The 53,642-nt window shown below is 63.7% G+C and carries 62 protein-coding genes (2 of these 62 running past the window's edge); 23 read left to right on the top strand and 39 right to left on the bottom strand.

Going from position 1 to position 53,642, the window contains the following annotated elements; translation table 11 throughout:
* The 5 genes from zwf to AC1RZR_RS06535 all read left to right on the top strand — a co-directional run.
* Positions 1-554, top strand: the end of a protein-coding gene (gene zwf / locus AC1RZR_RS06555) for a glucose-6-phosphate dehydrogenase (protein WP_481828016.1). The gene continues 823 nt to the left of window position 1, outside the view; only the last 554 of its 1,377 coding nucleotides appear in the window; its start codon lies beyond the left edge, outside the window; it ends in the stop codon at positions 552-554.
* A 14-nt stretch (positions 555-568) separates the two neighbouring features.
* Positions 569-1,273, top strand: a complete 705-nt coding sequence (locus AC1RZR_RS06550) for an ROK family protein (RefSeq protein ID WP_477268943.1) — start codon at positions 569-571, stop codon at positions 1,271-1,273.
* 215 nt (positions 1,274-1,488) lie between these two features.
* Complete coding sequence (locus AC1RZR_RS06545) at positions 1,489-1,947, top strand: Ros/MucR family transcriptional regulator (protein WP_481828015.1); 459 nt, start codon at positions 1,489-1,491, stop codon at positions 1,945-1,947.
* A 126-nt stretch (positions 1,948-2,073) separates the two neighbouring features.
* Positions 2,074-3,174 (top strand): aminotransferase class I/II-fold pyridoxal phosphate-dependent enzyme, encoded by a 1,101-nt coding sequence (locus AC1RZR_RS06540; protein WP_481828014.1) that lies wholly within the window; start codon positions 2,074-2,076, stop codon positions 3,172-3,174.
* Between the two features lie 266 nt (positions 3,175-3,440).
* On the top strand, positions 3,441-4,679 hold the full coding sequence (locus AC1RZR_RS06535) for an MFS transporter (RefSeq protein WP_481828013.1): 1,239 nt from the start codon (positions 3,441-3,443) through the stop codon (positions 4,677-4,679).
* 104 nt (positions 4,680-4,783) lie between these two features.
* On the opposite strand, the gene AC1RZR_RS06530 is transcribed toward AC1RZR_RS06535, so the two are convergent.
* The 6 genes from AC1RZR_RS06530 to hemC all read right to left on the bottom strand — a co-directional run bounded on the left by AC1RZR_RS06530 (position 4,784) and on the right by hemC (position 10,903).
* Positions 4,784-5,500 carry a glutamine amidotransferase gene (locus tag AC1RZR_RS06530; RefSeq protein ID WP_477268939.1) on the bottom strand — a complete coding sequence of 239 codons (717 nt, stop codon included), beginning with the start codon at positions 5,498-5,500 and terminating at the stop codon, positions 4,784-4,786.
* 18 nt (positions 5,501-5,518) lie between these two features.
* Positions 5,519-5,998: a tellurite resistance TerB family protein gene (locus tag AC1RZR_RS06525; RefSeq protein WP_477268938.1), complete on the bottom strand. Its 480-nt coding sequence runs from the start codon at positions 5,996-5,998 to the stop codon at positions 5,519-5,521.
* A gap of 35 nt (positions 5,999-6,033) precedes the next feature.
* Positions 6,034-7,632: a heme biosynthesis protein HemY gene (locus AC1RZR_RS06520; RefSeq protein ID WP_481828012.1), complete on the bottom strand. Its 1,599-nt coding sequence runs from the start codon at positions 7,630-7,632 to the stop codon at positions 6,034-6,036.
* 10 nt (positions 7,633-7,642) lie between these two features.
* Positions 7,643-9,115 carry a COG4223 family protein gene (locus AC1RZR_RS06515; RefSeq protein WP_481828011.1) on the bottom strand — a complete coding sequence of 491 codons (1,473 nt, stop codon included), beginning with the start codon at positions 9,113-9,115 and terminating at the stop codon, positions 7,643-7,645.
* Positions 9,116-9,225: 110 nt separating this feature from the next.
* Complete coding sequence (locus tag AC1RZR_RS06510; protein ID WP_481828010.1) at positions 9,226-9,942, bottom strand: uroporphyrinogen-III synthase; 717 nt, start codon at positions 9,940-9,942, stop codon at positions 9,226-9,228.
* A 1-nt stretch (position 9,943) separates the two neighbouring features.
* A complete protein-coding gene (gene hemC / locus AC1RZR_RS06505) occupies positions 9,944-10,903 on the bottom strand; it encodes a hydroxymethylbilane synthase (protein WP_481828009.1) in 960 nt (319 codons plus the stop codon).
* A gap of 101 nt (positions 10,904-11,004) precedes the next feature.
* Between hemC and tsaD the strand changes: the two genes are divergently transcribed.
* From tsaD to AC1RZR_RS06470, 7 genes are read left to right on the top strand one after another with little or no spacing between them, the layout of a single operon-like run.
* On the top strand, positions 11,005-12,090 hold the full coding sequence (gene tsaD / locus AC1RZR_RS06500) for a tRNA (adenosine(37)-N6)-threonylcarbamoyltransferase complex transferase subunit TsaD (RefSeq protein WP_481829032.1): 1,086 nt from the start codon (positions 11,005-11,007) through the stop codon (positions 12,088-12,090).
* A complete protein-coding gene (locus AC1RZR_RS06495; protein WP_481828008.1) occupies positions 12,087-13,103 on the top strand; it encodes an NAD(P)H-dependent glycerol-3-phosphate dehydrogenase in 1,017 nt (338 codons plus the stop codon). The genes tsaD and AC1RZR_RS06495 overlap by 4 nt, the downstream gene beginning before the upstream one ends.
* A gap of 37 nt (positions 13,104-13,140) precedes the next feature.
* A complete protein-coding gene (locus AC1RZR_RS06490; protein ID WP_379094626.1) occupies positions 13,141-13,437 on the top strand; it encodes a YciI-like protein in 297 nt (98 codons plus the stop codon).
* 41 nt (positions 13,438-13,478) lie between these two features.
* Positions 13,479-13,904, top strand: a complete 426-nt coding sequence (locus AC1RZR_RS06485) for an EVE domain-containing protein (RefSeq protein ID WP_256751992.1) — start codon at positions 13,479-13,481, stop codon at positions 13,902-13,904.
* Between the two features lie 53 nt (positions 13,905-13,957).
* Complete coding sequence (locus tag AC1RZR_RS06480; RefSeq protein WP_481829031.1) at positions 13,958-14,557, top strand: class I SAM-dependent methyltransferase; 600 nt, start codon at positions 13,958-13,960, stop codon at positions 14,555-14,557.
* A 51-nt stretch (positions 14,558-14,608) separates the two neighbouring features.
* Positions 14,609-15,025 (top strand): DUF1761 domain-containing protein, encoded by a 417-nt coding sequence (locus tag AC1RZR_RS06475; protein ID WP_477268932.1) that lies wholly within the window; start codon positions 14,609-14,611, stop codon positions 15,023-15,025.
* 12 nt (positions 15,026-15,037) lie between these two features.
* On the top strand, positions 15,038-15,781 hold the full coding sequence (locus AC1RZR_RS06470; protein WP_481828007.1) for a glycosyltransferase family 25 protein: 744 nt from the start codon (positions 15,038-15,040) through the stop codon (positions 15,779-15,781).
* A gap of 4 nt (positions 15,782-15,785) precedes the next feature.
* Here AC1RZR_RS06470 and gcvA read toward each other — a convergent pair whose 3' ends face one another.
* Entirely contained in the window at positions 15,786-16,709 is a 924-nt protein-coding gene (gcvA, locus tag AC1RZR_RS06465) for a transcriptional regulator GcvA (RefSeq protein ID WP_481828006.1), read from the bottom strand.
* Positions 16,710-16,838: 129 nt separating this feature from the next.
* Between gcvA and AC1RZR_RS06460 the strand changes: the two genes are divergently transcribed.
* Entirely contained in the window at positions 16,839-17,099 is a 261-nt protein-coding gene (locus AC1RZR_RS06460; RefSeq protein ID WP_481828005.1) for a hypothetical protein, read from the top strand.
* A 51-nt stretch (positions 17,100-17,150) separates the two neighbouring features.
* Here the strand turns inward: AC1RZR_RS06460 and AC1RZR_RS06455 are convergent, their stop codons facing one another.
* Positions 17,151-17,687 carry a L,D-transpeptidase family protein gene (locus tag AC1RZR_RS06455; RefSeq protein ID WP_481829030.1) on the bottom strand — a complete coding sequence of 179 codons (537 nt, stop codon included), beginning with the start codon at positions 17,685-17,687 and terminating at the stop codon, positions 17,151-17,153.
* 144 nt (positions 17,688-17,831) lie between these two features.
* On the opposite strand from AC1RZR_RS06455, the gene AC1RZR_RS06450 reads away from it, so the two are divergent.
* From AC1RZR_RS06450 to AC1RZR_RS06440, 3 genes are all read left to right on the top strand, one after another.
* Positions 17,832-18,515 carry a response regulator transcription factor gene (locus AC1RZR_RS06450; RefSeq protein ID WP_477268928.1) on the top strand — a complete coding sequence of 228 codons (684 nt, stop codon included), beginning with the start codon at positions 17,832-17,834 and terminating at the stop codon, positions 18,513-18,515.
* Between the two features lie 120 nt (positions 18,516-18,635).
* The gene (locus AC1RZR_RS06445; RefSeq protein WP_477268927.1) at positions 18,636-19,091 is read left to right on the top strand and encodes a Crp/Fnr family transcriptional regulator; all 456 of its coding nucleotides are present in this window, start codon (positions 18,636-18,638) and stop codon (positions 19,089-19,091) included.
* A gap of 129 nt (positions 19,092-19,220) precedes the next feature.
* A complete protein-coding gene (locus AC1RZR_RS06440) occupies positions 19,221-20,396 on the top strand; it encodes a glycosyltransferase family 9 protein (RefSeq protein WP_481828004.1) in 1,176 nt (391 codons plus the stop codon).
* A 100-nt stretch (positions 20,397-20,496) separates the two neighbouring features.
* Here AC1RZR_RS06440 and AC1RZR_RS06435 read toward each other — a convergent pair whose 3' ends face one another.
* The 3 genes from AC1RZR_RS06435 to AC1RZR_RS06425 form a co-directional block, all read right to left on the bottom strand.
* Positions 20,497-21,303 (bottom strand): exodeoxyribonuclease III, encoded by an 807-nt coding sequence (locus tag AC1RZR_RS06435; protein ID WP_379094610.1) that lies wholly within the window; start codon positions 21,301-21,303, stop codon positions 20,497-20,499.
* Between the two features lie 165 nt (positions 21,304-21,468).
* Positions 21,469-22,149: an outer membrane lipoprotein carrier protein LolA gene (locus AC1RZR_RS06430; RefSeq protein WP_481829029.1), complete on the bottom strand. Its 681-nt coding sequence runs from the start codon at positions 22,147-22,149 to the stop codon at positions 21,469-21,471.
* Positions 22,150-22,301: 152 nt separating this feature from the next.
* Complete coding sequence (locus AC1RZR_RS06425; RefSeq protein ID WP_481828003.1) at positions 22,302-24,977, bottom strand: DNA translocase FtsK; 2,676 nt, start codon at positions 24,975-24,977, stop codon at positions 22,302-22,304.
* Positions 24,978-25,175: 198 nt separating this feature from the next.
* Here AC1RZR_RS06425 and AC1RZR_RS06420 point away from each other — a divergent pair, with 198 nt between their 5' ends.
* Entirely contained in the window at positions 25,176-25,547 is a 372-nt protein-coding gene (locus tag AC1RZR_RS06420) for a hypothetical protein (protein ID WP_481828002.1), read from the top strand.
* Positions 25,548-25,755: 208 nt separating this feature from the next.
* Here AC1RZR_RS06420 and AC1RZR_RS06415 read toward each other — a convergent pair whose 3' ends face one another.
* The 3 genes from AC1RZR_RS06415 to tesB form a co-directional block, all read right to left on the bottom strand.
* A complete protein-coding gene (locus tag AC1RZR_RS06415; RefSeq protein WP_379094602.1) occupies positions 25,756-27,111 on the bottom strand; it encodes an ammonium transporter in 1,356 nt (451 codons plus the stop codon).
* Between the two features lie 31 nt (positions 27,112-27,142).
* Positions 27,143-27,481, bottom strand: a complete 339-nt coding sequence (locus AC1RZR_RS06410; RefSeq protein WP_379094600.1) for a P-II family nitrogen regulator — start codon at positions 27,479-27,481, stop codon at positions 27,143-27,145.
* 220 nt (positions 27,482-27,701) lie between these two features.
* Positions 27,702-28,574, bottom strand: coding sequence for an acyl-CoA thioesterase II (tesB, locus tag AC1RZR_RS06405; RefSeq protein WP_477268923.1), 873 nt, complete (start codon positions 28,572-28,574; stop codon positions 27,702-27,704).
* 99 nt (positions 28,575-28,673) lie between these two features.
* Between tesB and AC1RZR_RS06400 the strand changes: the two genes are divergently transcribed.
* Complete coding sequence (locus tag AC1RZR_RS06400; RefSeq protein ID WP_481828001.1) at positions 28,674-29,933, top strand: ubiquinone biosynthesis hydroxylase; 1,260 nt, start codon at positions 28,674-28,676, stop codon at positions 29,931-29,933.
* A gap of 9 nt (positions 29,934-29,942) precedes the next feature.
* Here AC1RZR_RS06400 and AC1RZR_RS06395 read toward each other — a convergent pair whose 3' ends face one another.
* From AC1RZR_RS06395 to AC1RZR_RS06385, 3 genes are all read right to left on the bottom strand, one after another.
* Complete coding sequence (locus tag AC1RZR_RS06395) at positions 29,943-30,470, bottom strand: hypothetical protein (protein ID WP_379094594.1); 528 nt, start codon at positions 30,468-30,470, stop codon at positions 29,943-29,945.
* A 140-nt stretch (positions 30,471-30,610) separates the two neighbouring features.
* On the bottom strand, positions 30,611-30,967 hold the full coding sequence (locus AC1RZR_RS06390; protein WP_477268921.1) for a YciI family protein: 357 nt from the start codon (positions 30,965-30,967) through the stop codon (positions 30,611-30,613).
* Positions 30,964-31,305: a hypothetical protein gene (locus AC1RZR_RS06385; RefSeq protein WP_477268920.1), complete on the bottom strand. Its 342-nt coding sequence runs from the start codon at positions 31,303-31,305 to the stop codon at positions 30,964-30,966. The genes AC1RZR_RS06390 and AC1RZR_RS06385 overlap by 4 nt, the downstream gene beginning before the upstream one ends.
* Before the next feature lie 101 nt (positions 31,306-31,406).
* On the opposite strand from AC1RZR_RS06385, the gene AC1RZR_RS06380 reads away from it, so the two are divergent.
* Positions 31,407-31,832, top strand: a complete 426-nt coding sequence (locus AC1RZR_RS06380) for an OsmC family protein (RefSeq protein ID WP_481828000.1) — start codon at positions 31,407-31,409, stop codon at positions 31,830-31,832.
* A gap of 140 nt (positions 31,833-31,972) precedes the next feature.
* On the opposite strand, the gene AC1RZR_RS06375 is transcribed toward AC1RZR_RS06380, so the two are convergent.
* The 8 genes from AC1RZR_RS06375 to AC1RZR_RS06340 all read right to left on the bottom strand — a co-directional run bounded on the left by AC1RZR_RS06375 (position 31,973) and on the right by AC1RZR_RS06340 (position 37,898).
* A complete protein-coding gene (locus AC1RZR_RS06375) occupies positions 31,973-32,614 on the bottom strand; it encodes a YceH family protein (RefSeq protein WP_481827999.1) in 642 nt (213 codons plus the stop codon).
* Positions 32,611-33,423: a nucleotidyltransferase domain-containing protein gene (locus AC1RZR_RS06370; protein ID WP_481827998.1), complete on the bottom strand. Its 813-nt coding sequence runs from the start codon at positions 33,421-33,423 to the stop codon at positions 32,611-32,613. Before AC1RZR_RS06370 ends, AC1RZR_RS06375 begins: the two co-directional genes overlap by 4 nt.
* Positions 33,424-33,431: 8 nt before the next feature.
* Entirely contained in the window at positions 33,432-34,211 is a 780-nt protein-coding gene (locus AC1RZR_RS06365; RefSeq protein WP_111548527.1) for a succinate dehydrogenase iron-sulfur subunit, read from the bottom strand.
* Positions 34,211-34,648, bottom strand: coding sequence for a DUF3052 domain-containing protein (locus AC1RZR_RS06360; protein WP_481827997.1), 438 nt, complete (start codon positions 34,646-34,648; stop codon positions 34,211-34,213). Before AC1RZR_RS06360 ends, AC1RZR_RS06365 begins: the two co-directional genes overlap by 1 nt.
* Before the next feature lie 2 nt (positions 34,649-34,650).
* A complete protein-coding gene (sdhA, locus tag AC1RZR_RS06355) occupies positions 34,651-36,489 on the bottom strand; it encodes a succinate dehydrogenase flavoprotein subunit (RefSeq protein WP_481827996.1) in 1,839 nt (612 codons plus the stop codon).
* Position 36,490: 1 nt separating this feature from the next.
* Positions 36,491-36,886: a succinate dehydrogenase, hydrophobic membrane anchor protein gene (gene sdhD / locus AC1RZR_RS06350; RefSeq protein ID WP_379023756.1), complete on the bottom strand. Its 396-nt coding sequence runs from the start codon at positions 36,884-36,886 to the stop codon at positions 36,491-36,493.
* Positions 36,887-36,888: 2 nt separating this feature from the next.
* Positions 36,889-37,308: a succinate dehydrogenase, cytochrome b556 subunit gene (gene sdhC / locus AC1RZR_RS06345; protein WP_477268914.1), complete on the bottom strand. Its 420-nt coding sequence runs from the start codon at positions 37,306-37,308 to the stop codon at positions 36,889-36,891.
* A 245-nt stretch (positions 37,309-37,553) separates the two neighbouring features.
* Positions 37,554-37,898: a hypothetical protein gene (locus tag AC1RZR_RS06340; RefSeq protein WP_481827995.1), complete on the bottom strand. Its 345-nt coding sequence runs from the start codon at positions 37,896-37,898 to the stop codon at positions 37,554-37,556.
* Between the two features lie 250 nt (positions 37,899-38,148).
* Between AC1RZR_RS06340 and AC1RZR_RS06335 the strand changes: the two genes are divergently transcribed.
* On the top strand, positions 38,149-38,511 hold the full coding sequence (locus tag AC1RZR_RS06335; protein WP_481827994.1) for a hypothetical protein: 363 nt from the start codon (positions 38,149-38,151) through the stop codon (positions 38,509-38,511).
* 7 nt (positions 38,512-38,518) lie between these two features.
* On the opposite strand, the gene AC1RZR_RS06330 is transcribed toward AC1RZR_RS06335, so the two are convergent.
* The 9 genes from AC1RZR_RS06330 to rplS all read right to left on the bottom strand — a co-directional run bounded on the left by AC1RZR_RS06330 (position 38,519) and on the right by rplS (position 47,019).
* Positions 38,519-39,715, bottom strand: a complete 1,197-nt coding sequence (locus AC1RZR_RS06330) for a GGDEF domain-containing protein (protein WP_481827993.1) — start codon at positions 39,713-39,715, stop codon at positions 38,519-38,521.
* Positions 39,716-39,791: 76 nt separating this feature from the next.
* The gene (locus tag AC1RZR_RS06325) at positions 39,792-40,988 is read right to left on the bottom strand and encodes a GGDEF domain-containing protein (RefSeq protein ID WP_481827992.1); all 1,197 of its coding nucleotides are present in this window, start codon (positions 40,986-40,988) and stop codon (positions 39,792-39,794) included.
* A 160-nt stretch (positions 40,989-41,148) separates the two neighbouring features.
* Positions 41,149-42,558 carry a 3-isopropylmalate dehydratase large subunit gene (leuC, locus tag AC1RZR_RS06320; RefSeq protein ID WP_481827991.1) on the bottom strand — a complete coding sequence of 470 codons (1,410 nt, stop codon included), beginning with the start codon at positions 42,556-42,558 and terminating at the stop codon, positions 41,149-41,151.
* Positions 42,559-42,847: 289 nt separating this feature from the next.
* A complete protein-coding gene (locus tag AC1RZR_RS06315) occupies positions 42,848-43,483 on the bottom strand; it encodes a class I SAM-dependent DNA methyltransferase (RefSeq protein WP_481827990.1) in 636 nt (211 codons plus the stop codon).
* A gap of 56 nt (positions 43,484-43,539) precedes the next feature.
* On the bottom strand, positions 43,540-44,349 hold the full coding sequence (locus AC1RZR_RS06310; protein WP_481827989.1) for an amino acid ABC transporter permease: 810 nt from the start codon (positions 44,347-44,349) through the stop codon (positions 43,540-43,542).
* Between the two features lie 83 nt (positions 44,350-44,432).
* The gene (locus tag AC1RZR_RS06305; protein ID WP_379094564.1) at positions 44,433-45,230 is read right to left on the bottom strand and encodes a transporter substrate-binding domain-containing protein; all 798 of its coding nucleotides are present in this window, start codon (positions 45,228-45,230) and stop codon (positions 44,433-44,435) included.
* A gap of 177 nt (positions 45,231-45,407) precedes the next feature.
* Positions 45,408-45,908 (bottom strand): MarR family winged helix-turn-helix transcriptional regulator, encoded by a 501-nt coding sequence (locus tag AC1RZR_RS06300; RefSeq protein WP_477268906.1) that lies wholly within the window; start codon positions 45,906-45,908, stop codon positions 45,408-45,410.
* Positions 45,905-46,339, bottom strand: a complete 435-nt coding sequence (locus tag AC1RZR_RS06295; RefSeq protein WP_481827988.1) for an organic hydroperoxide resistance protein — start codon at positions 46,337-46,339, stop codon at positions 45,905-45,907. The genes AC1RZR_RS06300 and AC1RZR_RS06295 overlap by 4 nt, the downstream gene beginning before the upstream one ends.
* Positions 46,340-46,479: 140 nt before the next feature.
* Positions 46,480-47,019, bottom strand: coding sequence for a 50S ribosomal protein L19 (gene rplS, locus AC1RZR_RS06290; protein WP_379094559.1), 540 nt, complete (start codon positions 47,017-47,019; stop codon positions 46,480-46,482).
* Between the two features lie 313 nt (positions 47,020-47,332).
* Between rplS and AC1RZR_RS06285 the strand changes: the two genes are divergently transcribed.
* Positions 47,333-48,085, top strand: a complete 753-nt coding sequence (locus tag AC1RZR_RS06285; RefSeq protein ID WP_481827987.1) for a sulfite exporter TauE/SafE family protein — start codon at positions 47,333-47,335, stop codon at positions 48,083-48,085.
* Here the strand turns inward: AC1RZR_RS06285 and AC1RZR_RS06280 are convergent.
* The 3 genes from AC1RZR_RS06280 to rimM are packed head-to-tail and all read right to left on the bottom strand — an operon-like array spanning position 48,067 to position 49,809.
* Positions 48,067-48,528 carry a DUF4279 domain-containing protein gene (locus AC1RZR_RS06280; RefSeq protein WP_481827986.1) on the bottom strand — a complete coding sequence of 154 codons (462 nt, stop codon included), beginning with the start codon at positions 48,526-48,528 and terminating at the stop codon, positions 48,067-48,069. The two genes, AC1RZR_RS06285 and AC1RZR_RS06280, sit on opposite strands and share 19 nt — an antisense overlap.
* On the bottom strand, positions 48,518-49,213 hold the full coding sequence (gene trmD / locus AC1RZR_RS06275; RefSeq protein ID WP_481827985.1) for a tRNA (guanosine(37)-N1)-methyltransferase TrmD: 696 nt from the start codon (positions 49,211-49,213) through the stop codon (positions 48,518-48,520). The genes AC1RZR_RS06280 and trmD overlap by 11 nt, the downstream gene beginning before the upstream one ends.
* Positions 49,210-49,809, bottom strand: coding sequence for a ribosome maturation factor RimM (gene rimM, locus AC1RZR_RS06270; protein ID WP_481827984.1), 600 nt, complete (start codon positions 49,807-49,809; stop codon positions 49,210-49,212). The genes trmD and rimM overlap by 4 nt, the downstream gene beginning before the upstream one ends.
* A gap of 226 nt (positions 49,810-50,035) precedes the next feature.
* On the opposite strand from rimM, the gene AC1RZR_RS06265 reads away from it, so the two are divergent.
* Positions 50,036-50,974: a tyrosine recombinase XerC gene (locus AC1RZR_RS06265; protein ID WP_477269824.1), complete on the top strand. Its 939-nt coding sequence runs from the start codon at positions 50,036-50,038 to the stop codon at positions 50,972-50,974.
* Positions 50,975-51,035: 61 nt separating this feature from the next.
* A complete protein-coding gene (locus AC1RZR_RS06260; RefSeq protein ID WP_481827983.1) occupies positions 51,036-52,106 on the top strand; it encodes a TraB/GumN family protein in 1,071 nt (356 codons plus the stop codon).
* A gap of 3 nt (positions 52,107-52,109) precedes the next feature.
* On the opposite strand, the gene AC1RZR_RS06255 is transcribed toward AC1RZR_RS06260, so the two are convergent.
* Both AC1RZR_RS06255 and lpdA read right to left on the bottom strand, forming a co-directional pair.
* Positions 52,110-52,514 (bottom strand): DUF2867 domain-containing protein, encoded by a 405-nt coding sequence (locus AC1RZR_RS06255; RefSeq protein ID WP_481827982.1) that lies wholly within the window; start codon positions 52,512-52,514, stop codon positions 52,110-52,112.
* Between the two features lie 687 nt (positions 52,515-53,201).
* Positions 53,202-53,642: the 3' end of a dihydrolipoyl dehydrogenase gene (gene lpdA / locus AC1RZR_RS06250; protein ID WP_481827981.1), read on the bottom strand. It continues 966 nt past the right edge of the window; 441 of the gene's 1,407 nt are visible here — the last part of the coding sequence; its start codon lies off the right edge, out of view; its stop codon occupies positions 53,202-53,204.

Here is a 53,642-nt window from a genome sequence, read left to right as displayed (position 1 = left end):
AGTTCACCGGTTATCTCGCGGAACCCGGCGTAGCGCCGAACTCACCGGTCGAGACCTTTGCGGCGGTGCGTTTCTTCGTCGACACCTGGCGTTGGCAGGATGTGCCGTTCTTCATCCGTGCCGGCAAGAACATGCCCGTGCATGTCACCGAGGTGGTGGTGCGACTGAAGCGGCCGCCACTCGACGTCTTCGACCCAATCAAGCCCGCCGACCAGAACTACGTCCGCTTCCGCATCGATCCGCAGGTGGTCATCGCCGTCGGCGCCCAGCGCAAGGCGCCGGGCGACGACATGATCGGCGAACAGGTCGAGCTGACGGCGCTCGACGACAGCAAGAGCGACATGCCGCCCTATGAGCGGCTGATCGGCGATGCCATGAACGGCAACGGCCAGCTGTTCACCCGCCAGGACGCCAGCGAACTGGCCTGGCGCATCGTCGGCCCGGTGCTCGGCGACACCACGCCTCCCCACCTATATGAGCCGCTCACATGGGGTCCGGCAGACGTGATGGCCGGGTTCGGGCCGCCCAACGGCTGGATCGATCCGGTAAAGTGAGTGGAGGTGACGCGATGGCCAAGGCGGTGAAACAACCAGCATCGAGCCCCGAGAAGATCGTGCTTTCGATCGATATCGGCGGCTCGCATGTCAAGATCCTCAGCAGTGCCGGCGGCGCGGAGCGCCGCGCCGACTCCGGACCTGGCCTGACGCCGCAGCAGATGATCGACGCCGTCAAGAAGCTTGCCGAGGGCCTGTCCTACGACGTCGTCTCCATGGGCTACCCCGGCCCGGTCAACCACAACAGGCCGCTCATCGACCCTGCCAATCTCGGCAAGGGTTGGGCCGGCTACGATTTCGCCGCGCAGTTCGGCAAGCCGGTGAAGGTGGTCAATGATGCGCTGATGCAGGCCATCGGCAGCTATGAGGGCGGTCGCATGCTGTTCGTCGGGCTGGGAACCGGCCTAGGCGCGGCAATGATCGTCGACAACGTCGCCCAGCCAATGGAACTAGCCCACCTTCCCTACAAGAACGGCAAGAGCTTCGAGGACTATGTCGGCGAACGCGGCCTGGAAAAACGCGGCAAGAAGAAATGGCGCAAATATGTCTTCGACGTCGTCGATCGGCTCCGCGCCGCCATGCAGCCTGACTATGTCGTCATTGGCGGCGGCAATGTCGACAAGCTCGATGAATTGCCCGTCGACAGCCGGCGCGGCGACAACACACGCGCCTTCGAAGGCGGATTTCGTCTGTGGCGCGACAAGGCGCTGATAGTCTGATATTGTTATTGTTTAATATAGTTGTTCAAAATAACGTGTGCCGCGGCATCAAGTCATTGCGCTGCGCAGATTTGCCGACTAGGAATTTCGCGCCACAATAACGCCGCCCGTCCCGTGGATGCACAAAGGACGCCGTAGCATTTTGATTTTGCGCATGACCTTTTCCGGGAATCGAATCCGATTTTCGGGTCATTCGCTCTAGACGGAGAGATAGATTGACCGACGATAGCAACAGCGCCCGTAAAGACATCGACCTGCTCGAGCTGACCGCTCACATCGTGTCCGCTTATGTCGAGAAGAACCGCTTGCCCGTTTCCGGTCTGGCCGATCTCATCGCCAGCGTCAGTGCTTCGATAAGCGGGCTCGGCCAGCCGGTGGTCCCGGTGGCGCCGCCGCTGGTCCCGGCGGTCAACCCCAAGAAATCGGTGACACCGGACTTCATCATCTGCCTCGAAGACGGCAAGAAGTTCAAATCGCTGAAGCGTCACCTCGGCGTGCATTTCGGCCTGACGCCGGATGCCTATCGCGCCAAATGGGGCTTGCCTTCGGACTATCCGATGGTCGCCCCCAATTATGCAGCCTCGCGTTCGCTGCTGGCGAAGTCGATCGGCCTCGGCCGCAAGGCCGCCCCGAAGCCGGCCGTCAAGGGCAGGAAGGCCAAGGCTTCGGCCTGAGGGAATTCCGCGCTGAGCCAATAGGCTGAGCCAATGGATTGATTGGAGCCTGCCGGCGAATCCGCCTTGGCAGGCTTCATGTTTTTGTGGCTTGGATGAATCGGACGGATTCTTTGGGGGGAAGCCATGAACTACACAAGGATGGTGATCGAGAAAGAGGCGCCGGAAGAATACGGCTACGACCGGATCCTCTACAATCTCTCCGAAAGCTCGATCGCCGACCAGAAACTCTCCGACATCGACCTGTCGCTGCCCGATCTCACGCTTTTCTATGGCGAGCATCGCGGCGACAAGGCGCTGCGCGCGCTGATCGCAATGCAGGACAGCGGCGTTTCGCCTGACGATGTGCTGGTCACGGCCGGTGCCGCCGGCGCCCTGTTCATCATCTCGACTTCGCTTTTGTCGGCGAGCGATCATCTGGTCGTCATCAGGCCCAACTACGCCACCAACATCGAAACCCCAAGGGCGATCGGCTGTGCCATCAGCTTTGTCGACCTGGCCTTCGAGAAAGGCTTCGCCATCGATGTCGGCAAAGTCGCCGCGGCGATCCAGCCGAACACCAGGCTGATCAGCGTCACTTGTCCGCACAACCCGACCGGCACGATGATGGACCGAGCCGAACTCGACGCGCTGGTGGCGCTTGCCGAAAGCAGCAACTGCCATTTGCTGGTCGACGAGACCTATCGCGACCTCTCCTATGGCAAGCGCCTGCCGGCGGCTGCGTCCCTGAGCCCGAAGGCAATCAGCGTCTCGTCGCTGTCCAAGGCCTTCGGCATTCCCGGCATCCGCATCGGCTGGCTGATCACAAGGGATGCTGACCTTCAGGAAAAATTCCTCGCCGCCAAGGAGCAGATCGGCATCTGCGGCAGCGTCATCGACGAGGGTATTGCGCGTGGCATGCTGCAGCGCCGGGATGCGTTCCTGGCGACGCTGCTGCCGGAAATGGCCAGGCGCCGCGACATCGTCCAGGCTTGGATCGACCGCGAGCCGCTGGTCGACTGGGTGCGACCTGAAGGCGGCGTCGTCGGCTTCCCGCGCCTGAATGTCGATCCCGGCTTCGACCTCGACCGGTTCTATGTGAACCTGCTGGAAAACCATGGCACCTATGTCGGACCCGGCCACTGGTTCGAAATGGAGAAGCGCTTCTTCCGCGTCGGATTCGGTTGGCCGACCGAGGCCGAACTAAGCGGCGGCCTCGACGCCATCTCCGCGGCGCTGCGGGAGTGAATTTCCGGTGCGGCCGATGGAACAGGCTCAAAATTCCTTGATCCAGCACCGATTTTCGCGCACATCGCGCTGGGAACTTTGTTAGAAGTTCCCTTGGCCGGAACAGCACCCATCCGGGAAGTGCCCCGCCGGCTATCGCATCGGCCCGAAAATCGGTTCCGATTTTCGGAAAAGCACGATGCGACAACCAAACAGTGTTGGAGCGTACTTTGTGCGTCCAATTGGACGCACGTCGCTCCAATACCATCGCAACGGGGCCTCGATCCATGACTGCCGCACAAACGTCGCCGGACCAGCGCTATGCCGCGTTCCGCCACCGCTCCTTCCTGAGCTATTGGGCGGCGCGTTTCCTCACCACATTCGCCACCATGATCGTGTCCGTCGCGGTCGGCTGGCAGATGTACGACCTGACCCGCGATCCCCTCGATCTCGGCCTGGTCGGCATCGTCCAGTTCCTGCCGTCGCTGTTGCTGGTGCTGGTCACCGGCGTCGTCGCCGACCGCTTCGGCCGCCGCCTGATCATGGCGCTGGCGGTGGTGGTGGAGGCGATGTGCGCACTGGCACTGCTGTTTCTGACACTGCACGGCATCAGCGGACCGCTGCCGATCTTCGCCGTGCTCGCCATGTTCGGCGTCGCCCGCGCCTTCTTCGGCCCGGCCTCGGCCTCGCTGTTCGCCAATCTGGTGCCGCCGGAGGATTTCGCCAACGCCATAGCCTGGAATTCGTCGGCCTGGCAGACGGCGACCATTGTCGGTCCGGTCGCCGGCGGCCTGCTCTATGGCGTGTCGGCGGAAGTGGCCTACGGCACCGCCGCCGTGCTGATGCTGGCCTCCGGGCTGCTGATCTTCACCATCCCGAAGCCTTCGCAACGCACGGAGACCGAAAAGCCGACGCTGCAGAACCTGTTCGGTGGGTTCAGCTATATCTGGAGCGAGAAGATCGTGCTGGGCGCCATCTCGCTCGATCTGTTCGCGGTGCTTTTGTCGGGCGCCTCGGCGCTGCTGCCGATCTACGCGCGCGACATCCTCCAGCTCGGCCCCTGGGGACTCGGCCTGCTGCGCTCGGCGCCGGGCGTCGGCGCCATCTGCGTCGCCATCTGGCTGGCCGGCCATCCGATCCGTAACCATGCGGGCATGATCATGCTCGGCTTCGTCGCGGCGTTCGGCGCCTTCACCGTGCTGTTCGGCCTGTCGACCATCACCTGGCTGTCGATCGTCGCACTCGCCTTCCTCGGCGCCACCGACATGTTCAGCGTGTACATCAGGGAGACTTTGATCCAGCTGTGGACGCCCGATCATGTGCGTGGCCGCGTCAATGCCGTCAACCAGGTCTTCGTCGGCGCCTCCAACGAAGTCGGCGAATTCCGCGCCGGCACGATGGCGGCACTGATCGGCACGGTCCCGGCCGTCGTGGTCGGCGGCATCGGCGCCATCGCCGTCGCCGGCCTGTGGATGGTGCTGTTCCCGCAGCTGCGCAAGGTGCGCCACCTCAACGGGCGAAATTGAAGCAATTCCCGGAAAAGTGTGAAGCGGTTTTCCGTCCGGAATTGCGTCAAGCAAAGAGATGAAGCGGTTCGGCGTTTCCGTGAAACGATGAACGGCTCTGACCCTTATCGCACTGCCGGCTTGCCGAAAATCATCCGCAGGAACTCGTCCAGCCAGCGCTTGAGATGCATGTCCCAGATCAGCCGGCCGCCGAGATGATCGCGGCCGGGCTGCGCGCCCGGCAATTCGAAGCGATGCGCGCCGCGCACCACCCAGCGCTGCATCATCACCCTGGTCAGCTCGCCGTGGAACTGGATGCCCCAGGCATTGTCGCCATAGCGGAAGGCCTGGTTGGGGTAGGTCTCGGCCGTCGCCAGCAGCGTCGCATCCCTGGGCAGCGAAAAGCCCTCGCGATGGAACTGATAGACCATCTCCGGCCAGTGCATCAGTTTCTTGCCGGCTTCGGTCGCCTTCAGCGGATACCAGCCAATCTCGACCAGCCCTTCGCCGTGACCCTCGACCTTGCCGCCAAGATGGTTGACCAGCATCTGCGCGCCAAGGCAGATGCCGAGGAACGGCCGGTTCTCCCTCAGCGGTATTTCCAGCCAGCTGGTCTCGCGGCGGACGAACTCGTCCTCATCATTGGCGCTCATCGGCCCACCGAACACCACCGTGCCGGCGTGGCCGTCCAGCGTTTCCGGCAAGGTATCGCCAAGCGGCGGCCGGCGGATGTCGAGCTCGAAGCCCTCTTCCATGAGCATGTGACCGACGCGTCCGGGGCTCGAATTCTCCTGATGTAGCACGATCAGGATCTTTGGCTTCGAACTCGTTTGGCGCGGCATGGGCAGGCGAAATCCCGTCTATTCGTCGCTCGATGTTCCGGTGGCATTGGGCGCGTGTGCCGCCGCCTTGCGGCGCGCCTCGACGCGATCGCGGCGTTCGACGCCGATCAGTTCGGCGACGCGCCAGACTGTGTTGTCCTCCAGTTCGTGCAGCTCTCCATCGGCATAGACGATCTCCCACATCAGGCCGATGAAGGCTTTGCGTGCGTCGGCGTCGAGGTGGCGCTTCAAGACGCTGGTGAAGGCATAGAGATCGATCGCTTCATTGTCGGCCCGCTCGCCGGCGGCGACGAGCGCTTCGAGTTCGGCGCCGCTGATCGAGTAGCTCTCGGCCAGTACCGCCTTGAACCGCTCCCACTCGACATCCTGGCGCACCCCATCGGCATTCATGACGTGATAGAGGAGCGCCGAAGCCGCTATGCGCGGATCATCAGTGCTGGTATGCGCGCCGGCGGCGGCCGGCAAATCCCTGAGAAACGACAGAACGCGTTCAAACATAGATCCATCCCCAACGGCCAGACGGCCGGCCCAAATCAAAACAGCCGGAACCGGCGCGGCGATTTTTCCGCTTCCTCGTCCGGATCGACGCCGGGGTCGTCCGGCAGCCGCGCATGCTCCTCGGCCGGCTCGACGGCTTCCGCGTCAGTCGGCACCGCGGCGAAGGCCGCCGCCGTTACCGGTCGGACATCATCCTCGTGGCGCTCGGCGTCCTTGCCCGCGGGCGCGCCTTGGCCAGTGTCATCGATCACTTCGACGGGCCTCTCGCTCGCCGGCTTTGCCAGCGCTTCGATGACCGGCACGGCGACGGCCGGGGCATCGTCATGGCTGTCGATCAGCTGGCCAAGCCGCTCCATCGGTGCTCGCCATTCGAAGGCGTCGAGCCGGCCGGTGATCGGTGACACCGGCGCCCAGCGCTCGGAAACGACGCCATCGGCGACCCAGGCCGGATCGCGCGGCGCCCGCACCGCCCTCGACAGCAGCTGCCGCACCTTGCCCTGGTCGCCGGTCTCGGCCTCCTCGATGTCGGCCAGCAGCAGATAGGCGCCCTCGCGGCGGTCCATCCGGATCGCGGCCTCGGCCTCACGGCGCGCGGTCGAAAAATCGAGCGCGTCGAGCGCCGCACGCGCCACCGTCATCGACGACTCGGCGTGGTTCTTCTTCATCTCCTGCAGCTTCTTCGCCCGGTTGAGGCGGTCGAGCACGGCGTCACCCGGCCGTGCATGGGTGTAGAGTTCGGCGATCTCCGGATGCGGCTCGGCCTTCCACGCCGCCTCGAGGATTTTTGAGCCCTTGCGCACATCGTTCTGCTTGAACAGCGCTGCCGCGGCAGCGACGGCGGCGGGCGCGAAGTCCGGCTGCAGCCGATTGGCCTCGATCGCCGCGGTTCTGGCGGCAGCGGGATCGCTATCGCCAAGTGCCTGTGCCTTGGCCGTCAACAGCACGGCGCGGCGGCGGTTGGCGGCGTCGCGCTCGATCTGCCGTGTCGACTTCTGCGCGTCGACCAGTTTCAGCGCGCCGTCCCAGTCGCCGCGCGCGGTCAATTCTTCCAGCGTCGATTCGGCCGCCCAGGCCAGTTGCGGCGCCATCACGGCCGCGCGCCCGGCATAGTGCCGGGCGGCGTTGCGGTCGCCGAGCCGTTCGGCTTCCAGATAGAGTCCGCGCAGGCCGAGCAGCCGCATTTCGGGATCGTCGAGCATGCTCTCGAATTTCTGCCGCGCGCCTTCATGATCGCCTTCGAGCAGCGACGCCTGCGCCTCGAGCAGATGGATCAGCGGCTCCTGGTCGGAGCGGATCAGCTTGGCCGCTTCCTTGGTCTTCTTGCGGGCCAGCGCGCCGTCGCCGGCGCCCGCCGCGATCATGCCGGTCGACAGCGCCTGATAGCCACGGTCGCGGCGGCGCACGCGGAAATAGCGCGAGATGGTGTAGGGGCTGTTCCACAGCGACTTGACCAGCCACCACAGGATCATCACCGCGGCGACGACGGCAACCACGGCCACCGCCGCCACCATCAGGCTGACTTGGTACTGGTAGCCGTTGAACGTGACGACCATGTCGCCCGGCCGGTCGGCCAGCCAAGCAAAGCCCAGCCCGAGCGCGAAAACGACGAAGAGGAAGGCCAACAGGCGGATCATGGTGTTGCCCTCATGCCTTCATCGCGCCGGAGATCAGCGCGTCGACCTGGGTTTCGACCTCAATGCGTGCTTTCAGTTTGCCGGCAAAGTCGGCACCGGCGGCCTTCACCGCTTCCGGCAGCGTATCATATTCGCTGAGCGCCTTGGCATAGTCGCCCTGTTTGACCGCCACCTCCATGCGCGCGACGGTTTCCGGCGCACCGGCACCTTCGACGGCACCGATCGGCCGGACCTTGACCAGCGATTCCGCGCTCGACAAAAGGTTCTGCAGGAAGCCGGCATTCTCATCGACGGGCGTCGCCGCGGCGACCATGGCATTGGCGGCGGTATCCGCCTGCGATGCGATCTCGGTGCGGGTCGGCACGCCTTTTTCGGCATAGGCGCGCAGCGTCGTGAGCTGCGGCGCGTCCGGCGAAATCGCGGCAAAGGTTTCGAGCTCGGCAGAGAACGGCGCGCCACGCTCGAGCGCCGCCTTGAGCGCCGACGCGGCGATGGCCAGAGCGATCTTCGGCTGTCCTGCCGCCGCCTCGACCTTGCCAGAAAGCTGCGAGACCGACTGCTCCAGTGCGGTGAGCCGGCCATCCTGCGCCGTCGTCGCCTCGCCGGCCGACTTCACCAGGGCGTCTAGAGCAGCCAGTTTTTCGTTGAGCGGGCCGAGATCGACCGGCGCCGTGCCGCCAGCCTTGCCGAGGGCGGCGACCGCCGTTTCGATCTGCTTGACCTTGTCGCCAAGCGCCGCGAGCCCGGCGTTGTCGCCAGCTCCACCGGATTCGACCGCCGATTTCAGCGCCGCAACGTCCGTCTTGACCTGATCGAGCGCCGCCGACAGCCCATCCACCTTGGCCGCTGCATCGCTGTTGCCGCCGGCTTCCTTCAAGCCGGCGATTTCGCTCTTCAGCGCGGCGATCTCGCCGTTGACGCCGTCGAGCGAGACGCCGGAACCGGATCCCGGCGCGCCGAGCAGGCCAGCAAACTGCAGCCCACCGGCGCCGACCAGCGCGATGACACCGCCAATGATGCCGGCGGCGACGCCGTTCAGGCCGCCACGTTTTGCCGGAGGTGTTGGGGCCACTCTTTCGTCCCGTGTCTCGGTTCTTGCCTTGCTTTCGTCGGTCTGGGTGCGCTTCGCCGATGCATCCTCGAAATTGTAGTCGAAGGCTCTGGTTTTACCGGCCGGCGCATCGGACGGTCCGGGATAGGAGGATTCAGCTTCGGTGCCATCCTTGGCTGCCGTTGCTGCTGGCTGCTCCGAATCGGCCTGGGCGTCGGCATGCTCCCAGGGCTCGAGATCGGTCTGGTCGGCATGCACCGGCTCCGAGGGAAGCTCGGCTTGCGAGGCGCCCTCCACTGGGGCTTCTTCGGCGCCAGCCTGTGGCTTGGCGGCATCCTCGTCGACGACGCGCGAGATGGCGCCGGGCTCGAGATCGATGGTCACCGGCTCGCGGCGGCTTTTCGAGTGTCGCATCTTCGGCGTCTTGACCATGCCTGGGCTCCGCACAATTCGCTTCGTCTCAACGCCTGGCGGCGCATGATGGTTCAGAAAGGGTCTAGCACATCACCAAGCGGTGAAAAGGGGCGGTGTGATGACGCGGCTCAGAGCCGCGCCTGCAAAAGTGCCAACAGCGCTTCCTCATCCGCCTGTGCGGCAACGCGGATTCTTTCCTCGGCGGCATCGTCGAGGGCTGCCGCGATGCGTGCGGAAAGAGCGAAAAACCTTGCTTTTTCAAAGAGTTTTTGCAGAGCGGGCCGGCCGGACAGGGCCCGCATCGCGGCGGCGGCCTGGGCCGAATAGAGCAGCACCACATCCGCGGGCTGGCCGGACAGACGCTCGAGGATGGCTTCGTCCGAATAACCCACCGCTAGCGTGTCGTATGTCTCGACGGCATGGACCTGAACGCCTGCCGTCTTGAGTTCTTGTTCGAACACCGGAAACCGCACGCGTCCACAGAGATAGACGATGGCATTCCCGGAGAAATCACTGGCAAGACTGTCGGCAAGCGCTTCGGCATTGCCCGGACCGTCGCTGACGGACAAAAAACCGGCTTCGCGCGCGGCTTCCGCCGTCCTTTTGCCGACGGCATGGCAGGGCAGACCGGCAAGCGATGCGATGACCCATCTTGGAGCATGGCGCACGGCATTGGTGCTGGTAACGGCAACGGCGATGGCATCGCCTGGAAGCAGTTTAGCATCGACCGGCAAAGTCGCCGTTTCGGTCAATGGCAGAAGGATCGCCTGAAACCCTATGTCCTGAAGCCGCTGTGCAGTACGGGAAGCACCCGGTTCCGGTCTCGTCACCAGGACGCGAAGCATTTCAGAGCCAGCCGTCGAAGAACTTTTCACCGGCCTTGGCGCGCACCGTCAAGGCCGCTTCATGGCCGATACGGGCGGCATCCTGTGCCGATCCCTGCAGCTCGACCGTGTGCGACTGCGTGCCGTCAGGCGAAATGATCAGCCCGGCGAAAGACAGTATTCCGGCCACGATCGCCGCATAGCCGGCAATCGGCGTGCGGCAGGAGCCATCGAGTGCCGCAAGAAAGGCGCGTTCGCAGGCGAGCGCCTGGCCGGTCGGCACATCATGGATGGCAACCAGCATCTTTTCGACATCGCGATCGCCAATGCGGGTCTCGATGCCGATCGCGCCTTGTCCTGGTGCCGGCGGGAAGCTGTCGAGCGGCATCAGGTCGGTGACGACATGCTCAAGCCCGAGCCGCTTCAGCCCGGCATAGGCGAGGATGGTGCCGGCGGCGACACCTTCGTCCAGCTTGCGCAGGCGCGTCTGCACATTGCCGCGAAACATCACCAAGTCGAGATCCGGCCGCATCCGGCGGATCAGCGCCTGCCGCCGCAGCGACGACGAGCCCACCTTCGCTCCGCGCGGCAGTTCGGCAATGCCCATCTTCGCCCCGCGCGGCAGCGCGGCAAAGGTCTTCGCCATCTTGCCGACGAAGGCGTCGCGCGCATCCTCGCGCGGCAGGAAGGCGCTGAGTTCGAGACCGTCGGGCAGTTGCGTCGGCATATCCTTCGAAGAATGCACGGCGATGTCGATCCCGCCCGCCAGCAGCGCCTCCTCGATCTCCTTGGTGAACAGGCCCTTGCCGCCGGCTTCCGACAGCGGCCGGTCCTGGATGCGATCGCCGCTGGTCGAGATAACGACGATCTCGAACGCCTCCGCCGGCATGCCGTGCGCGGCCATCAGCCGCGCCTGGGTTTCATGCGCCTGGGCCAGCGCCAAGGGGCTGCCGCGTGTTCCGATTCTCAAGATTGTTTGCATGGCATGCAGTCCGTGATAACCCCCGGCCAGCGAGGTTTTTCCGGGCTTCCTCCTAAAGCGGAAAGCCCTGACATACAATCTATTGGGACAGCGACGAATTGATCCGCGTTCTGGGCATCGAGACGAGTTGTGACGAGACCGCCGCCAGCGTCGTGGCACTGGACGGCGATGGCGCGCCAAGAATCCTGTCAAACATAGTGCTCAGCCAGATCGAGGAACATGCCGCATTCGGCGGCGTCGTGCCGGAGATCGCTGCGCGCGCCCATGTCGAGGCGCTGGACGGCATCGTCGAGGCAGCCCTTGCCGATTCGGGTACAGAACTTGCCGATATCGATGCGATTGCCGCCACTGCCGGCCCCGGTCTGGTCGGCGGGCTGATCGTCGGGTTGATGACCGCCAAGGCGATCGCTGCGGCGGCGAACAAGCCGCTGATCGCCATCAACCACCTCGAAGGCCATGCCTTGACCGCCCGGCTGACCGACGGGCTCGAATTTCCCTATCTGCTGCTGCTGGTCTCCGGCGGCCACACACAGATCCTCGCCGTGCGCGGCGTCGGCGACTATCAGCGCTGGGCAACCACCATCGACGACGCGCTCGGCGAGGCCTTCGACAAGACGGCCAAGATGCTCGGCCTGCCCTATCCCGGTGGGCCGAATGTCGAAAAGGCGGCCCAAACCGGCGACGCGTCGCGCTTTGCCTTTCCGCGTCCGATGAAGGGCTCGGCCCAGCCCGATTTTTCCTTCTCCGGTTTGAAGACCGCCGTGCGCCAGGCGGCAACCGGCATTGCTCCGCTGAGCGACCAGGATGTCGCCGACATCTGCGCCTCGTTCCAGGCAGCGGTCGCCGATGCTCTGGCCGACCGTGTCGCGCGCGCGCTGGCGCGCTTTCGTGAAACATTTCCCGGCACCAAAAATCCAGCGCTGGTGGTGGCGGGCGGAGTCGCCGCCAACCGCACCATCAAGGCAACGCTGGAGCGGCAGTGCACGGAGGCCGGTTTCGCCTTTGTCGCACCGCCGCTCAAACTTTGCACCGACAATGCGGCGATGATCGCCTGGGCCGGGATCGAGCGGTTGCGTGAAGGCATGGCGCAGGAGAACGGCTTCGACTTCGTGCCGCGCTCGCGCTGGCCGCTGGACAGCATCTCGACGCCGATGGTCGGCTCCGGCCGGCGCGGAGCCAAGGCATGACTGATCGGGACATGAGCGGCCAGGAAAAAAGCGGCTGGCGCGTCAGCGTGCTGGGCGGCGGCGCCTGGGGCACGGCACTGGCACTGGCCATGCTGCGCGCCGGCCATTCGGTACGGCTGTTCGCGCGCGACCCGGACACCATCGCCGCGATCGGCCGGGGCCAGAACCCGCGCTATCTGCCCGGCATCGCCATCGCGCCCGGCATCGAGGCGACGAGCGACATTAAGGCAGCCCTCGCTGGGGCCGATTGCGTGCTGGCAGTGACGCCGGCGCAATCGCTGCGGGCAACCTTGACGGTCGCCAAAGTCCACATGCCTGCCGGCATCCCGCTTGTTCTCTGCGCCAAGGGCATCGAGCGCGACACCGGCGCCTTGCTGTCGGCGATTGTCGAGGAGATTCTGCCGCGAAATCCTGTCGCCGCTCTGTCGGGTCCGAGCTTCGCCACCGATGTCGCCCGCGGCCTGCCGACAGCGGTGGTGGTCGCCGCCCGCGACGAGGCCCTGGCCGCAGACCTCGCCGCCCGCTTTTCGGCGGAGAATCTGCGCTGCTATTCGAGTGACGACCTCATCGGCGTCGAGATCGGCGGCGCCTTGAAGAACGTCTTCGCCATTGCCGCCGGCGCGGTCACCGGCGCCGGGCTCGGCGCCAGCGCCCAGGCCGCCATGGTGACGCGCGGCTTTGTCGAACTGCGGCGCATCGCCGCCGCTTTCGGCGCCCGGCCGGAAACGCTGATGGGGCTTTCCGGCCTTGGTGACCTGCTGCTCACCTGCTCATCGACCCAGTCGCGCAATTTCGCCTATGGGCTGGCGCTCGGGCAAGGCAAGCCGCTTGCCGGATTGCCGCTGGCCGAGGGTGTACCGACGGCCGCCATCGCCGCCCGCATCGCCACCGAGCGCGACATCGATGCGCCGATCATCGCCGCCGTCGCAGCCATACTGGACGGCACCATCACCATCCGGCAGGCTGTGACGGCGTTGATGACCCGGCCGCTGAAGACCGAAACCAACGATTGATCCCCAAGACAGTGATCCCAAGACCAGGAGAACGACCATGCTGTTTGCGCTGATTTGCAAGGACAAACCCGGAAGCCTGCAGGTGCGCCTCGACACGCGGCCCGAGCATGTCGCCTTTCTCGAAGGGTTGAATGGCGACAAGAAACTGGCTTTCGCCGGTCCGTTCCTTGACGCTGAAGGCAAGCCCAATGGCAGCCTCGTGGTCGTCGAGGCGCCGGATTTGGCCGGTGCACAGGCCCTTTCGGCCGCCGACCCTTACGCCAAGGCTGGGCTGTTCGAAAGCGTCGAAATCCGCCAGTGGAACTGGACGTTCAACAAGCCGGCGGCTAGTTAAATCCTGGTCGCTGGCGAGCGAGCGCAAGGAGGAGCAAAAGAATGAACTACTGGCTTTTCAAATCCGAACCCTCGGTCTTCTCCTTCGAGGCGCTGAAGGCGAAGGGCAAGGCCGGCACGCAATGGGATGGCGTGCGCAACTATGCCGCGCGCAACAACATGAAGGCGATGCAGATCGGCGATCTCGGCTTCTTCTACCACTCCAATGAGGGGCTGAACGTGGTTGGCATTGCCGAAGTCTGCGCGCTTGCGCATCCCGACACCACATCGGACGATCCGCGCTGGGAATGCGTCGACATTCGCGCTTTCAAGGATGTGCCGAACCCGCCGACGCTGGAACAGGTCAAGGCCAATCCGAAGCTTGCCGAAATGGCGCTGGTGCGGCTCGGGCGGCTTTCCGTGCAGCCGGTAACGCCGGCCGAATGGAAGGAAGTCTGCCGCATGGGCGGCTTGACACCCGCTCCGTGACGGCGCTGACGCCGGACAGCGCGAAACAATTCATCCTCGACAACACGGCGCTGATGGCGCCGCCGCATGTGCCGGAGATTGCGCTTCATCTTGCCGACGAGGCGCACGATTTGTGGCAGCGGACCGAGGACGAGCTGGTCGAGATCGGCCTGCCGCCACCCTTCTGGGCCTTTGCCTGGGCCGGCGGCCAGGGCCTTGCCCGCTATGTCATCGACAATCCCGACGCGGTGCGGGGAAAGCGTGTGCTTGATTTCGCTTCCGGCTCAGGCCTTGTCGCCATCGCCGCCGCCAAGGCAGGTGCTGCCGAGGTGATCGCCACTGACATCGATCCGTTCTGCGTGACCGCGATCCGTCTCAATGCGCAAGCCAACGGCGTCGGGATCAAATTCCTCGGTACGGATTGCATCGGCACCGATGCGGGCTGGGACGTGATCCTAGCCGGCGATGTTTTCTACGACAAATCCTTCGCCGACCGGCTAATGCCATGGTTTGCAACGCTGAAGGCGCGCGGCGCGGATATCCTCGTCGGCGATCCCGGCCGGTCGTATATGCCGAAGGCAGGCTTGGAACCACTAGCGGTCTATGAAGTGGCGGTCACGAGGGCACTGGAGGATTCGCTGGTCAAGCGCACCACCGTCTGGCGGTTTGCTTGACGCCATCGCCGAACAGGCGTTCCATCAAATCCGCATCGGAGGGGGCTATTCATGGATTTTGAAGCAGTGAACTGGCTGGCGGTGATCGCCGCCGCCGTCGTGGCATGGTTGTTCGGCGCCGCCTGGTACATGGGCCTGAGCAAGCCGTGGCTGAAGGCCGCCAAGCTTGATCCGGCAACAATGAAAAAGTCGCCGCTGCCCTTCGTCATCAGCTTCATTGCCGAACTGGTCATGGCCTACACAATGGCCCTGGTCGTCGGCGCGATGACCGGCGGCGAGCCGACATGGCTGGCCGGACTTGTCTTCGGTTTCGTGCTTTGGCTGGGCTTCGTCGCCACGACGCTTTCGGTCAACCATCGCTATGAGAATTTCGGCTGGGACCTGACCCTCATCGACGGCGGCCACTGGCTCGGCGTGCTGCTGATCATCGGTGCGGTGATCGGCTGGTTCGGTGCGACAGCAAGCTGAGACGGTGCTTTGATGCTGGCAGACGATTCCGGATTTCCCCGCGAACTGGTGTTCACCCGGGTCTGCCATGTCAAACAGGGCTACGAGGACCGGCGCCGGCACATCGTCAGCGAGTTCGAGCGGCGCGGAGTGCCGGTTTACTTCTACACCGAATGGGACCAGGCAGACGTCACCCCGGAGATTCGCGATGAATTGATCGCCCCCGGCTTTGTCCACCCGGCGGGCGTCTCGCTGTCGCTGAAGCACGTCGGCATCTGGCGCGACTTCCTCGAGACCGACCTGCCCTATTGCCTGGTTTTCGAGGACGATGTGTTCCTGGCCCGCGACTTTAACGCCAAGTTCCGGCAAGGGCTGGCCGAATTCGGTGATCCCTTACGCAAGGCCGTCATTTCTCTTGGCAATGGCGGCAACTACTACACGCCGAGCTGGAAATTGCGCAAAGGCCGCAGGCTCTACCCGGCACGGCATGGCAGATGCACCGATTCCTATCTCATCACGCGCCCGGTCGCCGAAGCCCGTTGCGCCTGGGTCGCCCAGAACCGGATATCCAAAGTGATCGATCACCAGATCGAAGAGATGGACGACGAACTGGGAATTGAAATGCTGTGGTTCGAACGGCCGATTGCCGAACAAGGAACCCACAACGGAACGTTCCAGACGTCCATTGGCGGGAAAAACTATCCGCTTCTCTACAGGCGTCTGAAATGGAACTGGGAAAAATACACCCGGATGATCCTCGGCCACAAAGCCCGGTAAACGGTTAAGTGGTCTGCGTCCTGGCGACCTCCTCGAGAATCCATTCGCGAAAGGCGACGATGCGCGGGTCGTCGGCACTGCTCTCCGGATAGACCAGGAAATAGGCGAACTCGGCCCCCACCCGCAGGCCGAGTTCAAAAGGCTGCACCAGTCTGCCTTCGGAGAGGTCGTTTGCCACCATGGCGAAGTCGGCGAGCGCGACGGCATTGCCCTCGATCGCCGCCTGAACGGCGTCGGTGGAGTTTCTGAACACAATGGTCCGGCTGTCGTCGAAATCGTTGATGCCGGCCGCCGCCATCCACATCCGCCAGTTCGGCCATGTCACGCCCTGTCGCGCCCATTCGATATGGGCAAGCGTGTGACTGAAGAGATCGCGTGGCTCGCGCAGCGGCGGACCGGAGGTCAGCAGGCCCGGACTGCACACCGGAATGATGATGTTGTCGAACAGGCGATGGGCGCGAAGGCCCGGGTACTTCCCGAGGCCGAACCGGATGCCGACATCGACGTCGTCGAGGTCGAAATCCCGCACTTCGTAGGCGATGTCGAACCTGAGCTCGATATTGGGCTGACGCCGGCGAAAATCGTCGACGCGCCGCATCAGCCATTTTGACGCGAACTGCGCGTCGAGCGTAACCTTCAGCAGTGCCGTGCCGCGCGTCAGCTTGCGCGCCCGCGACACGGCCCGGCCAAGCAGGTCGAGCGCATCTATCGAGGCCTCGAACAGCACCGTGCCAGCCGCCGTCAGCCGAATGGTGCGGCTGGTGCGCGTGAACAGCACGATGCCCAACTGATCCTCGATTTCCTTGATCTGATGGCTGACCGCGGCCGGCGTCAGGCCGAGCTCGTCTGCGGCACGGGTGAAGTTGAGGTGCCGGGCGGCGGCTTCCAGCGTCCTCAGCGCTCTGGTTCCAGGCAGCAGGCGGGACATGCTATCCTCAAATAAAATTTGATAGTTCCGAAAGAACTACTCGTTTCTCATTTAAATTTCAATGCGGCATGATGCTTTCATCGAAACACCATCAAGCCGGATTTGATATCCGGAGAAACCGAGCACATCATGTCCGTCACCGTTTTGAACCCACCCGCGTCCACGCCGGTCTGGCTGCGCGCGGTGCTTGACTGGCTTCGTCATGCCAGGATCGCCATACGCCTCGCCCACCAAGATGTCGCCCACCAGGACGTCGAGGATCTCTCCGATCGCCAACTGCGCGACATCGGCGCCAAGCGCCGTGACGTCGCCCGCGCAATGGACAGGGAGCTTGGCCGGTTGGGCCTGCTCGACATCGGCTGGCAGCCGCCGCGCCGACCGAACCATTGATACGCTCGAAGGACTGTTGAGAATCAGGCATTACCTGAATATCAACAGTCCTTACCGCACCACCTTCATCACGGTCCTGTCCGACAACAACGGCAGCAGCCGTGCCATCGTTTGCGCCGTCACCGCCACGCACCCTTGCGTCGGCGTGAAACCGGGGCGCGCAAGATGGAAGAAGATGGCGCTGCCACGCCCACGCCGGCGTGGCGCCAGGTTCCAGTCGAGCACCAGGCAGGCGTCATAGAGCCGGTCGTCGCGCCGCATGCGTTCGTGGCTGGCGCCGTAGGGAATCGTGACCGGCCTGTTATAGTTGCGGTCGTCAGGCACTTCGCACCAGCCCAGATCAGGCCCGATCGGCGTCATCGCCAGACGGGTCCTGCGGCCGCTGGAGAACTGATCTCCCCGGAAATAGCCCGACAGGATTCGCATGTGGCCAAGCGGCGTGGCGCCGTCGCCTTCGCGCTTGTCGGCCGAGATGCCGCCCCGTCCCAAGGCACAGGCAAACACCGTTCTGCCGGCCTGCAGCAGGCCCTGGCTTGGGTTGCCGGGCCTTGCCCGCACGGTCAGCACGCGCAGCCCTTTTCGCAAAATTGCGCCGGCTGCATTGCGATCGCGTTTTTTCTTGTATGATCGTGCCACGGAACAAATCACTGTGATCGGCTGTTGTGTCGGTCAGCTTCCGCATAAACAGGCAGCGGTCAACTGAATTTTCTTTTCAAAACAACGGATTGATCCATGACTTCACGCACCATTCTAATCGTCGACGACGATGACGACCTGCGCGGCACACTGGTCGAGCAATTGTCCCTCTACGAGGAATTCGACGTGCTGCAGGAAGCGACTGCGGCAAAAGGCGTAGCCACGGCGCGCGGAGGCCTCATCGATCTGCTCATCATGGATGTCGGCTTGCCCGACATGGATGGCCGCGAAGCGGTAAAGATCCTGCGCAAGGGCGGCTACAAGGCGCCCATCATCATGCTGACCGGGCACGACACCGATTCCGATACCATCCTTGGTCTCGAAGCCGGCGCCAACGACTATGTGACGAAGCCGTTCCGCTTCGCCGTTCTGCTGGCGCGCATCCGTGCCCAACTGCGCCAGCATGAACAGAGCGAAGACGCCACCTTCTCGGTCGGGCCTTACACCTTCAAGCCGAGCCAGAAACTGCTGATCGACCCGCGCGGCGGCAAGGTACGGCTGACGGAGAAGGAGGCCTCGATCATCAAGTATCTCTATCGCGCCGACCAGAAGGTGGTGACGCGCGACGTGCTGCTCGAGGAGGTATGGGGCTACAATTCCGGCGTCACCACGCACACGCTGGAAACCCATGTCTACCGGCTGCGCCAGAAGATCGAGCGCGATCCTTCCAATGCGGAAATTCTTGTGACAGAAAGCGGCGGCTACAAGCTGGTTCCTTAAACATTTCATTATCCAATGAGCGATCGGGCGGGGCCGCTTTCGGGGTACGATCCAGTTGGAGGGGGTTTTGGATCGTACCGCAGAGGAGGGACTGGACTGACCGTTCGGGGACACAGCTAGATGGCGCTGGATGACGACATCCGCATCCTGTCCGCCGTGAGGCTCTTCGAGGGCTTCACGCAGGAACAGTTGCGCCTGCTCGCCTTCGGCGCCGAAAACACCGTGCTGCTTGCCAACCACAAGCTTTACCGCGAGGACGACGAGGCCGATTCCGCCTATATCGTGGTCAGCGGGCGCATTGTGCTCTATCGAGAGCAGAATGGCGAACGCATCCCGATAGGCACGGCCGGCCCCGGCACGATCCTGAGCGAACTGGCATTGATCGCCGACACCAACCGGCTGACCAGCGCCTCGGCCGAAATCGATTCGGAAGTGATACGGCTCAGCCGCAAGATGTTCCGCCGCATTCTGGAAGAATACCCGGAAATCGCTGTCAACCTGCACAAGCGCATCTCCGAGGAATTTCAGGCGATGATCCGCCGCATCGAGGAACTGGCGCCACGCTTCTCCGGCTGATGCATGTCGCCCAAAGTGCTTAGCGGTTTTGGGAGAACGACATGCTTGAAGACAAGACCTAAAGCGCGACGTGTTGGTCATCTCGCCCTGCCAACACCTGAGGGACGAGGTTCCGTTGACAGGCAAGGAGTGAAATCCTACAGAACCTCGACGGCGGGCGGCATAGCAGGCACCGCCACCACCAAGCTCCTTGGGGGGAGCGGCATGCTGCCAGCTCGCTACGAGACGATTATCCTGTATTCCCGGAACGACGCGTTCGGCGATGGATTGATCCGAGTCCCGGCTTTGCGGGCCGCCAGAACGGCATTTCCCGGCAGTTTCATCGTATACGGAACCACCGGGGCATCGACCCTCGAACATGTGCTCAATCGCCATGTTAACCACCTGGTCGATGCCATCAATGTACGCACACCGCTGGCGCATCTGGTGGCCAGCCACCGCAAGGGCAAGGAGCGGGTGGCTGTTGTCGATTTCCGCATCGTGGCGCCTTGGCTGATTCAGACCTGGGCCTCGCTGCTCGGACGCGGGATCGCCTATGAAGCGAACTTTCCAGCCTTCGCTCTGTCCTGGCCTCCCGGCCGAAAACCCGAAGCACGCCCCGAGCACAATGCATGGCGCTGCCATCGCCTTGTCGAGCGTCTTGCGGGGAGACGGTTGCCTTTCGATCATCGGCTGGAGCCCACCCCGGCCGCACGGGCGGCGGCCACGCGCCTGGCCGGCGGCAGGCATGGTCCATTGATCGTCATTGCGGCGCATGGCGATGGCGACAAACGAATGACAGCGGATCAAATTGTCGCGATATCCGACAGTATGATCACCGACGGGGCAAATCTTATCTATGTGAAAACGCCCGGTGATGGCCCCGACGTGGCTGAACTGGTTCAGCGCGTGCCGAAGTTGCAACTTGTCGATTCCGGCACGGTGGAGGATGTCGACGTCAGCGATATTCTGCTGGCGCTTGGAGAACTTGCCGATCTCTACATTGGCGCCGAAGGCGGTACGGCACATCTCATGGCCACGGTGATGACGCCGACGGTTATCGTCAGCGGCGGCGCCAACATGCGCCGTTGGCGGCCACTTTCAAACAACGTGGACGTGGTTGAGGCACGCCATGCAAGTCCAGCCGGCCTGGTCGCCAATGTTCCGGCGCCGAAAATCATCGAAGCGGCTGAACGCATGTTGTCGACGCGCCGCCGCGACCATCCCTATTTGCTGGATGGCGCTGACAAGGCAGGATGCCTGCCTGCGCAGCAGTCTTTGGACAACAACAAGCACACAGACGAAGACTTGAAACGCGCCGTTTGAACTGCCTGGTCGCGACGCAGATTTGACGGCGATCCCAGGAAGGCTTCAAAGTGTGTTGAGATTCAGGTCAGGCCGGCATCACCTGAATATCAACGCCAGCTTAATCGAGATCGAACCGCGCGATGACGGGCACATGATCCGACGGGCGCTCCCAGCCGCGGGCCAGGCGCAGGATCTCGTAGCCGGTAAAATCAGGCACAAGGTTTGGCGACGACCAGACATGGTCGAGCCTCCGGCCGCGGTCCGAGGCTTCCCAGTCCTGCGCGCGATAGCTCCACCAGGTATAGAGTTTCTGCTCGTGCGGCACGTTGAGCCGCATCAGATCGACCCAGTTGCCGGCCAGCCGCATCGCCTCGAAATTTTCCGTCTCGACCGGCGTATGGCTGACCACGTTAAGCAGCTGCTTGTGCGACCACACGTCGTGTTCGAGCGGGGCGATGTTGAGGTCGCCGACCAGGACAGAGCCGGACACCTCGTCATGCTCGGCACGGATGGCATTCATCTCGGCAACGAAATCGAGTTTGTGCTTGAACTTCCTGTTGATGACAGGGTCCGGTTCGTCGCCGCCCGCCGGAACGTAGAAATTGTGCAGCAGGATCGCCTTGCCGCCGGCCCGCACCGTCACCGACAGGTGCCGGCTGTCCTCGATCTCGCAGAAGCGGCGCTTCTCGACCACCTCGATCGGTCGCCGCGCCACCGTCGCGACACCGTGATAGCCCTTCTGGCCGTGGAAGGCGATGTGCTCGTAGCCGAGCTTGCGGAACGCTTTTTCGGGAAAAAGTTCGTCTGGAACCTTCGTTTCCTGCAGGCAGAGCACATCAGGCGCGTGCTCGACAAGCAGGCGCTCGACGATCGGCATGCGCAGGCGAACGGAGTTGATGTTCCAGGTGGCGATGGAAAAGGGCATTTGGCAATCCAGGGCAGCGTACGGCCAGCCAGAACCGATGGGCCCTGACGGGGAAGACGCCTTTTGACGGAGTCAGTCCGGGAAACTGCCAGCCGCAAGCCGCAAAGACAAGCCGGGCTGAGCCGGACAAGGCACAGCCCGCGACTTTCCACAGCCAATGAAAGGCTAGCGCGACTTCGTGTTAACTTCGCGATTCGCGGTGTAGTCGATGGCGAAGGTATCGGCGGCGAAACTGACGCCTTCCTTGACGTTGAAGATCATCACCGTCGTGTCCTTGCCCTGTGCGTCGGTGATCGTCCACTGGCGCAGCTCGTAGGATTTGGGATCGAACATCATCGTGATCTTCGAATTGCCGAACACCGATTTGTCGGCGAGCTGGATGGTGGTGAGGTCGTCCTCCTGCTTGACGCTTTTAACACGGTCGCCCGAGAGGTCGATCTTGTCGTCGAGCAGCAGCTTCAGCGGTGTCTTCGCCAACGGATAGAGATCCGATGTGTTCAGCTTCTTGTTCAGGACGACCACCGACTTGCCGTCCGAGATCACCCGGAAATTCGAGGAACCGTCATAATTGAAGCGGATCTTGCCCGGCCGTTCGAGGAAGAACTTGCCGCCGGTCTGCTCGCCCTTGGGGCCGAATTGCACAAATTCGCCGCTCATCGATTTGACCGAGGAAAAATGGTCGGCGATCTTCTGTGCGGCAGGTGGCACGGCGGCCTGCGCCGAAGCCAGCAACTGGAAGCCTGGTATCACGTTGAAGGCTGCCGCCCCTGTAAACGCCAGCCCTAGGCCCAGCAATTGGCGCCGCGTGGGGGCAAAATCGCTGAGCGTTGAAGGATCGTTTTTCATGTCGGTCACTCTCATCTGATTCCTGAGTTGCCCTAGTGCTTGGGCCCCCAGTTGGGCTGAAGTTTGGCGGGTCGGCCGCCCCTCATTCGCTTCAACGCCTTGAACGCCTCAAGGTTGCCAGACAGGAGATGTCGAAGGGTCGGGCCTTCTGGTCAGAACTTGTCGTCTTCGGTCGGCACCAGGATCTCGCGCTTGCCGGCGTGGTTGGCCGGGCCGACGATACCTTCCTTCTCCATCTTCTCGATGATCGAGGCGGCGCGGTTGTAGCCGATGCCGAGCCGTCGCTGGATATAGCTGGTGGAAGCCTTGCCGTCGCGCAACACCACGGAAACCGCCTGATCGTAAGGATCATCGGAATCCTCGAAATTGCTGTTGCCGCCACCACCGCCGGAACCGCCCTTGCCCGACGGCTCGTCGTCGTCCTCGCCGTCGTCCTCGGTGATGGCGTCCAGATATTCCGGCACGCCCTGCAGCTTCAGATGCGCGACGATCTTCTCGACCTCTTCATCGGCGACGAACGGGCCGTGCACGCGCTGGATACGGCCACCGCCGGCCATGTAGAGCATGTCGCCCATGCCGAGCAGCTGTTCGGCGCCCTGCTCGCCCAGAATGGTGCGGCTGTCGATCTTCGACGTCACCTGGAAGGAGATGCGGGTCGGGAAGTTGGCCTTGATGGTGCCGGTGATGACATCGACCGATGGGCGCTGCGTCGCCATGATGACATGGATGCCGGCCGCGCGTGCCATCTGCGCCAGGCGTTGCACGGCACCCTCGATGTCCTTGCCGGCGACCATCATCAGGTCGGCCATCTCATCGATGATGACGACGATGTAGGGCATCGGTTCGAGATCGAGGTTCTCGGTCTCGTAGATCGCCTCGCCGGTCTGGCGGTCGAAACCGGTCTGCACGGTGCGCGAGATCTTCTCGCCCTTCTTGTCGGCTTGCTGCACACGGGCGTTGAAACCGTCGATGTTGCGCACGCCGACCTTCGACATCTTGCGGTAGCGGTCCTCCATCTCACGCACGGTCCATTTCAGCGCCACCACCGCCTTCTTCGGATCGGTGACCACGGGCGTGAGCAGATGCGGGATGCCGTCATAGACCGAGAGTTCCAGCATCTTCGGATCGATCATGATCAGCCGGCAATCCTGCGGCGTCAGCCGGTAGAGCAGCGACAGGATCATGGTGTTGATGGCGACCGACTTGCCCGAGCCGGTGGTGCCGGCAACCAGCACGTGCGGCATCTTGGCGATGTCGACGATGACCGCCTCGCCATTGATGGTCTTGCCCAGCGCCAGCGCCAGCTTGGCCTTGGTCGTCTCGAAATCACGGCTCGCCAGGATCTCCCTGAGATAGACCGTTTCGCGCTTGGCGTTCGGCAGTTCGATGCCGATGGCGTTGCGGCCGGGCACCACGGCGACGCGGCAGGCGATGGCGCTCATCGAGCGGGCGATGTCGTCGGACAGGCCGATGACCCGTGACGATTTGATGCCGGGTGCCGGTTCGAGTTCGTAAAGCGTGACGACCGGACCGGGACGGACGGCGATGATCTCACCCTTGACGCCGAAATCCTCCAGTACGCCTTCGAGCAGGCGCGCATTCTGCTCCAGCGCGTCCTTGGACAGGCTGGCGTCGCGCACCACGTTCTTCGGTTCGGACAGGAAATGCAGCGACGGCATTTCGAACTTTTCCGACCCGATCAGCGATGTCTGCGCCTCACGCTGGACGCGTGCACCCGGAGCCGGACGCGGCGCCGGCGCCTCGGCGCGCGTGGCGGCATCGGAGCGGAACTGCTGGACCTTGGCCGTCGGGGCCGCGCGGCGTCGCATGACGGGCTCATCGTCGAGATCGGCATCTTCGCCTTCATTGTCGAAGCGATCGCCGAAGATATCGTCATCGTCCGGATCGACGGAAACGTTGCGGTCGTTGACCATGGCGGCGAAGAATTCAGGCTCGACGCGGGCACGGCCAGCCTGGCTCATGCGCGATTCGGCGAACTCAGCCGTTTCGACCCGTTCGGCGGCGCGCCGCCAGGCAGTGGAGCGCTGCTCCATCTCCGGCTCGTACTCGTCCCGCTCCTGCCTGCGGCGCACGGCGCGGCGGTGCATCCAGGCGCGCAGCGACAGCCACCAGTGGGTGATCGCGCCGAGTGCCAGGATGCCCTCGTCGCCTTCATCCTCGTCATTGTCGAACAAAAGATCGTCCTCGCGCGGATCGGCGGCAGGCTCGTCCTCCATCACGGCGAAGCCGTTCTTGCGTCCGATCAGCGCCGAACCGTGGGCGAAAAGCCACAGCGCCGGTGCGGCCAGCAAGATGGCGATGATGCTGGCGAACAGCCCAGTCGGATAGCCGCCTATGACAACGCCGGGGATTTTCAGCACCATGTCGCCGAACACGCCGCCGAGGCCGGTGGGCAGCGGCCAGGTCTTGGGCGGCACCACGCAGCCGGCCATGGCGGCGGCCAGCAGCGCGAAACCGAACCAGGACAGCCCGCGCCTGGGCAGCCTGTCGACGCCGCGCGCGGAAAACAGCAGGAAGCCCCAGATGACGGTCGGAACCAGTGCCGCGACGGCGGCCAGGCCGAAGAACTGCATGGCAAGGTCGGAGAACACAGCACCTGCATAGCCCATGGCATTGGTGACGGTGTTGTTCGTCGCGTGGGAGAAGCTCGGATCGGCGACGTTCCAGGTGGCCAGGCTGGCGACACCGAAGGCGGCCAGCACGAACAGTCCGGCACCGACCAGCCGCCCGACCTGACGCCGCGCGAACGCCTGGATGCCGTGCCCCGTATCGGCCAGCGCGAGCGGTGCTGAAGCCCCTGAACGCATGCTCTTCCCCGTCTGTCATTGCTTCGTGCGGGTGCGTGGCGCACTCCGGCAGATTCGGGTCTCAGACTATCGGCGGGAAGGTTAAGGGCGCATTAACTATAAGAGGTTGAGATGATCAAACCTCGTTACCGCCGGTTGAGCCGCTTGCTGCCCGACGAAAGCGACCCGAGCCGCAGGGCCACCAATTTGGGTAGGGGCATGCAATCTGTCATCCTTCGCGTGGCGGTTCTGGCCTGGGCAGGGCTCAGTCTCCTGCTCGCCCTTCACTGGTTTGTCGACCTCGGCATGGTGGGCTTCCCGGATGGCTATGTGACGCCCTTTGCCAGGGCGACCGGCCCGCTCCTGCACATCCTCGCCACGGCCTGCCTGATGCAAGGCCTGTATTTTCTGTACAGGGGTGTTTTCGGTAAGGGGTTTGCGGTGCCGGGTCTCGGCCTGCAGATTCTGATCGCGGCGGTCCTGACGGTGGCGCCTGTGCTGATTGTCAGGAATTGCCCTCATTCGCTGACATGCAGCAGGGCCTATGAGGCGCTGACAAACACCATGATGGACGACGGCGCCGGCGGATAGAAACGTCTTTCCCAGCGCGGCTTCGCGACCAAAAAAAAGAGGCCCGGACGTGATCCGGGCCTCAATGCGTGAACTCCTTTCGGGAGCGTCACGACGGGATCTTTTCAAAGCAATTCCAGGAAAACGTGCAGCGGCTTTCCGTTGGAAACTGCGAAACAAGGGGGCCGGCGGGAGGAGGGTTCCGCCGGCCCCGTTGGCTAAGCTGGCCCTACGGCACCACTTCGCCATGCTGGGAGATGTCGAGGCCTTCGACCTCTTCCTGGGTCGTCGGACGCAGGCCGACCAGCGCCTTGACGATGTAGAGGATCACGAAGGTGGCGATGGCCGTCCACACGATGGTGACGGCGACGCCATAGATCTGCTTGCCGAGCGAAGCACCCGACGACAGGCTGTTGATCGCCGGATCGGCCAGCACGCCGGTGAGCAGGGCGCCGATGATGCCGCCGACGCCGTGCACGCCAAAGGCGTCGAGCGAGTCGTCATAGCCGAACATGTGCTTGACCTTGACCGCCGAGAGGTAGCAGACGACGCCGGCAACGATGCCGACGATGAAGGCGCCGGTCGGGTTGACGAAACCCGAGGCCGGCGTCACCGCAACCAGGCCGGCGACGGCGCCCGAGATGATGCCGAGCACGGAGGGCTTCTTGGCGACGATCCATTCGGCGAACATCCAGGCCAGCGCCGCAGCCGCGGTGGCAACCTGGGTGTTGAGCATGGCGGCGCCAGCAAGGCCGTCGGCCGCGAGTTCCGAACCGGCGTTGAAGCCGAACCAGCCGACCCACAGCAGCGAAGCGCCGATCACCGAGTAAACGAGGTTGTGCGGCGCCATGTTGGTGGTGCCGTAGCCCTCACGCTTGCCGAGAACCAGCGCGCAGACGAGGCCGGCGACACCGGCGTTGATATGGACGACCGTACCGCCGGCGAAGTCGAGCACGCCGGCCGTGCCGAGGAATCCGCCACCCCAGACCCAATGCGCGATCGGCACGTAGACGACGAGCAGCCACAGCGCCATGAAGATCAGCAGCGCCGAGAATTTGAAACGTTCGGCGAAGGCGCCGGCAATCAGCGCCGGGGTGATGATGGCGAAGGTCATCTGGAACATCGAGAAGACGAATTCAGGAATGTTCGCGACGCCCGGCAGCCACAGCGAGGAGGTGGTGATGCCGTGATGGAAGAATTTCGAGGTGCCGCCGAGATAGGCATTCATGCCGCCGCCGTCGGAAAACGCCAGCGAATAGCCGAACATGAACCACAACACCGTTACCAGGCAGGTGATGGCAAAGCTCTGCATGATGGTGGCGAGCACGTTCTTCTTGCGCACCATGCCGCCGTAGAACAGCGCCAGACCCGGGATGGTCATCATCAGCACGAGGGCCGTCGAGGTCAGCATCCAGGCGGTGTTGCCGGTGTCGAGCACCGGGGTGGGGGCAGCAGCCGGTGCAGCCGCCGCCGCGGCCGGAGCCGCTTCCTGCGCGAAGGCGGCGACCGTGCCCAATGCTGCGAGAGCGAGCGAACCCAAAAGGGCGGCGCGTCCCGTCTTCTTCAAGGTGGAAGGAATATTCATTGAACTCTCCATTGGAATACGTGTTCGCCGCTCAGAGCGCGTCGGTGTCTGTTTCGCCGGTGCGGATGCGCACCGCCTGGTCGATGCCGAAAACGAAGATCTTGCCGTCGCCGATCTGACCGGTCTTGGCGGCCGCGGTGATGGCCTCGACGGCCTTGTCGACCAGGTCCGCACTGACAGCGACTTCGATCTTGATCTTCGGCAGGAAGCTGACCGCGTATTCCGCTCCGCGATAGATTTCCGTATGCCCTTTCTGACGCCCGTAGCCTTTGACTTCGGTGACGGTCAGGCCCTGGATGCCGACGGCAGTAAGCGCTTCGCGTACCTCGTCGAGCTTGAACGGCTTGATGATTGCCATCACGATTTTCATAAGGTTTCACCCTTTGCTGTTGCGGTCCCCCGCGTTTGCACGACTTCACCGATCCCAAAGAGCCGGAGAGTGCCCACGAGGATTCAAGCTCCGTGCCAATTGCCGAAGCAGGGTGTTAACCTGTTGTAAACAAAGGAATTGAAGCGACCATCTCGGCGACGTGCACGCAACGCCGGCAAAGCGGCTGCTTAAAAATTAGGCAATTTTCTCAAATTGCCTACTATGCAGGCGATCGCTTGAGCCGGATCAGCCCTTCCTGCGCAACCGAGGCGATCAGCGTGCCGTCGCGGGCAAACAGCGAGCCGCGCGTAAAGCCGCGCGACCCTTGTGTCGACGGGCTGTCTTGCGTGTAGAGCATCCAGTCGTCGAGCGGATGGCTGCGATGGAACCACATGGCGTGATCGAGGCTCGCCGCCTGGATATCGCGATCGAAGATGGCGCGGCCATGCGCGAAGGTCGACGTGTCGAGCAGCGTCATGTCGGAAAGATAGGCGAGCACCGCCGCCTGGGTGGCACGATCCGCCGGCACCGGACCGGTCGTGCGGATCCAGATGTTCTGCTTCGGCTCCAGCTTTTCGCGGCTGGTGTAGTGCTTCAGCATCACCGGCTTCATCTCGATCGGCCGGTCGCGCTCCCAGTAGCGCTTGATGCCTTCGGGCACCGCTTCGCCGAACTTGCCCAGCAATTCGCGCTGCGACAGCAATGTGTCCGGCGCCGGTACGTCCTGCGGCATCGGCACCTGATGTTCGAGACCGACCTCGTCCTGCTGGAACGAAGCTTCCAGCGAAAAGATCGCCTGGCCGTGCTGGATCGCCACCACGCGGCGCGTGGTGAAGGAGCCGCCGTCGCGGATGCGGTCGACCTCGTAGACGATCGGCACCTTGGTGTCGCCGGGGCGCATGAAATAGCCGTGCAGCGAATGCACGTGGCGATCGGGATCGACGGTTCGCTGCGCCGCCACCAGCGCCTGGGCGATGGTCTGGCCGCCGAAGACGCGCTGCCAGTCGAGCAACGGGCTGCGACCACGATACAGATTGTGTTCCAGCTTCTCGAGGTCGAGAATGCCGAGAAGCTCGTCCATGGCTGCCGTCATATTTCGCGCCCTCGCCGCAGAAGTGTTATGGCGGTTTCCGACAGGACGGACAGGCAGTCAAGGGCGCACCACCTGGTCTGAGCGCAAGGAGCGAAGAAGATGGAACGCAAGGCGGACGCGAAAACCAGGTCCGGGCTCGATGTTCTGGTCGCCGGCGCCGGCTATGTCGGCCTTGCCGCGGCCGTCTCGCTGAAGCAGGCGCGTCCGGGCCTCGCCGTGGCTCTCGTCGATGCCGCGCCCGCTGGCGTCTGGCAAAGGGATGGCCGCGCATCGGCCATTGCAGCCGCCGCCTGCCGCATGCTCGACCAGCTCGGCGTGTGGGCCGAGATCGCGCCGCAGGCACAGGCGATCACCGAGATGATCATCACCGATTCGCGGACCTCCGACCCGGTGCGTCCGGTCTTCCTGACCTTCGACGGCGAGGTCGCGCCGGGCGAGCCCTTTGCGCATATGGTCGCCAACCGGGCGCTGAACGGCGCCTTGCGGGCCAGCGCCGAAAAGCTCGGCATCGACATTATCGAAGGCGTCGCCGTGCAGGGTTTCGAGACCAATGGCGCCGGCATCACCGTGCATCTTGCCGACGGTGCGACGCTGAAGGCCCGGCTGCTGGTTGCCGCCGACGGCGTCAACTCGAAGCTGCGCGACATGGCCGGCATCAAGACGGTGAAGTGGGAATATGGCCAGTCCGGCATCGTCTGCACCGTGGCGCATGAACGCCCGCACAATGGCCGCGCCGAGGAGCATTTCCTCCCCGCCGGCCCGTTCGCCACGCTGCCGCTGAAACCCGGCGAGGACGGCACCAACCGCTCGTCGATCGTCTGGGTCGAGCGCACGCCCGATGCCGAGAAGCTGGTTGCCGGTGACGATCTCGTCTTCGAACACGAACTCGAACAGCGCTTCAGCCTGAAGCTTGGCGAAATCCGCGTCGCCGACAAGCCGCGCGCCTGGCCGCTCGGCCTGACCATCGCGCGCGCCTTCGTCGCGCCGCGCATTGCGCTCGCCGGCGATGCCGCCCACGGCATCCACCCGATCGCCGGCCAGGGCCTCAATCTCGGCTTCAAGGATGTCGCCGCTTTGGCCGAAGTGATCGTCGAGGCCGACCGCCTCGGCCAGGACATCGGTGCGCTCGACGTGCTCGAACGCTACCAGCAGTGGCGGCGCTTCGACACCGTGCAGATGGGCGTCACCACCGACGTCCTGAACCGGCTGTTCTCCAACGACATCGGCCCGCTGCGCACCGTCCGTGACATCGGTCTCGGTCTCGTCGAGCGCATGCCGCGCCTGAAGGAGTTTTTTATTCGCCAGGCGTCCGGGCTTTCCGCCAGCACGCCAAGACTGTTGAAAGGCGAGGCGATCTAAACCTTGTCGCTAGTTCACTTCGAAACCCAGCTTCTGCCGCAGCCGCAATATGCGCTGGTCGGAAATTTCGAGGCGTTTCTCGCCGCCTTGTGCGGCGCGGTTGACCATCTGCAGCAGATCGTTTCGCTCGGCCACATCGAGCCGATCACGCAGGAACGGCGCTAGCTTGTCGATGACAACAGTGGTGTCGTCGATCTGTGACGCGGCCCATTTGGCGTAGATCACCGCCTCGTCGGTCTTCTTCTTGTCGGCGATTTCCGAAATCACGGCGCGAATGACAGCTTCGCGCTGCGGCAGCACGGGCCCATCCTCGGACACGATGGCGGTGATCAGCGTCGCCGCGGCCACCACCGGATCGTCGATCGCCGTCAGCGGCGACAAGGCCGCCTGCTTGCGCAGCTTCTTGCGGCGCACGGAGCCCTGAACCCGGCCGATGACATCGGCAACGTCGCGCGCGGCCTCATTCATCGCTTTCATCCGGTACCACCAGAACGCCGCCGCACCCAACGCGCCAAGGATAGCAATCAAGAACGGCATGCCGACATCCCCCAAGATCCCGGCGACGATAGGAGAACTCTTGCCTTGCTTCAACACGCAAAAGTTGCGCACGGAATGAACCAGGACGTTCGCTCAACCGCACGCCCGGGTTCCAGGTCGCTGCAATGCGTGGCGGGACTTTATGACCCCGGTATCTCGTAGATCGCCCGAACCTCGATGGTGCCGAATTCGGCCAGCGGAATGCCGGCGGCAATGTCCAGCGCCTCTTCGAGATTTCCCGCCTCGATCATGACGAAACCAAGCAATTGTTCCTTGGTCTCGGCGAAGGGACCGTCGGTGACCAGCCGCTTGCCCTTGCGCCGGCGCACGGTTTTGGCTGACGTCACCGACTGCAACGCCTGGGCGACGATCAGCAGGCCTTTTTGTTCCAGCAATCGGTCATAGGCCAGCGAATCGGCGTCGAGCTTGGCCGACCCTGCCGGGGTCAGCGCGTGAAGATCCTTTTCCTCACCATAGACCAGGCAAACATATTTCATTTCCAGCTCCCATGCTGTGACGAGGCGACAGGCACGTCGGCCCGGCTCTTGCCTGCCGCCGCATGGTCGAGAATGCACACCGCAACCCCGATGATGGCAACCGCCGCCAGAAACCGGCCAAACGCGGGCGCTGGCTGGTGCATCCAGTCGGCCTCGTGCCCGCCCGATCTGCGGCCGTCTTTCTTCCAGTGCGCACAAAACAACATATCCATATGATCCTCCATCCGGCCATCACTTGCGTGGCCGCCCGCAGGACGGGCGAGGCGGATCGAAGTCGACATTTTTGCACGCGCATTTTTTTCAAAGAAATCGAAGCCATCGCTGTCGACAGCGTGCAATGGCACAAAGAGCGCAGTGGCCTTCGCGTCCGCTCGCGCTATAGTTGACCGGACGCCGGGCCAAGCCTCGGCACCCAGCCACGACAACCAAGGAGGAATTCATGGACCGCACCGCAAACGCCGTCTGGAAAGGCAATCTGAAAGAGGGCAAAGGCACGCTCGACAGCCAAAGCGGGACCCTGAAGGGCACGCCCTATTCGTTCAAGGCGCGCTTCGAGGATGAAAGCGGCAAATCCGGCACCAATCCGGAAGAGCTGATCGCCGCTGCACACGCCGGCTGCTTTGCCATGCAGTTCTCGCATTTCCTGGCCGAAAACGGCACGCCAGCCACCGAACTCGACGCCAAAGCCGTGGTGACGCTGGTCCCAGGCACGGGGATCACCGGCAGCGCCCTCACGGTGGTCGGTAAGGTGCCGGGCATCGATGCGGCGAAATTCAAGGAATTGGCCGAGAAGGCCAAGGCCGAATGCCCGGTCTCCAAGGCACTCGGCGCCATAAAAGTGTCGCTCGACGCCAAGCTCGGTTGAACGAAAAACGACCTCGTACCAGGAAACGCCGGCCTCAGGGCCGGCGTTTCTATTTGTGGCGATCCTCAATGGCGAAAGGCAGAGATTGTGAAGGGCGGAGAACGAGCGTCGGGATCCTTCGCCAGTGTCTCAAATAATTGTCAGCTCCCTTCGCCGGTCAACGCCTCGATGCGGGCGCGCAGTCTTGCGACTTCTTCCTCGAGCGCACTGATGCGCTCTTCGAGGCCGGATGCCGATGAAGCGCCCGATGGGGCGTGATGCACGGCGGTGGCCGCGATCTGCGGCGTCCCGCTGAGCAGATGCACAAAACGCTCCTCGCGCTGGCCGGGTCCACGCTCGATCAGCATGACCAGCGGTGGCCTGCGGCCGATCAGCAGGTCGAGGTCGGTGCGCAGCGCATCGATCGACGAAAACCGCGCCATGCGCTCGGCGCGCGCCAGCAATTCATGCGCCGTCTGCGCACCGCGCAGGAGCATCAGGCCGATCAGCGCGATCTGCGCCGTGGTCAGCGAGAAACGCTGCGCCACCAGGTGCTCGTAGCGCTCGACGCGCGAAGCGAAGACCTGCCGGACCAGGCCCTTCTGCTCCAGCTGGCTCAGCGCCCGCCTGACCTCGACAAGCTCGGCCGCCATCACCGGTTCGCGCGCCGTCTTCTGGTTGGCGGCGGCATGCGCGCCGTTGAGCGTCAGCGGATAGACGTCCGGCGTCAGCTCCTTTTTCTCGATCAAGCAACCGAGCACGCGCGCTTCGATGGGGGAGAGAATGGGAAGGTCGTCGCTCATTGAAGTTCAGCCTCCCGGCGGTAAAACTCGGTTGCAAGAGCACGGTTCCGCGCCTGACGGGCCTCATCACGGACCACGCCAGCAAGGTTCATTTCGTGATGACCATAGCGTGCCTCAAGATAGCGCGCGATTGCGGTCGGGATGAGACCGGACCCCATCTCTCGCGTCTGGCTTTTCCGGTCGATCAGGCTGCGGATTTCGTCGCTTGCCTGCGTGGGCACTTCGGTCTGACCGAGGCACTCGCCAAGGTTCATCGGAGGCAGGCTGGCAAAGCCGTGCTGCTCCATCCAGTCCAGGGCCACCAGCGGGCGAATGAGGTAAAACAGCTTCTTCAGCTTCACCTCGCCGGAAAAGCTGCCGATCTTCGTGACATGCGAACGCGCGAGGCCGAGATAGTGGCGCGACACTTTTGCCGGATCGACGATTTCGGCCAGCAGGTCGAGAAGGCGCCGGCGAAATCCCGCGACCTCCTCGTAGACGATTGGCGACTTTGCCCATTCGACGATGACCGCGTTGCCGCCGAGCGCGAGCAGCAAGGCCTTGCGCAGATCCCAGCCGCCGGCATCGATTTCACTTTCGATGGGAAACTCGATCACGTCGCGTGCCTGCTCCAGCACGAGATGGTCGGACACACGCCTGACATAGACGAAGCGGCAGTCATAGTCGCTGTCGGGAGACGGGAACCCCCAAGCGCGACTGCCGCTTTCAATGGCGAACAGGATTCTTACCCGTTGTGTTCGCACCAAGTCGAGACGAGCACAAATCGCCGCGACGGCGTCCGGCGAGAAATCAGCAGGCAGCGGCTCCATCCAGATGCCTAAACCCGCCGCTCCACCATCATCTTCTTGATCTCGGCGATCGCCTTGGCGGGGTTGAGGCCCTTGGGGCAGGTCTGCGCACAGTTCATGATGGTGTGGCAGCGATAGAGCCGGAACGGGTCTTCGAGATTGTCGAGCCGCTCGCCCTTGGCCTCGTCGCGCGAATCGATCAGCCAGCGATAGGCCTGCAATAGCGTGGCCGGGCCGAGATAGCGGTCGCCGTTCCACCAGTAGCTCGGGCACGATGTCGAACAGCAGGCGCACAGGATGCACTCGTAGAGGCCATCCAGCTTTTCACGGTCCTCATGGCTCTGCAACCATTCCTTGGCCGGCTCCGGAGACACCGTCTTCAGCCACGGTTGGATCGAGGCGTGCTGGGCATAGAAATTGGTGAGGTCGGGTACCAGATCCTTGACCACCTGCATATGCGGCAGCGGGTAGACCTTGACGGCGCCGGAAATGTCGTCGCAGCCCTTTGTGCAGGCGAGCGTGTTGGAACCATCGATGTTCATGGCGCAGGAGCCGCAAATGCCCTCGCGGCAGGAGCGGCGCAAGGTCAGCGTCGGGTCGATCTTGTTCTTGATCCAGAGCAGCGCGTCGAGCACCATCGGCCCGCAATCGTCCATGTCGACGAAATAGGTGTCGATGCGCGGATTCTCGTCATCGTCCGGCGACCAGCGATAGATGCGGTATTCGCGCAAATTGGTGGCGCCTTCCGGCTTCGGCCAGGTCTTGCCCTGCTTGATCTGCGAGTTCTTGGGGAGCGTCAGTTCGACCATTACCTGCGGTCCTTTCGGATGACGAGCTTCAGCCCGGACCAGATTTCATTCACGGCGGCGACTTTCACATCGACCAGGTCGAGCTTCAGCGCCTCGGCGCGAACGACGCCCTCGGTGACGTCGGTCGGCACTTTCGATGCCTTCTTCGGCCAGGACACCCAGACCATGCCATCGCGCTTGATCGCAGCCTCGACATCGCCGAGGCGATCCTCGATCTCGACCCGCTGCCGGGTGAAGGCATGAACGGCGTCGTATTTCAGGGTCGTTCCTGAAATACTGGACCAATCGGCCAGCCGGTCGACATCGGCAAAGACCACGGCGCCGGTCAGGTCGTCGAGTTCCGATGGCAGTGCGATAAAGGCGGCGGTCATGCCGTCCTTCAGGCCGAGCTTGGCCGGAAGGGGCGTGCCGGAATATCCCAAGGCCGCCATCGCCATCGTCAGTACACCCGTGCCTTGGGTGCGATCTTGGCGAGGCTGATGCCGCCGTCCTTTTCCGCCAAAAGCGGCTCGGTGTGCACCGGCCGGTACGAGAGCGTCACCTTGCCGTCTTCGCTGAGCCGCGCCAGCGTGTGCTTGCGCCAGACCTTGTCGTCGCGGGCTGAAAAATCTTCGCGCGCATGCGCGCCACGGCTCTCCTTGCGCGCCTCGGCGCCATAGACCGTGGTGATGGCATTGGCCATCAGGTTTTCCAGCTCCAGCGTCTCGACCAGATCCGAATTCCAGATCATCGAGCGGTCGAACACTTTGACGTCCTTGAGCTCACCCCAGATCTGCGAAATGCGCTTGCAGCCGTTTTCCAACGATTCCTGCGTGCGGAACACCGCCGCGTCTTCCTGCATCGCCTTCTGCATCTTCTCGCGCAGCACCGCCGTCGGCGTCGAGCCGTTGGCGTGGCGCAGACGGTCGAAGCGGTCCATGATCTTTTCGACAGAGGCTTCATTGGGTGCCGGGATTGCCGACTTGCGGTCGATGACCTGGCCGGCCCGGATCGCCGCCGCGCGGCCGAACACGACCAGATCGATCAGCGAGTTCGAACCCAGCCGGTTGGCGCCGTGCACCGAGGCGCAGCCGGCTTCGCCGACAGCCATCAGGCCGGGCGACACCTTGTCCGGGCTCCTCGGCGTCGGGTTGAGCACCTCGCCCCAGTAATTGGTTGGCACGCCACCCATATTGTAGTGCACCGTCGGCAGCACCGGGATCGGCTCCTTGGTCAGGTCGACGCCGGCAAAGATCTTCGCCGATTCCGAAATGCCCGGCAGCCGCTCATGCAGCACCGCCGGATCGAGGTGGTCGAGGTGCAGGAAGATGTGGTCCTTCTTCTTGCCGACGCCGCGCCCTTCGCGGATTTCCAGCGTCATGCAGCGCGAGACGACGTCGCGCGAGGCAAGGTCCTTGGCCGACGGCGCGTAGCGTTCCATGAAGCGCTCGCCCTCGGAATTGACGAGATAGCCGCCCTCGCCGCGCGCGCCTTCGGTGATCAGGCAGCCGGCGCCATAGATGCCGGTCGGGTGGAACTGCACGAACTCCATGTCCTGCAGCGGAAAGCCGGCGCGCGCCGCCATGCCGCCGCCATCGCCGGTGCAGGTGTGCGCCGAGGTGGCCGAGAAATAGGCACGGCCGTAGCCGCCGGTCGCCAGCACCACCATCTTGGCCGAGAAGCGGTGGATGGTGCCGTCGTCGAGGTTCCAGGCGACGACGCCGGTGCAGGTGCCGTCTGGCTCCATGATCAGGTCGAGCGCGAAATACTCGATGAAGAACTGCGCGTTGTTCTTCAGCGACTGGCCGTAGAGCGTGTGCAGGATGGCGTGGCCGGTGCGGTCGGCGGCTGCACAGGTGCGCTGCACCGGCGGACCGTCGCCGTAATTCATCATGTGGCCGCCGAACGGCCGCTGGTAAATCTTGCCCTCTTCGGTGCGCGAGAACGGCACGCCGTAATGTTCGAGCTCGTAGACCGCCGCCGGCGCTTCGCGCACCAGATATTCCATGGCGTCGACGTCGCCCAGCCAGTCCGAACCCTTGACCGTGTCGTACATGTGCCACTGCCAGGAATCGGGGCCCATGTTGGACAGCGACGCGGCAATGCCACCCTGCGCCGCCACCGTGTGCGAGCGGGTCGGGAACACTTTGGAGATACAAGCGGTGCGCAGACCCTGTTCGGCCATTCCAAGCGTGGCCCGCAGGCCCGCGCCCCCAGCGCCGACGACGACCACATCGAATTTGTGGTCGACATAGGTGTAGGCGGAACCGGTGTTGGCGGTTTTTGCGTCCTTGGCCAACTCAGCCTCCGAATGCCAGCTTGAGCAGGGCGAAGATCGAGGCGACGCCAACCGCTATGGTGAAAAACGTATTGAGCGCGATCAGCGCCAGCTTCATGCCTTCGCCATGTACGTAATCCTCGATGATCACCTGCATGCCGAGCCGCATATGGATGAGCCCGGAGATGAGCACCAGGGCCAGCACCAGCGCCACGAACGGATTGGCGAGCGCTGCCCGCACGTCGGCATAGCCGGCGCCGTTGAGCGCGATGAGGAAGCCGACGAAGAACAGCGTCAGCGGGATGTTGGCGATCGCGGTGAGGCGCTGGCGCCAGAAATGCCCGGTGCCCTCGCGGGCCGAACCGAGGCCGCGGACTTTCGCCAGCGGCGTGCGCATATCGGTCTTTCCAGTGCTCATGATCAGGCTCCCCGCGCCATGTAGCCGGCAATCCAGATCAGCAGCGTGAGCAGGATCGAGCCGGCCAGTGTCGCCCAGGCGATCTTCGAGGCCGTGTGCTTCTCCAAGCCGGCGCCGGTATCCCATACCAGATGACGTACGCCACCCAGCATGTGGTGCATCAGCGCCCAGGTGTAGCCGAACAGGATGAGCCGGCCGAGCCAGCTGCCGAAGGCCCAGTTGACCCAGTCGAACGTCGCCTGCGAGCTCGCCGCCGCCATCAGCCACAGAGCGACCAGCAGCGTGCCAAAATAAAGCGCGCCACCGGTGATGCGATGAATGATCGACATCGTCATGGTGATCGGAGGCCGGTACACGGTCAGGTGCGGCGAAAGTGGCCGTTCACGTCTGGCAAATTCGCGGGTGGCTGGTGATTTGCTCATGGCTCCCCCAGTTCGGCGTCCCTGGAGCCTCAGGTGGAAATGCGGCATTGCCGCTTTCGGTTGCGACTTCGGACAGCCGGTTTCTAATGCTCTTTTTGCACCGCGTCAAAGCCAGAAAACCGTTTCGAAAACGTAATTTAGTCTGACTTAAAGGCAGGCTTGGGCTTCAATCGATTAGGGGCTGGAGGCTGCAGCCGGCTCGGTATCGCTGCAGTGCAGCATGCGCATGGCATCTGCCGTTTCGGCTAGCGGGTGCAGGTCACGGGCGTGGAGCCGGCCTTCATGACCAGCGCCTCGCGGCCATCGATCACAATCGCGTCATGCTCCTGGCCGAAGCGGCTGTGTTGATTGGCGGGCGAGGCCGGCAGATCTTCGCTGACTCCGTCGGCACCGAGAACGCGCACCGAGGTGCCGAGATTCTCGATGGTCATCTTGCCGCCATCGGCGCACGTGTAGGTCGCGGTGCGCGGCTGCGGCGCGGAGACGTCGGTGACGGCGGCTTTCGGAGAATTATTCTGCGGCACGCAGGCCATGGCGACCATGAGCGGCGAAAGGGCAAGCGTCACCTGAAACGTCCGACGCAACGCCATGTGCTGTCCCTCCCGCGCGGCAAAACTGGCCGCGATGCATCGCTAAGATCAAGGTCGACGCCGAACTCAACGCCGGCCGCAATGGTGCGGCCAAGCATGGCCGAAAGATGGCCGCCGGGTTTTCCACCCAGTCGGATATTAACCATGTTTGCCGAGACCTCGCCGCGAAACGCGCCAGCCTCTTAACAAAGGTTAAGAAAAGGTTAATTTCTGATTCGAGGAGGCTTTCCTCTAAACAAAGGAGGACGCCATGCGTTCGAACTCGGGAAGAATGCGCTTTGCGGCGCTCATGGTGGCGGCTTCCGTCGTTGGCTTGGCAGCGCCAGCCCTCGCCGGCGCACGTCATCAGGACCGTGTCTACGCCGATTCGTTCGGCAATCTCGTCATCGACAGCGCCGCCGGCTACAAGCGCATCCTGGTCGGCGAAGGCAAATTGGCCAAGCAACTGTCCGACTACACCAGCGCCGGTCAGCCCAAGGTAATCTACGAGAATGAATCGGACGAGATATCAGGCTCCAGCGACTGCTACCGGCCGCCAGTGTTCGTGAAGGGTCGCAGCTATATGTACGGCCTTTCCGACGGCGAGATGCCCGAACTCAGCCCCTGCCGCTGATGCGGATCTAACCAGCGCTGGCCGCAGCCACTCGTTCGCCGGCCGGCCCGGCCGACACCCGCACGCAATCGCGCCCGGCATTCTTCGCCTGATAGAGTGCCTGGTCCGCGCGCCGCATCAGCTCGGCAAAATCTTCGCTCGGATGAAGTTCGGCGACGCCGAAGCTCGCGGTGCAACGATTGTCCGCCGGCAGCCCGTCGATGGGCAGCGCACCGAAAGCGCTGCGTGTGCCCTCGGCGAACAGCCGGGCGGCGGCAAGGTTGGTTCCCGGCAGGATGATGGCGAACTCCTCGCCGCCGATGCGGCCGGCGACATGGTGACCGGCGGCGGCCTCGCGCAGGAAGCCGGCGAAAGTCTCGATCACCCGGTCGCCCGACGCATGGCCGAAACTGTCGTTGACGCTCTTGAAGTGATCAAGGTCGGCGATGACCAGCGCGACCGGCACGCCTTGCCGCATCGCGCCAAGCACCGCCAGTTCCGCGTGGCGGGTGAAGCCGCCACGGTTGAGCAGGCGCGACAGCGTGTCCGTCTCCGACCTCGACGTCACCTCGGCAAGCACGTCGCGAACCAGGATGGCCAGCATCAGCAGCGCCAGCGCCAGGCCGAAGACGGTGCCGAGCGACTGCGACACCAGCGCGTAGCTGCTTTGCACATAGGCCTGCGGGTTGGCGCCCCAGCCGCCGAGCGCATGCGCGATGAACGGCTTTGACGCAAACTGCAGCCCGCTGGCCGCGAGGACCGCCATCAAAATGCGATCGAGGCGGGCGCGCCTTTGCCTCGACGACCAGACGATCGCGAGACCGATGAACTGCATGACTGCATAGGGAAGCTGATAGGCCATCATGCGGGGCAGCGACTGGCGCGGCAGGTCCTGCACGACATACACCGCGACGGCGGTGGCGAGCAGGAAGAACAGCATTGGCGCCCATGGCGGCGCCACGCCGTATTTGTGCGCAAGCCCGCCGTTGAAGGCGATGGTGGCGCCAAGGAAGACGGCGAAGGCAGCGACGACCACCGGCCGCGCATTGTCGAAAGCGGGGATGCTGAATTCGATTGCGAAATAGACCACGCCCAGGAGATAGCCGAACGCCAGCCAGCGTGGCGCGGCGCGGCCGGTCTCATGCAACGCGACCGCCAGGAAGGATGTCGCCAGCAGGCCGGCAACCGCCAGATTGATCAGCAGGATGAAATTGGCGCCGCTCATGTTCTTCCCGCACCCGCCCCGACAGCTAAGCATCGACGGGCGAAGAAGACGTTAACGCTGGCCCGGCCGGGCATGATCATCCCGCCTTGAGCGGTTCCGGCACGAACACCGTTTCCGGCCGCTCGTAGGACAGGCGCACGCTGTCACGGCCATTCTTCTTGGCCTTGTATAGCGCGTCGTCGGCACGCCGCATCAGCGGCTCCAGGACCTCGTCGCCGCTGCGGGCTGCCACGCCGAAGCTGGCCGTTACCTTTGTGCCGGCAGGAAGCCCGTCGACATGGCCGGCCGAATAGACCGTTCTCACCGCCTCGGCGAACAGCCGCGCCGCGGCGAGATCGCTGAGTGGCAGCAGCACGGCAAACTCCTCGCCGCCGATACGCCCGGCAACGCCGCGCGCGCCGGCGGCCAAGCGAAGCTTGCTGGCGAAGTCGGCGATCACGCGATCGCCCGCGGCATGCCCGTGCACGTCGTTGAGCGCCTTGAAATGATCGAGATCGGCCAGCACCAGCGCAACCGGGAAGCGGGCGGTGGCGCAGTGCCGCAGCAGCAGCATGCCTCGCTCCTCGAAACCACGGCGATTGAGAAGGCCCGAAAGCGGGTCGGTGTAGGTCTCGGTCTTCAGCGCTTTCAGCACGTCGAGTGCTGCGGCGGAGAACAGGCAGAGCGCAATGAGCAGCGACAGCAGTGCGTGCGACAGCAGCGCCGTCGTCCAGTAGGACGAGCCGTAGAACCCGTCATAGCTGGTGAAGGGTCCGTGCGCGATGACGACGACAAGGGTGCGCACGAAGAAGTTCAGGCCCGACAGCAGCGACAGCACGAACAGGATGTTTTCGGTCGGCCCGTTGCGGCGCACCGGGCGCAGTTCGGCGGCGACCAGAAGACTGATCCCGCCGAAAGCGAAATTCATCGCCAGGATGCGCCAGGTGAGATCCGGCACGACGAACAGGAACCAGCACAACGTGGCCAGGCCACCGCCGGCCAGCACGCCGATCCCCACATAGGGTACCTTGCGGCCATAGCGGTGGATGACGGCGCTGGACAGGCAGCAGGCGGCAACGGCGAAGCAGATGTTCGACGTCACCTTGGTCAGCGGCATGCCGATGGGCAAGGTGAAATACTGCAGCAGGAAGCCGGCCGCCGAGAGACTGTAGCTGGTCGCCAGCACGGCGAGGTAAGGGCGGTGGCGCTGATATGACCAAAGCACGAGGAAGGCCGCGCCGAGCGCCAGCGCGATCGTCGGATTGAGCAGCGCTATCAACAGGCCGGTGTCCAAAGGACTGTGACTTCCCCTCGCTTACGTCAGGGAAGAGCTTAGGGCGCAAGCCCAAACAAGCGGTTAAGCAAAATCGAATATGCGTTCGGGTGGATGAAAAAAGGCCCCGGAGCCGCAAAGCTCCGGGGCCTGGCATGCATTCGCAGCTGGAAGCTGTGCGCTATTTCCACTCGCGGATGTCGACGAAGTGGCCAGCGATCGCCGCCGCCGCCGCCATCGCCGGCGACACCAGATGGGTGCGGCCCTTGAAGCCTTGCCGGCCCTCGAAATTGCGGTTCGAGGTCGAGGCGCAGCGTTCATGCGGCTTCAGCCGGTCGTCGTTCATGGCAAGGCACATCGAGCAGCCCGGCTCGCGCCAGTCAAAACCGGCGGCGACGAAGATCTTGTCGAGGCCTTCGGCCTCCGCCTGTTCCTTGACCAAGCCGGAGCCCGGCACGATCATCGCATCGACATGCGGGCTGACTGTCTTGCCTTCGACCACCTTGGCGACGGCGCGCAGGTCCTCGATGCGGCCGTTGGTGCAGGAGCCGATGAAGACGCGGTCAAGCGATATATCGGTGATCTTGGTGCCCGGCGTCAGCCCCATATAGTCGAGCGCGCGCTGCTTGGAGGTGCGCTTGTTTTCATCGGTGATGTCGTCCGGGTTCGGCACGATACCTTGCACCGACACGACATCCTCGGGCGAGGAGCCCCACGAGACGATCGGCGGCAGCTTGGCCGCGTCGAGCACGATCAACTTGTCGAAATGCGCGCCCTCGTCGGACTGCAGCGTCTTCCAGTATTCGAGCGCCGCATCCCAGGCCGCGCCTTTCGGGGCGCGCGGCTTGTCCTTGACATAGGCGAAAGTCGTCTCGTCGGCGGCGATCAGACCGGCGCGCGCGCCGCCCTCGATCGACATGTTGCAGATCGTCATGCGGCCTTCCATCGACAGCGCACGGATCGCCTCGCCGGCATATTCGATGACATAGCCGGTGCCGCCGGCGGTGCCGATCTCGCCGATGATGGCGAGGATGATGTCCTTGGCGGTGACGCCATCAGGCAACTGGCCGTCGACGCGCACCAGCATGTTCTTGGCCTTGCGCTGGATCAGCGTCTGCGTCGCCAGCACATGCTCGACCTCCGAGGTGCCGATGCCGTGCGCCAGCGCGCCGAAAGCACCGTGGGTCGAGGTGTGGCTGTCACCGCAGACGATGGTCATGCCGGGCAAGGTAAAGCCCTGCTCCGGACCGATGATATGGACGATGCCCTGTCGGATATCGTTCTCGGAATAATACTCGACGCCGAAATCCTTGGCGTTCTTGGCCAGCGCCTCGACCTGGATGCGGCTTTCCTCGTTCTTGATGCCGAATTTGCGCTCGGGCGAGGTCGAGACATTGTGATCGACCACGGCCAGCGTCCTTTCCGGATGCCGGACCTTGCGGCCGCTCAGGCGCAGGCCTTCGAAGGCCTGCGGGCTGGTCACTTCATGGACGAGATGGCGATCGATGTAGAGCAGGCAGGTGCCGTCATCCTGGCGGTCGACGACGTGGTCTTCGAAAATCTTGTCGTAGAGGGTGCGCGGTGCGCTCATGTGCGTAAATCCGTCGATAAGAGAATGGGAAAGAGATGCCAGACCCCCGGCCCGGCGAAACGACCTGGACAGGTCGGCCTAGGTAAGTCGGCTGGTCAGTGCGCCGGACACGCGCGCGGAGAAACGCGACGGCAGGCGTTTTCTGTCCTGCAGCACGAACCCCTTGTAAGCCGGATCGCCAAAAAGCTCTTCCATGGCGTGGCTCATATCAATGTTTTGGGTTTTCGGCAATGTGGCGGTGTCACGCGCGCTTTCCCTTCTCCCCTGTGGGAGAAGGTAAGGACGCCGCTCACAAAACCTCGAAGACAAAAGTCTTCACCAGCGCGTCGGGCTCGGCGATCGCGTAGCACCGGAACCACGGGCTCTGCTCGACCGGCCGCCATTTTTTCGCCTGCTCGAGTTCGTCGAAAACAGCCTGGAACCCGCCGCTCGCAAAAACCTGGTCGCGAACGGTGAAGATGGCGTGGCCACCCTTCCGGGTGATGCGCACCAGTTCGTGCAGGCCCGATGCCGGCGCATGGCTGATGGTGAAGACGCCGGTCGAGAAGAAGGCGCGGAAATGGCCATCCGGCCAAGGCAGCGGCCCGCCCAGCATCGCCTTTTTCAGCTCGCTGTAAGCATTACGGCTGCCGGCGATCTTCAGCATGTCGTCGGAGAGGTCCAGCCCGGCGATATCGTTGTAACCGAGCGCCTTCAGCGAAGGGCCCGACAGGCCGGTGCCGCAGCCGGCATCGAGCAAGGGTCCGTCGCCCGCCGGCACGTGGCGCGCCACCCAGGCGTTGATCAGGAAAGGCAGCAAATAACCGAGCGACGCGGTCTCGCTGTCATAGGTCGCGGCCCATGCGGCATAGGCCTCGGCGAGCGCTTCCGGCGTATCGGCCGTATAGACGGAATCCAGCGCCGCATTGGCTTTGTCGACGATCATATGACCTCCTCAACGAGAATACCGACAACGATCGTAGCGCCGTCTTGGCCCGAAAACTATTCCTCTTGCTGGCGGCGCAGTCGCCGTTCCAGCGCCCGCAAGGCGAGCGACAGGCCGACGGTCAGGATGAGATAGACATAGGCGACGATCGAATAGGTCTCGAAGAAGCGGAACGAGCCGGCGGCGTAGACCTTGCCCATCTGCGTGATGTCGGCGACGCCGAGCACCGAGACCAGCGAGGAATCCTTGACCAGGGCGACGAAATCATTGCCGAGCGGCGGCAGGATGGTGCGGATGGCCTGTGGGAACACGATCAGCCGGAAGCGTTGCGCCCGCGTCAGCCCCAGCGCCTTCGCCGCCTCGATCTGGCCTTTCTCCACGGCCTGGATGCCGGCGCGAAAAACCTCCGAGATGAAGGCCGAGTAGCCGATGGTCAGCGCCATGATGGCGCGCCACAACAGCGACACGTCGCGCACCAGCAATTCGCCCACGAGGCCGGCATTCTGCAGCGGCGCGGTCAGCGCGTTCCAGCCCGCGACGAAGGCCGGCGCGCCGACGAATGCGATCCAGAACAACAGCACCAGGATCGGCACGCCGCGAATGATCTCGACATAGAAGCGGGCGACCTGGCGCAGCAAGCGCGAGCCCGACAGCCCCATCAGCGAAATGCCCAGTCCGATGGCGGACGCCAGCACGAAGGCGACCACGGTGACGAAGATGGTGATGCCGATGCCCTTGGCGACGGTGGCGAAAACCTGGGCGTAGAGGTTACTGGTCGCGACGAAGATGGCCACCGCGATCGCGATGGCCACGGCCACGACAAGCCACCAGGGGAAGTCGGATCTGGAGGTGGCAGGGGCCTGCATCAGAAGGATTGCACCGAGGCATCCCTCGACGGTCGTGCAGGTTTCAGCGCGCTAGCATCACCCCACACCCGCGCCAAGACGAACTACTGCCCCATCTTGTAATCAAGGAACCACTTCTTGTTGAGCGTGTCGAACGTCCCATCCGCCTTGAGCGCCGCGATGGCCGCGTTGACCGGCTTCACCAGATCGGAACCCTTCGGGAAGATGAACCCGAAATCCTCGGTGCCGAGCGGCCCACCGATCAGCTTCAGCTTGCCGTCGGAAGCGTCGACATAGCCCTTGCCCGCGGTGCCGTCGGTCAACACGACGTCGACGTCGCCCGACTTCAGTGCCTGCACCGTCGCGCCGAAGGTCTCGAACAGTTTGATGCGCGGGTTCTGCTCGTTGCCGTCGAGCACGCTGTAGACGGCGGTGTAGAACGGCGTCGTGCCGGCCTGCGCACCGATCAGCCCGTCCTTGAAGGCACCGAACGTCTTGGCGTCGGTGAAGCGGCTTTCGTCGCCACGCACCAGCATGAACTGTTCCGAACGCATATAGGGGTCGGAGAAATCCACCTTCTGCTTGCGGTCGTCCTTGATGGTGATGCCGGTCATGCCGATGTTGTACTGGTTGTCGGAAACCGCCTGGATCATCGCGTCCCAGGAGGTGTTCTGGTACTCGACGGTGAAGTTCAGCCGCTTGGCGATCTCGTTCATCGCATCATATTCCCAGCCGATCTGTTTTCCCGTCTTGGCATCGATGAACTGCAGCGGCGGATAGGCGTTTTCCGTCACCACCACCACCTTCTTGCCGCCGAGATCGGGCAGCGCCTGCGCGAAGGCGGCAACGGGCGCCAGCATGAGGGCAAGCAGGCCGGCCAGCAGCAGTTTCGATTTGGTCATGACACACTCCCCGGAAGTGAAAGCGCCCGGACATCGGCCGGGCTTGCAGGAAAATCCGGCGCCGACTTTAGCTTTCCGCAAGCGTCATGCAAGACGGTCCGCTGCGTCAGCGCACGCGAAAGCGGATTACAGTACCTTCAATCCGGGAATTCCAGGACGATCCTTGCGGGTCCGCTGTCAATCACCGTCCGCGGCATTGGCGCCCGCTTCCCGCAGACCGTCGATCAGCCGGGTCAAACTGTGATGCAGGGATTTCAGCTCGTCGCCATCGAGCACCGAATGGCACCGCATCGCGGCCGACACTGCCTTGGCGCTTTCCCGCAGTGCTTGGCCCCGATGTGTCGGTTCGACCAGCACCCGGCGTTCGTCGGCGGCATCGCGCCGGCGCGTCACCAGGCCGTTCGCTTCGAGGCGCTTGAGCAGCGGCGTCAGCGTTGCCGAATCGAGCCCCAGGGCATCACCGAGCTCGCCGACGGTGCGCGGTGCATGCTCCCACAGTGCCAGCATGGTCAGATATTGCGGGTAGGTAAGGCCGAGCGGCTCGAGCAGCGGCCGGTAGAGCCGTGTCATCAGCCCGCTCGCCGAATAGAGCGCGAAGCAGAGATGCTGCTCAAGCTTCGGTATCCCGGCGAAATCCGCCGGGACGTCCAGGGGCGAAGCGGTCGTTCTGGTGGTCATGCTGCCTTTGCCGGAAGCGCCTTTGCCGAAATCGCCACTTCGATGTTGCCTTTGATCGCATTGGAATAAGGGCAAACCTGATGCGCTGCCGATACAAGCTCTTCCGCCGCCGCCTGATCAAGACCTTTCGTCTCGGCCGCGAGCGAAACGCCGAGCAGGAAACCGCCCTGGCCATTGGGATGCAGGCTGACATAAGCCGTCACCGAGGCATCCTGCAGCGGCAGTTTCTGCTTGCCGGCGATGAAGCGCATGGCGCTTTCGAAGCACGCCGCATAACCAGCCGCAAAAAGCTGCTCGGGATTGGTGGCACCGCCCTTGCCGCCCAGTTCCTTCGGCATGGCAAGGTCGAGGCTGAGCAGGCCATCGCCGCTCTGGACATGGCCGGCGCGGCCGCCGACGGCCCGAGCTTGAGTGGAATACAATGCGGTCATCAAGTTTCTCCATTTATCTTGTGCACGATTGTTTAGTACACGATGTAAATCGAGTCAACCGCGGATTTTCTGCCAGGCCATGAAACCTCAAAACGAAAAAAGGCGGCCGAAGCCGCCTTTTTGGAAACTTGTCGAAGACCTTATTCGGCGGTGGCTGCTTCCGCGGCCTTGGCTGCCTCGGCGGCGGCCTTCTTCTCGGCGGCGTCCTGGGCGGCCTTCTCGACGGCCAAAGCCTCGGCGGCTGCCACCTTCTCGGCCTCGATGCGGGCCTTCTCGGCGTTCAGCGCATCGCGCTCCTCATCGTTCAGCTTGCGGGCGCGCACGCCGGTGTTTTCCGAGATACGGGCCGACTTGCCGCGACGATCGCGCAGATAGTACAGCTTGGCGCGACGCACCTTGCCGCGGCGGACGATCTCGACGCCTTCGACCATCGGCGAGTAGACCGGGAACACGCGCTCGACGCCTTCGCCGTAGGAGATCTTGCGGACGGTGAAATTTTCCTGGAAGCCGGAACCGGCGCGGGCGATGACGACGCCCTCATAGGCCTGGACGCGGGTGCGGGTGCCTTCGGTCACGCGGACCTGGACGCGCACGGTGTCGCCGGGCTGGAATTCGGGAAGCTTGCGCTTGGCTTCGATCTTGGCGGCCTGTTCGGCCTCGAGCTGACGGAGAATATCCATCTCTAAAAATCCACTTCTTGTTCTTCCGACAGTCAGAGCGTCCGACACTCGCCTTGCAGTTCCAATGACCGCTCGGCTATGCCCTTTGTTCGAAAACATTGGGCAGGGGCGACTACACCGTCATTGTTGACGGGTCCGGCAAAGTTTTCTTGCCAGTACGGGCGGGCACATACAGCTATTTCAGCGCTTTGTCACGCCTGACCCCGAGTCTTTTTTGCTCCCATGGCACCATCATAACCTTCCGGTGCCGGGTTGCGTCCGTCCTGCAAGCTTCCTAAGTCGGGCGCAGCACAGTTTTCCGCGGCGGCATTCCATGTCCATCTTCGACGCCATCCTGCTTTTCCTCGCGGGCTTTCTGTCCGGCGCCGCCAATGCGGTCGCCGGCGGCGGCACCTTCATCACCTTCGGCGCCATGACATTGGTTGGCCTGCCGCCGATCGTCGCCAATGCCACCTCCTCGGTGACGCAATTTCCCGGCTACATCACCTCGACGCTCGCCTACTCGGCCGACATCAGGCATTTCTGGCGCGGTGCGCTGCTGCTGTGCCTGATCTCGGCGGTCGGCGCGCTGGCCGGTGCGCTGATCCTGCTTGCGCTCGACAATCCGTCGTTTCGTGTCCTGGTGCCGTGGCTGCTGTTGGGCGCAACTGCATTGTTCGCCGCCGGGCCGTGGCTGAAGCCGGCGCCAAAACTCGGGCACGAAGCCGCTGTGGGGTCGCTGGCCGGTTCGCTGGCGCAATTCGGCACCGCCGTCTATGGCGGCTTCTTCGGCGCCGGCATGGGCGTCATGATGCTGGCGACACTCGGCCTGACGCAAGCGGGCGACTATCACCGGCTGAACGCGCTGAAGAACATGCTGGCCATGGTCATCGCAGCGGTCGCGATCGTCGTCTTCGTCTCGGGCGGCGTCGTCGCTTGGCCGCAGGCAATCGTCATGATCCCGGGTGGTGCGCTCGGCGGCTATGCCGGCGTGTGGATCGCCAAGCGCGTGCCGCAGAACGTGGTGCGCGGCTTCGTCATCGCCGTCGGCCTTTTTCTGGCCTTTTATTACTTCACCAAGGGCTGAGCTGCCTGATTCCGAAAATCGGAATGACCTCTGGGGCGACGGTAAATATCGAGTTCAAGTTTTATGCCGCGCTCGCCCAGCATTTGCAGCGTTTGCGGGATCAACGACAGACCTTGATTTGCCTCATCGAGCCAGACACCGCAGAAAATATCCGGCTCGAACCGCCGCACAAGATCGGCCCAGATACCAAGGTCCGATGTGAGTGTGTTCAGGATGCTTGCGATCTGGTCATCGAGTTGATCGCCTTTGCCGTTTCCTGACGACAGCCTCCAAAGTCCTTTCAGTGCTACACGAGGTGGTTGGTTTGGGGGGTACGTATGAAGGTCGCCTTTCCGTACGGCGTAAGTCGGTTGACCGCCTAAAAGCTTTGTAAGTTCAGCCGGATCGAGATCATCGCCGAAGAACCGGAGCGACGCTGAGCTTTGGGCAATCTCAGCCATCATTGCCGCTCTCCAGCAAGTCCGGCCGCCGCTCCTTCGTCAGCTTCTCGGACTCCGCCCGCCGCCAAGCCGCGATCTTCTTATGATTGCCCGAGATCAGAACGTCGGGGATGGCCCTGCCCTCGAACTCCTGCGGGCGCGTAAAATGCGGGTGTTCGAGCAAGCCGCTCTCAAAGCTTTCCTCCTCGCCCGACACCGCATTGCCCATGACGCCAGGCAATAGGCGCACCACGGCGTCGAGCAGTACCAATGCCGCCGGCTCGCCACCGGAGAGGATGAAATCGCCGATCGAGACTTCCTCCAGATTCCGCGCGTCGATCACCCGCTGGTCGACGCCTTCGAAGCGGCCACACAGGATGACGGCGCCCGGTCCGGCGGCGAGTTCCCGCACGCGCGCCTGCGTCAGCGGCTTGCCGCGCGGGCTCATCAGCAGCCGCGGCCGCGCATCGCCTTCCGGCGACGCATGGTCGATCGCCTTGGCCAGCACGTCGGCGCGCATCACCATGCCGGCGCCGCCGCCAGCCGGCGTGTCGTCAACCGTGCGGTGGCGGTCGGTGGCGAAGTCGCGGATCTGGATCGCTTCGAGCGACCACGTGCCGGCTTCGAGCGCCCGGCCGGCGAGCGACAGGCCAAGCGCACCCGGGAACATCTCGGGATAGAGCGTCAGCACCGAGGCTTTGAACGTCACCGGTTGCCCCCAGCGTCGCTCGGTCCGCGTGGCCTGCCCTTCGGGTCGAAGTCTTCCTCGCGCGGGCCATCGCCGTCCTCGTCGTCGACAAGTCCGGCCGCCGCCGGGTCGACGCGGACAAAACCCTCGGCGATCGACACATCAGGCACGGCGGCCTGCGTGAACGGGATCAGCACGCCCTTGCGCCCGCTCAAGGTCACATCGAGGATGTCGCCACCACCGAAATTGTGCACGGCGACGACCTTGCCGATGGCAGCACCGGTCTCGTCCCGGACCTCGAGGCCGACGAGATCGGCATGGTAGAATTCGTCCTCCTCGCCATCGTCGGGCAGCATCGAACGGTCGACGAACAGCTCTGTGCCGGCGAGCGCCTCGGCGGCGTTACGGTCGGCAACACCCTTGAAGCGGACCACGACAACGGTGTTGGCCGGCCTGATATCGATGATCTGGAAGGCGCGGCCGTCCCTGGCGTAGAGCGGCCCGTAATCGGCCAGCGCCAGCGGCTCACCGGTGAAGGTTTTCACCCGCAATTCGCCCTTGATGCCGTGGGCGGCGCCGATCACGGCCATCTGGACAGGGTTCTGGGGCTTGCTCATGGCGCGACATCCTTTGGCTTTGCTCTAACGCTCCCCGATTGTCATTTCAATGACGCGCTCTTCACCGCTTCCTAACTCGGTTGCCGGAAAATGGCCGCCAATGCATGTCTCCCAAAAGTGGTTCCCGGTTTTTGGGATGACGAGATGCACAAAGACAAATGCATGTCGCCCAGGAGTGCCTCCGGTTTTGGGGACAACGACATGCATGAAAGATTGGAAGCACGCCATGCAGGAATTCCTCATCCCGGCAAAACCCGATCTCCAGGCGGCGCGTGAAAGCTGGCTGAAGATGCTGGCGCGTGAACGCAGGCTGTCACCTGAAACCGTCGAAGCCTATGAGCGCGACACGCGCCAGTTCCTGCATTTCCTCACCGGCCATTGTGGCGGCTCGCCCGGCATCTCGGACATCGCCACTCTGCGCCCGGCCGATCTGCGCGGCTTCCTCGCCGCCCGCCGCAACGCCGGCGCCGGCGCCCGCACGCTCGGCCGTGGGCTGGCCGGCATCCGTTCGCTGCTGCGGTTCCTCGAACGGCGCGGCCTCGTCAACGCGGCGGGTGCTGCCGCGCTACGCGCTCCGCGCCAGCCCAAATCGCTGCCCAAGCCACTGACGGCGAGCGATGCAAAGCATATCGTTTCGGTCGAAGGCCAACTGGCGGAAGAGCCGTGGATCGCGGCCCGCAATGCCGCCGTGCTGACGCTGCTCTACGGCTCCGGCCTGCGCATTTCCGAGGCGCTCGGCCTCGCCGGTGCCGATCTGGCATTGGCGACCGACACGGTGCTGCGCGTCACCGGCAAGGGCGGCAAGACGCGGCTGGTGCCGGTGCTGCCGGTGGCGCTGCGGGCGATCGCCGAATACCGCCGGCTGTGTCCCTATCACCTCGACCCGAAGGGCCTGTTGTTTCGCGGCGCGCGCGGCGGCCCGCTCAACCCGGCCATCGTCCAGCGCGACATGGCCAAACTACGCTCGGCGCTCAACCTGCCCGATACCGCGACGCCGCATGCGCTGCGCCATTCCTTCGCCACGCATCTGCTCGGCCGCGGTGGCGACCTGCGCACCATCCAGGAGCTGCTCGGCCACGCCAGCCTGTCGACGACGCAGATCTACACCGGCGTCGACACCGCGAGGCTGCTCGAAATCTACGAATCGGCGCATCCGAGGGCATGAAGCTTCAATTTTCCAGTGTCGGTTAACCGTTTCGCCGCTTTTTGCGTCTAGGAACGGTGTCATGAAACGCGTGATCGCCATCGCCGACCGGGCAGCTTCCATATCGCTGAAGCTGCTTGTAGCGCTCAATGTCCTGTTTTTCCTGTCGTTCCTCGCCGTCTTGCTGTTTGCCGCCGGCCGGGCGCATGCCGAAATCCCGACCTGCACCGGCGCCGACATGCTGTCCGCCTTGCAGACGAGCGATCCGGCTATCTATCGGAAGATCGAAGCGGAAGCCGCTGCAACGCCCAACGGCAAGGGCCTGCTGTGGAAGCTGGAAAAGCCGGGCGAAGAGCCGTCCTTTCTGTTTGGCACCATGCACATGACCGACCCGCGCGTCACCACGCTGCCGTCGGCCGCGCAGAAGGCCTATGACGCCGCCGCCACCATCGTCATCGAAACCACCGACGTGCTCGACAAGCAGCAGATGATGGCGGCGATGCTCAAGGAGCCGGACCTGATGATGTTCACCGACTCTACGACGCTGTCGTCTTTGCTGTCGCCGAACGATGCGGCGGCCATGAATGCCGCACTTGACGCGCGCGGCATCCCGCCGGCAACCGTTGCCAAGATGAAGCCGTGGATGCTCTCGGCCATGATGGCGCTCCCGGCTTGCGAACTGGCCCGCCAGTCCGGCGGCGCCCCGGTGCTCGACGTCAAGCTGGCGGAGGGTGCCAAGGCCGCTGGAAAGCCGGTGGAAGGCCTGGAAACGGCTGCCAGCCAGCTGCGCGCCATGGCCTCGCTGCCGATCGCCTTTCACATGAAGGGCCTGGTCGACACGCTGAAGCTGGGCGACAAGGTCAACGACATCAACGAAACCATGATCGTTCTCTACCAGCGCGGCGACACCGGCATGTTCTGGCCGCTGTTCCGTGCGGCCATGCCGGACCAGCAGGACGACCCCGCGGGTTATGCGGCGTTCGAGGAAACCATGATCACCAGCCGCAACAAGGTGATGGTCGAGCATGCCGAGCCGATCCTTGCCAGGGGCAATGCGTTCATGGCGGTCGGCGCCCTCCACCTTCCCGGCCCCGAAGGCCTGGTCGAGGATTTCCGCAAGGCCGGTTATACCGTCACCGCCATGGGCCTTTAGCTTTTACTTGATCAAGATCTGAGCCAGCATCGCCGGAACGATGATCCGGTGAAACGGCTTGACGATCGCGAGATAGGCCCGTCCGAGCCAATTGTGCGTTTTGACGACCGTCGACGCAGCCACCTCCTGCCGGCCCATGCCAAGCTCCCTGACTTCGACCAGGACGCGGAAATCGAGATGCCGGTCGTCCAGTCCAAGGACGACCTTGCCTGGAACCTGGCTGATGAGCGGAAATATCCCGATCCTGCCGTCCGGCAACACTGCAGGTTCCAGGCCCGTCTTCAGTCGAAATGGCCGGACGGCAAAGTTGCGCAGCGCCATGAGCCTGCCGACCCATAAAGGTGTCCGCCCCAAGGCGCGCTCGGCCGCGTTGATTGCGGTCAACGCAAGACCTTCGGTGATCAGCACGTAGCGGTCGGCGAATTGGGCTCCGGCAAGAGCCTCGTTGGGATTCGGGACAATCTGCGCTGTGGGGTTTGTCACGGCAAAATCCTCTGAACCGACCATAGCCAACACAGACACGCCGCGTCGCGTGGCGAATCGCCGCCACTCCCCGGCCCGGAAAGAGCGGATTGCCCTTGTTTTTGGCGTTTTCCAACCCTAGCGTGAAACCTGTTCAACGATTGCGCGTTGAGTCGTGTTGATTGATATTTTTCATCCACGGAGGACACTTTTATGGCGAACACACCGAATCCAAACGATCCGTTCAATTCAGCCACCACCCCCCCACCGCCACGCGGCGGCGGCGGTAGCACCTGGCTGATTGCGCTGGTCGTCGTTATTCTGGCGGTTGTCGCGTATTATGTTTTCGGAAGAAGCGGCGGTGAGCATCCGGCACCCGCCGAAGCGCCAGCGGCCAGCACACCGGCGCCTGCCCCGGCTCCTGCAGAACCGATGAAGCCAGCCGAACCCGCTCCGGCTGCACCCGCTCCGGCAGCGCCTGCCCCTGCAGAACCGGCACCTGCACCCGCGCCGGCCCCAGCGCCCGCACCGGCTCCTGCCGCACCGGCCAACTGATCGGCTCGATATCAAATACGAACGGCCCGCTTTTCAGCGGGCCGTTTTGCTTTTGACAGGAGGTCGCCTGAAAGCCCTTTAGATGTGGATCGGCTTGAAGAAGGTCGCCAGCGCCGCCTCCTTGACCGCCTCCGACATCGTCGGATGCGCGTGGCAGGTGCGGGCGAGATCTTCCGAGGAACCGCCGAATTCCATCAGCACCGCCGCCTCGTGGATCATCTCGCCGGCGCCGAAGCCGACAATGTGGACGCCGAGCACCCGGTCGCTCGCCTTGTCGGCGAGGATCTTGACGAAGCCGTCGGTGTGCAGCATGGCGCGTGCCCGGCCATTGGCGCTGAATGGGAACTTTCCCGCCTTGTACTCGATGCCGGCCTTCTTCAGCTCTTCCTCTGTCTTGCCGACCGAGGCGATTTCCGGGCTGGTGTAGACGACGCTCGGAATGACGTCATAGTTCACGTGGCCGGCCTGGCCGGCAATGGTTTCCGCCACCGCCACGCCCTCGTCCTCGGCCTTGTGCGC

This window comes from Mesorhizobium bavaricum, from assembly GCF_056781655.1.
Note: the sequence above shows the minus strand (reverse complement) of the source record. Positions and strands in the feature narration are given on the sequence as shown.

Excerpts from the sequence above, each read along its gene's own strand:
- AC1RZR_RS06550 (WP_477268943.1), top strand. The coding sequence starts at position 569 with ATGGCCAAGGCGGTGAAACAACCAGCATCGAGCCCCGAGAAGATCGTG.
- AC1RZR_RS06540 (WP_481828014.1), top strand. The coding sequence starts at position 2,074 with ATGAACTACACAAGGATGGTGATCGAGAAAGAGGCGCCGGAAGAATAC.
- AC1RZR_RS06535 (WP_481828013.1), top strand. The coding sequence starts at position 3,441 with ATGACTGCCGCACAAACGTCGCCGGACCAGCGCTATGCCGCGTTCCGC.
- AC1RZR_RS06530 (WP_477268939.1), bottom strand. The coding sequence starts at position 5,500 with ATGCCGCGCCAAACGAGTTCGAAGCCAAAGATCCTGATCGTGCTACAT.
- AC1RZR_RS06525 (WP_477268938.1), bottom strand. The coding sequence starts at position 5,998 with ATGTTTGAACGCGTTCTGTCGTTTCTCAGGGATTTGCCGGCCGCCGCC.
- AC1RZR_RS06520 (WP_481828012.1), bottom strand. The coding sequence starts at position 7,632 with ATGATCCGCCTGTTGGCCTTCCTCTTCGTCGTTTTCGCGCTCGGGCTG.
- AC1RZR_RS06515 (WP_481828011.1), bottom strand. The coding sequence starts at position 9,115 with ATGGTCAAGACGCCGAAGATGCGACACTCGAAAAGCCGCCGCGAGCCG.
- AC1RZR_RS06510 (WP_481828010.1), bottom strand. The coding sequence starts at position 9,942 with ATGCTTCGCGTCCTGGTGACGAGACCGGAACCGGGTGCTTCCCGTACT.
- hemC (WP_481828009.1), bottom strand. The coding sequence starts at position 10,903 with ATGCAAACAATCTTGAGAATCGGAACACGCGGCAGCCCCTTGGCGCTG.
- AC1RZR_RS06495 (WP_481828008.1), top strand. The coding sequence starts at position 12,087 with ATGACTGATCGGGACATGAGCGGCCAGGAAAAAAGCGGCTGGCGCGTC.
- AC1RZR_RS06490 (WP_379094626.1), top strand. The coding sequence starts at position 13,141 with ATGCTGTTTGCGCTGATTTGCAAGGACAAACCCGGAAGCCTGCAGGTG.
- AC1RZR_RS06485 (WP_256751992.1), top strand. The coding sequence starts at position 13,479 with ATGAACTACTGGCTTTTCAAATCCGAACCCTCGGTCTTCTCCTTCGAG.
- AC1RZR_RS06480 (WP_481829031.1), top strand. The coding sequence starts at position 13,958 with ATGGCGCCGCCGCATGTGCCGGAGATTGCGCTTCATCTTGCCGACGAG.
- AC1RZR_RS06475 (WP_477268932.1), top strand. The coding sequence starts at position 14,609 with ATGGATTTTGAAGCAGTGAACTGGCTGGCGGTGATCGCCGCCGCCGTC.
- AC1RZR_RS06470 (WP_481828007.1), top strand. The coding sequence starts at position 15,038 with ATGCTGGCAGACGATTCCGGATTTCCCCGCGAACTGGTGTTCACCCGG.
- gcvA (WP_481828006.1), bottom strand. The coding sequence starts at position 16,709 with ATGTCCCGCCTGCTGCCTGGAACCAGAGCGCTGAGGACGCTGGAAGCC.
- AC1RZR_RS06460 (WP_481828005.1), top strand. The coding sequence starts at position 16,839 with ATGTCCGTCACCGTTTTGAACCCACCCGCGTCCACGCCGGTCTGGCTG.
- AC1RZR_RS06450 (WP_477268928.1), top strand. The coding sequence starts at position 17,832 with ATGACTTCACGCACCATTCTAATCGTCGACGACGATGACGACCTGCGC.
- AC1RZR_RS06445 (WP_477268927.1), top strand. The coding sequence starts at position 18,636 with ATGGCGCTGGATGACGACATCCGCATCCTGTCCGCCGTGAGGCTCTTC.
- AC1RZR_RS06435 (WP_379094610.1), bottom strand. The coding sequence starts at position 21,303 with ATGCCCTTTTCCATCGCCACCTGGAACATCAACTCCGTTCGCCTGCGC.
- AC1RZR_RS06430 (WP_481829029.1), bottom strand. The coding sequence starts at position 22,149 with ATGAAAAACGATCCTTCAACGCTCAGCGATTTTGCCCCCACGCGGCGC.
- AC1RZR_RS06425 (WP_481828003.1), bottom strand. The coding sequence starts at position 24,977 with ATGCGTTCAGGGGCTTCAGCACCGCTCGCGCTGGCCGATACGGGGCAC.
- AC1RZR_RS06420 (WP_481828002.1), top strand. The coding sequence starts at position 25,176 with ATGCAATCTGTCATCCTTCGCGTGGCGGTTCTGGCCTGGGCAGGGCTC.
- AC1RZR_RS06415 (WP_379094602.1), bottom strand. The coding sequence starts at position 27,111 with ATGAATATTCCTTCCACCTTGAAGAAGACGGGACGCGCCGCCCTTTTG.
- AC1RZR_RS06410 (WP_379094600.1), bottom strand. The coding sequence starts at position 27,481 with ATGAAAATCGTGATGGCAATCATCAAGCCGTTCAAGCTCGACGAGGTA.
- tesB (WP_477268923.1), bottom strand. The coding sequence starts at position 28,574 with ATGACGGCAGCCATGGACGAGCTTCTCGGCATTCTCGACCTCGAGAAG.
- AC1RZR_RS06400 (WP_481828001.1), top strand. The coding sequence starts at position 28,674 with ATGGAACGCAAGGCGGACGCGAAAACCAGGTCCGGGCTCGATGTTCTG.
- AC1RZR_RS06395 (WP_379094594.1), bottom strand. The coding sequence starts at position 30,470 with ATGCCGTTCTTGATTGCTATCCTTGGCGCGTTGGGTGCGGCGGCGTTC.
- AC1RZR_RS06390 (WP_477268921.1), bottom strand. The coding sequence starts at position 30,967 with ATGAAATATGTTTGCCTGGTCTATGGTGAGGAAAAGGATCTTCACGCG.
- AC1RZR_RS06380 (WP_481828000.1), top strand. The coding sequence starts at position 31,407 with ATGGACCGCACCGCAAACGCCGTCTGGAAAGGCAATCTGAAAGAGGGC.
- AC1RZR_RS06375 (WP_481827999.1), bottom strand. The coding sequence starts at position 32,614 with ATGAGCGACGACCTTCCCATTCTCTCCCCCATCGAAGCGCGCGTGCTC.
- AC1RZR_RS06370 (WP_481827998.1), bottom strand. The coding sequence starts at position 33,423 with ATGGAGCCGCTGCCTGCTGATTTCTCGCCGGACGCCGTCGCGGCGATT.
- AC1RZR_RS06365 (WP_111548527.1), bottom strand. The coding sequence starts at position 34,211 with ATGGTCGAACTGACGCTCCCCAAGAACTCGCAGATCAAGCAGGGCAAG.
- AC1RZR_RS06360 (WP_481827997.1), bottom strand. The coding sequence starts at position 34,648 with ATGGCGATGGCGGCCTTGGGATATTCCGGCACGCCCCTTCCGGCCAAG.
- sdhD (WP_379023756.1), bottom strand. The coding sequence starts at position 36,886 with ATGAGCACTGGAAAGACCGATATGCGCACGCCGCTGGCGAAAGTCCGC.
- sdhC (WP_477268914.1), bottom strand. The coding sequence starts at position 37,308 with ATGAGCAAATCACCAGCCACCCGCGAATTTGCCAGACGTGAACGGCCA.
- AC1RZR_RS06340 (WP_481827995.1), bottom strand. The coding sequence starts at position 37,898 with ATGGCGTTGCGTCGGACGTTTCAGGTGACGCTTGCCCTTTCGCCGCTC.
- AC1RZR_RS06335 (WP_481827994.1), top strand. The coding sequence starts at position 38,149 with ATGCGTTCGAACTCGGGAAGAATGCGCTTTGCGGCGCTCATGGTGGCG.
- AC1RZR_RS06330 (WP_481827993.1), bottom strand. The coding sequence starts at position 39,715 with ATGAGCGGCGCCAATTTCATCCTGCTGATCAATCTGGCGGTTGCCGGC.
- leuC (WP_481827991.1), bottom strand. The coding sequence starts at position 42,558 with ATGAGCGCACCGCGCACCCTCTACGACAAGATTTTCGAAGACCACGTC.
- AC1RZR_RS06315 (WP_481827990.1), bottom strand. The coding sequence starts at position 43,483 with ATGATCGTCGACAAAGCCAATGCGGCGCTGGATTCCGTCTATACGGCC.
- AC1RZR_RS06310 (WP_481827989.1), bottom strand. The coding sequence starts at position 44,349 with ATGCAGGCCCCTGCCACCTCCAGATCCGACTTCCCCTGGTGGCTTGTC.
- AC1RZR_RS06305 (WP_379094564.1), bottom strand. The coding sequence starts at position 45,230 with ATGACCAAATCGAAACTGCTGCTGGCCGGCCTGCTTGCCCTCATGCTG.
- AC1RZR_RS06300 (WP_477268906.1), bottom strand. The coding sequence starts at position 45,908 with ATGACCACCAGAACGACCGCTTCGCCCCTGGACGTCCCGGCGGATTTC.
- AC1RZR_RS06295 (WP_481827988.1), bottom strand. The coding sequence starts at position 46,339 with ATGACCGCATTGTATTCCACTCAAGCTCGGGCCGTCGGCGGCCGCGCC.
- rplS (WP_379094559.1), bottom strand. The coding sequence starts at position 47,019 with ATGGATATTCTCCGTCAGCTCGAGGCCGAACAGGCCGCCAAGATCGAA.
- AC1RZR_RS06285 (WP_481827987.1), top strand. The coding sequence starts at position 47,333 with ATGTCCATCTTCGACGCCATCCTGCTTTTCCTCGCGGGCTTTCTGTCC.
- AC1RZR_RS06280 (WP_481827986.1), bottom strand. The coding sequence starts at position 48,528 with ATGATGGCTGAGATTGCCCAAAGCTCAGCGTCGCTCCGGTTCTTCGGC.
- rimM (WP_481827984.1), bottom strand. The coding sequence starts at position 49,809 with ATGAGCAAGCCCCAGAACCCTGTCCAGATGGCCGTGATCGGCGCCGCC.
- AC1RZR_RS06265 (WP_477269824.1), top strand. The coding sequence starts at position 50,036 with ATGCAGGAATTCCTCATCCCGGCAAAACCCGATCTCCAGGCGGCGCGT.
- AC1RZR_RS06260 (WP_481827983.1), top strand. The coding sequence starts at position 51,036 with ATGAAACGCGTGATCGCCATCGCCGACCGGGCAGCTTCCATATCGCTG.